Source organism: Micromonospora sp. CPCC 205561, from assembly GCF_036906775.1.
Lineage (GTDB): Bacteria > Actinomycetota > Actinomycetes > Mycobacteriales > Micromonosporaceae > Micromonospora.
Window position 1 is genome coordinate 1 of record NZ_JBAKHV010000024.1, and the last position, 54,903, is coordinate 54,903.

Sequence of the window (54,903 nt, forward strand, 5' to 3'; positions counted from 1 at the left end):
CCCCCGCGCCGGTGGGCGGCCCGGCCCCCGCGCCGGTGCCCGTGGCCCCGGCCGGGCCGGTGCCCGTGGCGCCGGGGTCGCGGGCGGGGGCCGGGCAGGTGTCGCCGGCCGACGGCGACGAGCAACGGGGCCGGCAGGGCGCCTTCCCCGGTGTACCGGCCGGCACCGGCGCCGGGGAGCACCGGTGAGCCGTCCGGTTGGGCGCGGCGACAACCGGACCGGCGGCCCGGCGCGTCCATTCGCCGTGACGGAGGACGAGCTGGAGCAGGCGGTACGGGAGGCGTTCTCCCGTCGGGTCGCCGTCGCGCGCCCGCTCGCGGCCGATCCGGCGGGACTGGCGATCCGGCGTGCGGACCGGGCCCGACGCCGGCGGACCCTGGCCGGGGTGGCCCTCGCGGCGGTGGCCACCGTGACGGTGAGCGCCGGGATGGCACAGCTGGGCCAGCAGCCGGGGCGGCCGAGCCAGCCCACCGTGGTGCTCGGCGACCCGTACGCGTCACCCCTGCCGGACCCGACCCCGCAGCTGTCCGCGGCGCCCCGGGTCGACCTGGGCCGGGGCGAGGTGGACCTCGTCGTCAACGACGTGCTCGTCACCGCGGCCGGTCAGCGGCTGGTCCTGCCCGGCGTGGCCCCGGTCGCCGAGCGCGTCCAGCGGCTGCCCGACGGGGCCGGCTGGGCGGTGGTGGGCGTGCCGACGGCGGCCGGCCGCTCGTTGTGGGTCGTCCTGCCGCACGGCCCGACGCACCTGCTCCTGGCCGGGGCGCGGGACATCGCGCTCAGCCCGGACGGGCGGCAGGTCGCCTGGCGGGAGAAGGCGGAGCTGGTCGTCGCGGGCATCGTCGGCACCCAGGTGGTGGCCGCCGCCCGCACCCCGGCGCCGGCCGCGGCGGTGCCGGTCGGTTTCGTCGGCGACGCCGTCCTCGTGCGCCTCGACCCGGCCCGGCCCGGCCACGCGCTGTGGCGGCCGGCGGCCGGCCCGCCGCGCGGCGCGGCGGACGGCGCCCTGCACGTCTACGGCACCCGCCCCGACGGCCTGGCGGTCGCGCTGGTGTCCGCCGCCTCGCCCCGCCGGTCCTGCCTCGCCCTGCTCGACCCGGCCCGCGACCTCGCGCCGGTACGGAAGGGATGCGGGCCCACGCTGAGCGGTGACGGACGCGGCGGGGTCTCCGCCGACGGGCGGTGGCTCCTGGCGAACGGGACGACCGGCGGCAGGAGCGGCGCCCTGCTCGTCGACCTGGACCGGCTCGCCCCCACGCCGTCGGCCCGACCGGCCGGTCCGGCCGTCGCCGGACCGGTGGCCTGGGCCCCGCAGGGGACGGCGCACTACCCCGACGAGGCCGGCGCGCTGGTGCGGGTCGAGGCGAGCCGGGTGTCCGACGGCGGGACGGCGTCCGTCGCCCCGGTGACCGGCCTGCTCCCCGGGCAACGCCCGGTCCCGGTGGGCGGCGACAGCCGCTGACCGAGCCCGCGTATCCGGGCGGGGCTTCGGCCGGTAGCGTCGGGGCGGTGACCGCCGCCCCCCGTATCGACCTGCACACCCACTCCACCGCCAGTGACGGCACGCTCGGCCCGGCCGAGCTGGTGCGGGCGGCGGCGCAGTCGGGGCTGGACGTCGTCGCCATCACCGACCACGACACCACCGCGGGCTGGGCGCCGGCTGTGGCGGCGCTGCCGGCCGGGCTCAGCCTGGTCCGCGGCGCGGAGATCTCCTGCCGCTGGTACGGCGAGGAGCCGGCGCTGCCGCTGCACCTGCTGGCGTACCTCTTCGATCCGGACGCCCCGGAGCTCGTCGCGGAGCTGGCCCGGGTGCGGGCCGCGCGGGAGGAGCGGGGTGAGCGGATCGTGGCCCTGCTGCGGGCCGACGGCGTCGACGTGAGCTGGCCGGAGATCCTGGCCGGCGCGGGCGGTGGGACGGTGGGCCGGCCGCACATCGCGCAGGCGCTGATCCGGGCCGGTCTGGTCGCCAGCACCACGGAGGCGTTCGGGCCGGGCTGGCTGGGCGAGCGCTACCGGCTGCCCAAGGAGGAGATCGACGTCTTCCGCGCGGTCCGGCTCGTGCGCGCGGCGGGCGGCGTGCCGGTCTTCGCCCATCCCCGGGCCACCCGGCGGGGGCGTATCGCGCCCGACGAGCTGATCGCCGACCTGGCCGCCGTCGGCCTGGCGGGGCTGGAGGCCGACCACGAGGACCACTCCCCGGCCGAGCGGGCCCACGTCCGTGCCCTGGCCGACGAGTTCGACCTGCTGGTGACCGGCTCGTCGGACTTCCACGGCACCCACAAGACCGTCCGGCTCGGCGCGTTCACCACCGATCCCGAGGCGTACGAGCGGATCGTCGCCGCCGCCAGCGGGGTGACCGAGGTCGCTTCCGGCTGATCCGCGTTTCCGCCTCCGGCGGCGCGGCTACGTTGATCACGTGGATGCCAAGCTGTTCGGCGAGGTCTTCGTGACCCTGCTGGTGATCGTCGACCCGCCGGGCATGATGCCCATCTTCCTGGCGCTGACCGGCCCGCTGCCGGCCCGGGACCGCAACCGGGCCGCCTGGCAGGCCGTCGCCCTGGCGCTGGGCGTGATCGTGATCTTCGCGGTGGCGGGGCAGACCCTGCTGGACTACCTGCACGTTGACCTGCCGGCGTTGCAGGCCGCCGGCGGCCTGCTGCTGGTGCTGGTGGCGTTGGAGCTGCTGACCGGCAAGGCCGACAACCCGAGCGAGCAGACCACCTCGAACATCGCCCTGGTGCCGCTGGGCACGCCGCTGCTGGCGGGGCCCGGCGCCATCGTGGCCACCATGCTCTTCGTGCAGCAGGCCGACGGCGGGGCGGAAGTCACGGCGATCGCCGCCGCGATCGTCGCGGTGATGCTCACCGTCTGGGTCGTGCTCCGGTTCTCCGGCGGGATCGTCAAGATCCTGCGCCCCGGCGGTATCGAGGTGCTGACCCGGATCGCCGGCCTGCTGCTGGCCGCGATCGCGGTGCAGCTCATCGCGGACGCGGTCGCCGCGTTCGTCAGGCAGTACGCCGAGATGGCCTGACCGCCGACCGGAACTGTCGGGGGCGGATGGCAGGATCACGGTGTGCGACGAGCCTCTTCAGCCGGCCGGTCCCCCGCCAGCGGCGGGCGGGCGCCCCGACCCCGCGGTGACCAGCCCGAGCAGCTCGGCTTCGAGGGCATGCCGGAGCGGCTCTTCGTCTGCACCCCCAGCAAGCTCGGCGCGTACGCCGACTGTCCCCGCCGCTACCGCTACTCCTACGTCGACCGTCCGGCCCCGCCGAAGGGGCCGCCGTGGGCGCACAACTCCCTCGGCGCGAGCGTGCACACCGCCCTGAAGAACTGGTATGCGCTGAGCCCCGAGCGGCGCCGGCCGGAGGCCCTCGCCGCGCTGCTCAAGGGCACCTGGGTGCGTGAGGGCTACCGCGACGACGAGCAGGAACGGGCGGCCTACCGGCGGGCCCTGGGCTGGCTGGAGTCCTACGTCGAGACCCTGGAGCCCGGGGTCGACCCGCTGGGCGTGGAGCGGGTGGTGGCGGTCAGGACCGCCGTGCTGGCCTTCAACGGCCGGGCCGACCGGATCGACTCCCGCCCCGGCCCGGAGGGCCCCGAGCTGGCGATCGTCGACTACAAGACCGGCCGCACCGGGCTGGACGCCGACGACGCGCGCGGCTCGCAGGCGCTGGCGCTCTACGCGTACGCCGCCGAGCGGGTGTTCCGCCGGCCGTGCCGCCGGGTGGAGCTGCACCACCTGCCGAGCGGCACCGTGGCCGCGCACGAGCACACAGTGGAGTCGCTGGCCCGCCAGCTCACCCGGGCCGAGGAGACCGCCCGCGACATCATGGCCGCCGAGCGGGCGGTCGCCGAGGGCGACGACCCCGACCAGGCGTTCCCCACCACGCCGGGGCCCCGCTGCGGCTGGTGCGACTACCGGCGCACCTGCCCGGCAGGGGCGCAGGTGCCGGGCAAGGAGCCGTGGGCGGCCGTCGAGCGGGTCGCCGACCCGGTACCGGGGCAGGGCTGACGGCCCCGCCGGGCGGAACCCCTCCGCCGCCGGCCGGCCGGTGGCGACCCGCGGTGGCACGCACGCGGCGGCGGCTGGTTCAGACGGGCGTGCCGGCGAGTCGGGCGGCGCGTTCCTTGGCGGCCTGCTGCAACGGCCCCTCCCGCCAGCGGCGTGGCACGGTGGCGAGGGTCAGCCGCAGCGCCCGGACGGTCAGGTCGGCGGAGAGCGCGGTGGTGGGCAGGCCGAGTCCGCCGTACATCCGTCGGGCCCAGGCCGGCAGCAGCGCGAAGGCGGTGCCGGCGATGCCGAAGTACGCCCAGCGGGGTGGCCCGAGACTGAGCCCGAGCCGGGCGGGGAGGCCGAGCTTCCACGGGATCGGCGGCGCGGTGAGGAAGAGCGCCGTCTCGGCCGCCTCGCGGGTCATCCGCAGCCGCGGGCGGATCCTCCGGTAGTAGTCGGCCACCTCGGCGGCGGTGCCCGGCACCGTCTCCGGGTCGAGGCCCACCAGGGCGGCGGAGCGCCGCTGCTCGGTGTAGTAGCCGTCGATCTCGTCGGCGGTCAGCGGCAGCCCGGCCCGCCGGGCCGTGTCGAGGAACGACTCGACCTCGGTGACGTGCACCCAGAGCAGCAGCTCGGGGTCGTCGACGCGGAACTCCTCGCCGGTGAACAGGTCGGTGCCCCGCAGGCGGGCGTGCCGGCGGCGTACCCGCAGCCCGGCGGCCTCCGCCTCGGCGGTGGTGCCGTAGATGGTGGTGGCCACGTAGGTGGCGGTGCGCACGAGCCGGCCCCAGGCGTCGGAGCGGTAGTTGCTGTTCTGCGCGACCCCGGCCATGGCGCGGGGATGCAGCGACTGAAGGTAGAGCGAACGCAGGCCGGCGACGATCAGGATCGGCTCCTCGTGCAGCTTCCACGTGACCGAACCCGGACCGAAGAGACCGAGGTCATCGGAGTCCACCGACCAAGCGTGCCACGCCCCGCCGCCGAGTGCCGCGCGGAGAGCCGCCGCCGTCAGTCGTCGGCGGAGCGGCGCGCCTGGCAGGTCGGGCAGAGGCCCCAGAACGTTACTTCCGCCTCGTCGACGTCGAAGCCGTGGGCGCCGACCGGGTCCAGGCAGGGCGCGCGGCCGACCGCGCAGTCGATGTCGGCGATCTCGCCGCAGCCCCGGCAGACCACGTGGTGGTGGTTGTCCCCGGCCCGCGCCTCGTAGCGGGCGGGACTCCCGGCCGGCTCGATGCGGCGGGAGAGCCCGGCCCGCGACAGCGCGCCCAGCACGTCGTAGACCGCCTGGGTGGAGACCGAGTCGAGGCGCTCGCGGACCCGGCGGGTGATCTCGTCGACCTCCAGGTGACCGCCGGCGGCCAGCACGTCGAGCACGGCGAGGCGCGGCCGGGTGACCCGCAGGCCCCTCGACCGGAGCAGTTCCTCGCCACCGGGCATGTGCCAATGACAGCACGCGGGCCGGTGACCGACAACCGGCCTCCGGACGGGGGTGGTCCCGACCACAGCGGGGCGGTCCGCCGGGGCGGTGAACCGGACCGGTCCGGGGTGCGTGTAGTCGGTCGAGAGGGCCTGGGCGGGCCGGCCGACGCGCCGTACGCTGGCAGCCCGCGACCGCGTACCACCCGGAGGGTGTCGATGTTCAAGGAGATCCTGGGTCTGCCGGTCCACGTGCTGGTGGTGCACGCGGTCGTCATGCTCGTGCCCCTGCTCGCCCTGCTCTCCGCCGCCTACGTGGCGCTGCCCCGGTTCCGGCGCCGGCTGGACTGGGCGGTGGCGATCCTCGCCGTGGTGACGCCGGTGTCCGCCTTCGTCGCGGTCGAGTCCGGCGAGGAGCTGACCGACGCGTTCGTCGCCCAGGGCATGCAGGGCCCGATCGTGGACCAGATCTTCGAGCACTCGCGCTACGGCGACATCCTGTTCCGCTGGGTGCTGCCCCTGGCCGTGGCGGCGCTGCTGCTGCTCGTGCTCACGAGCGGGCATCCGAGGGTGCCGAAGCCGCCGTCCTGGGTGACCCCGGTGCTGTCGGTCGCGGTGGTCGCGTTCGGCGTCGTCAGCCTCGTCTACGTCTATCTCACCGGCCACTCCGGTGCCGAGACCGTCTGGGGCAACACCCTCTGACGCCGTCCGGCCCCGCCGCGCCCGGTCGCGGCAGGGTCAGAAGAGCGCCCGCGAGCAGAGCAGGCAGACGAGGGCCACCAGCACCACGCCGGCCACCGCGCCGAGACCGTACGTGAGCCGCTGCGCACGTTGTTCCGCCGTGTCGAGCCCGGCCATGTCCTGCGGGGGCAGCCGCCGGGGCGGTGGCGGTCTCAGGTGCACCGGCGGTCGCCAGCCCGGCGGGGGCGGGGTGGTGGGGGGCGGGCCCGGGTAACCGCCTCCGGGGGCTGGGCCCGGCGGGGGCGCGGCCGGGCCCGCGGACCGCTCCGGCGTGGCGTCGGGCCGTCGCCAGTACTCGTCCGGGGCGCCGCCGGAGGTGGGGGTCGTCACGCCGTCCGACGCTACCAACGCTCCGGCCCGGCGACCGCCGGACGCGGCCGGGTGCGCCGCGGGGGTGTGCGCGTTCCCGGACCCGGCGCCGCCCCGGGCGAGTCGCCGGGCCCGCGCCGCCGCGCCGATCGGCGCCGACGGGTCCCGCGGACGCTCGGCTGAGGGTCGGCGGGGGAGGGCTGCGCTAGTCTTGCCGCTCGTGAGCACCGAGGACCCGGGAACGCCGGCGGTACGCGGCGACGACGACCGCACCGTCGACCTCAGCGACGACTTCGTGGTGCTGCCCGAGCAGACCGCCGACGACACCGACCGGGGCTGGGGCGAGCGCTCCGGCGGCAACGACGACTGGCTGCTCGCCGAGCGCCCCCCGCACTGGGACTGAACGACCCGCCGACCCGGTGGACGGTGCCCCCGGGCGGCGGGTGGACGGACGCCGCGATCCGGCGCGGGTCAGGAGGTGCCGGCGGTGCTGGCGGCCGCGGCCTTGCCCGTCCCGCCGGACGAGCCGTTCGCGCTGCCCGAGGACGACGAGGACGACGAGGACGAGGACGTCGACGAGGACGCCGAGCCCGAGTCGCCGCCGGAGGACGAGTCGGACTTCGCCGGCTTGGCGGCGGCACCCTTCGCGGCCTCCGAACCGGAGGTGCGCGAGTCCGTGCGGTAGAAGCCCGAGCCCTTGAAGACGACGCCGACGGAGTTGAAGACCTTCCGCAGCCGTCCCTCACACGCCGGGCAGTCGGTCAGCGGCGAGTCGGAGAAGGACTGCACCGCCTCGAGCTGGTGGCCGCACGCGGTGCAGGCGTACTGGTACGTGGGCACGTTCTCCTCCGGATCTGGCGACGGTCGGTTGGCACTCGACGTATTCGAGTGCCAATGGTGCGTCATCGCCCCCCGGTTCGTCCAGCGGAAGTGTGGGGCGCGACACCCGCCGCGCCCCCGGGGGCGGGGTCCAGCGTACGGAGGCCGTCCGCGGGCGTGACCACCGCGCGTACCGCCCGGTCGTGCGGCTCGGCGGGAAGCGCCCGCACCAGCTCGCCGTCGTGCAGCGGGACCACGGTCAGGGCCGTCGCCGGCACCCGGGCCAGCGCCCGGTCGTACGAGCCACCGCCGCGGCCCAACCGCATCCCCCGGTGGTCCACGGCCAGCGCCGGCAGCACCACCAGCTCCGCCCCGGCCACCGCCGCCCGACCCAGTCGCGGCCCCGCCGGCTCGCGCATCCCCCGCCCGGCGGCCACCAGCGCGCCCGGGCCGGTCCAGGCGGCCCAGTCCAGGTCCAGGTCGTCGCGGAGCACCGGCAGCAGCAGCTCCGCGCCCGGCGGCAGCGCCGCGTGCAGCACCTCGGGGAGGTCGGCCCCGCCCGGCTCGGAACCGACCGGCACGTACGCCGTCATCCGGAGCGGGCGCAGCCGGCGTACGAGAGCCACCAGCTCGGCCTGGACGCGCCCGGCGGCGTCGGCGCGCCGCGACGCGGTCAGCGCCCGGCGGCCGGCGAGCACGGTGGCGCGCGCATCCCGCTTGGCCTCTTCCGCTCCATCAGAAAAATCGGGCACGCAACACTCCTGACGCATCGCTCGTCCCCTGGTGGCTCTGTGTCAGCATCGCAAGCGACGGCGGCGGAACTTCCGGGGGGACCGAGTGACGCTACGCGGGCGGTTGACCACGACCTTCCTGGTGGTGGCGCTCGGCCCGGTGGTGCTCGGCGTGATGTTCGTCGGGGCGATCGTCACGGCCGTCGACGCCAGCCGCTCCACCGAGCGGCTGGCGGTGGCCGCCGCGACCGTGCGCACCTCGGTCGACGCCCTCTGCCAGCAGCTGCGCGCCGCCGCGGACGCGGTCGCGCTCACCGGCGACCGGCCCGGCACGGCGAGCCAGGTGGTCCGCCGCGGCCTGGCCACCGCCGTGCGGATCACCGACGTCGCCGGCCGGGTCACCTACGCCACGCCCGGCGGGCCACCCGGGCCCTGGCGCGACTGCGCCGACCCGCCCGCCGTCGGCCCGGTGCGGGCCCTCGCCGCCCGCGTCGACCTGCGCGACCGGGCCGGCGGCCCGCTGGGCACGATCAGTGCCGCGCAGCCGGTCGACCCGGCCTTCGTGGCGCGCCTCGCGGCCGTGACGGGGGTGGCGGTCACCCTGCTCGACGACGCCGAGGCGCCCGTCCGGCCCGCCCACAGCACCGAGTCGAGCGGCGTACGCGACGCGGTGCTCGCCGCCGCCGGCTCGCTCGACGGCGAGCGGGTCACCGAGACCCCCGACGGCCGGTACGTCCGCAGGGTGGGCCCCTCCACCGGCCAGCCGCTGCCGCTGGTGCTCTCGGTGCCCGGCGAACGCCCGCCCAGCCTCTACCTCGCGCTGGGCTCGGCGGTGCTGGCGGCGGCCCTGCTGGCCGTGGGGGTCGCCTGGCGGCTGGCCCGGGTCACCACCCGCCCGCTGGTGGAGCTGGCGGGCGCGGTGGACCGGGTGGCCCGGGGCGACCTGACCGCCCGGGTGCCGGTGCGCAGCCGCGACGAGATCGGCCGGCTGGCCGGCGCGTTCAACCGGATGACCCGGGAGACGGGCACCTACGTGGCGGCCCTGACCAGCAGCCGGGACCAGCTGCGCGGGCACCTCGCCGTGCTGGGCGACACCCTCGCCAGCACGCACGACCTGCAACGCATCCTGCGGGTCATCCTGCACAGCGCGATCGCCGCCACCGGCGCCCGGGCCGGCGCGGTGCTCCTGGTCGACGACGGCGGGGTGCTCGTCGCGCAGTGCACGGAGGGGCTGGACGAGCCCGCCACGGCCGACGAGCGGTCCGGGCCGCTGCGGGTGCCGCTCGGCAGCGGCGTGGTGGGTGCCGTGGCGGCCACCGGCGAGCCGCGGCGGGGCCGGGTGGAGCCCTCGGCCGCCGCGCCGCCGGGGGAGCCGCGCTGCCGGACGTACATCGCGGTGCCGTTCGCCGCCCCCGGCTCCGACGGCGCCGCCCGTGGCGACGGGCCCGCCGCCCGCCCCGGTGCGGAGCCGGCCGGCCCGGCCGGGGCGCTCGGCGTGCTGGCCCTCTACGACCGGCTCGGCGCGGACGAGTTCGACGACGACGACCTGGTGACCCTGCGCACCTTCGCCGGCCACGCCGCGGTGGCCGTGGACAACGTCCGGGTGCACGAGGAGGCGCAGCGGCTCTCGCTGACCGACCCGCTCACCGGGCTGTGGAACTACCGCTACCTGCGGGAGTCCATCCGCCGGGAGGTGGAGCGGGCGAGCCGGTTCGGCCGGATGCTCAGCGTCCTCGCCCTCGACCTGGACCGGTTCAAGGACGTCAACGACACGCACGGGCACGCGGCGGGCGACGCGGTGCTGGCCGAGTTCGCCCGCCGGGTACGCGGCGAGATCCGCGAGGTGGACCTCGCCTTCCGGCAGGGCGGCGAGGAGTTCGTGCTGCTACTGCCGGAGACCGACGCCCGGGGCGCGGCGATCGTCGCGGAACGGCTCGGCGCGGCGGTCCGGGAGCACCCGATCGTCGCCGACGGGCACGGCGGGACGGCCGTCTCCATCGCGGTCACCGTCTCCATCGGCATTGCCGTGCACCCCGACCACGGCACCACGGGCCGGCAGGTGCTGGACGCCGCCGACGACGCCCTCTACGCCGCGAAGGCGGGCGGCCGGGACACCTGGCGGGTCGCCGAGCGGCGGGCCGAGCAGACGGCGCGGGAGCTTTCCGTCCCGGCCGCGGCGGTCAGCCCCGAGGACGGCCTGCCGCGCGCCGGCGCCCCGCGCCAGCCGGTCCGGGCCGGCCCCGAGCCCGGCGAGGCGGCCGGCGCCGACCCGGGTGGCACGCCGGCCGGGTCCGGGCCGGTGCGGCCGGGTCCCTGCGGCGGCGCGTCTTCCGGTCCTCACCCTCCACGGCAGAGCCGTGGCCGATAGTCTCGCGGCATGTCGGAGCACTCAGCGAACCCCTCACCGGCGACCGCCGCGACCGGTCGTCCCCGCGCGGTCAAGGCCGTCATCCCGGCCGCCGGACTGGCCACCCGGTTCCTCCCGGCCACGAAGGCGGTGCCCAAGGAGCTGCTCCCGGTGGTCGACCGGCCGGTGTTGCAGTACATCGTCGAGGAGGCCACCCAGGCCGGCATCGGCGACGTCCTGCTGATCACCGGGCGGGGCAAGACGTCGATGGTGGACCACTTCGACCGCCGCCCCGACCTGGAGACGCGGCTGGAGGAGAAGGGCGACGCCGAGCGGCTGGCCGCGGTGCGCCGCCCCAGCGAGCTGGCCGAGATCTACACCTGCCGGCAGCCCGAGCAGCTCGGCCTGGGCCACGCCGTCGGCTTCGCCGAGTCGCACGTCGGCGACCAGCCCTTCGCGGTGCTGCTGGGCGACGAGTTCGTCAAGCCGTCCGAGCCCCTGCTGCCGGCCATGCTGGAACTACAGGCCCGCACCGGCGGCGTGGTGCTGGCCTTCTTCGAGGTCGACCCGGCCGAGACGAAGCGCTACGGCATCGCCTCGGTGGAGCCCGCGGAGGCGGAGCTCACCGACATCGGCGAGGTCGTCCGGGTCACCGGCATGGTGGAGAAGCCGCAGCCGGAGGACGCGCCGAGCAACCTCGCGGTGCTGGGCCGCTACGTGCTCCCGAGCACCATCTTCGACGCGATCCGCCGGACGAAGCCCGGCAGCGGCGGCGAGATCCAGCTCACCGACGCGATGGACCTGCTGCGCAGCGAGGGCACCCCGGTGCACGCGATCGTCTACCGGGGCACCCGCTACGACACCGGCATGCCGCTGGGCTACCTCCAGACCGTGGTGCAGATCGCCGTCGAGCGCGACGACCTCGGCGCCGAGTTCCGCGCCTGGCTGACCGAGTTCGTCAACACCGACGCGTCGGGCGTGGCTGGTACATGACAGCGTCGGCCGACGCCGAGGCGGCCGCGAACGAGTTGACGCCGCTCGCCGACTACCTGGGCAGCGTGCTGCGCAGGTTACGCGCGCTGCCTCCGCTCGACCTCGACCTCACCCAGGCGCACGGCAACGTCCTCGCCGAGGACGTCGTCGCGCCGCACTCCTTCCCGGCCTTCGACCAGTCGGCCGTGGACGGCTACGCGGCCCGCTGGGAGGACATCTCCGGAGGCGGCCGGGGCGTGGGCTACGTCCCGAACCAGTCCGGCGGGCCGGGCGGGCGCAACGTCCGGCTCAACGTCGTCGGCGACCTCGGGGCGGCCAGCTGGCGCCCGGTCCGGCTCACCCCGGGCGCGTGCTTCTCCGTCGCGGCCGGGGCGCCGCTGCCCCTCGCCGCCGACGTGGTCGTCCCGGTCGAGTGGACCGACCAGGGCATGGCCGCGGTGGAGATCCTCCGCGTCCCCAAGCGCGGTTACGGGGTGCGCCGCGCCGGCGAGGAACTGCCCGCCGGCACCCTGCTGGCGCGGGCCGGCACCTACGTCTCGCCGGCGCTGGTGGCCGTCTTCGCCGCCACCGGCATCGGGCACGTCGTCGTCCGGCCCAGTCCCCGGGTGGTCATCGTGGCCACCGGCGACGAGCTGGTCGACGTGGGGCGGGGCAGCCAGCCCGGCCAGACGGTCGACGCCAACTCGCACGCGCTGACCGCCGCCGCGGCCGAGGTGGGCGCGCTGGCGTACCGGGTGGGCATCTGCGACGACGATCCGGAGGGGCTGCGCGGGCTGCTGGAGGACCAGACGCTGCGCGCGGATCTGATCATCACCACCGGGGGCACGGGTACCGGGCCCGGCGACATGGTGCGGCGGATCCTCTCCCGGCGGGAGGGCGGCCGGGCCGGCCCGGTCACCTTCACCCAGGTCGCGCTCTATCCCGGCACCTCGCTCGGCTTCGGCACGGTCGGCGCCGAGGAGGTGCCGGTGGTGTGCCTGCCCGGCGACACGGGCTCGGCGCTGATCGGCTTCGAGGTGCTGGCGCGCCCGGCGATCAACCTGCTGGCCGGGGCGGAACCGGTGTTCCGGCCCAGCGTCCGCGCGCACCTGCTGGAGACGATCTCGTCGCCGGTCGGGCTGCGCGAGTTCCGCGCCGCACACGTCGCGGAGCGGCGTGGCGGCGGGTACACGGTGCAGCCGCTCAACGGTGGCCCGTACACCCTCTCGGGCCTGGCGGAGGCGAACGGGCTGATGGTGCTGGGCGAGCGGGTGACCAGCGCGGCGGCGGGTTCCACGGTGGACGTCCTCCTGCTGGACCGGCGCCGGTGAGCATGTTCGGCTCCGGGCGTGCGCCGGGCTGGCCGGCGGTGCTGACCGACGGGCCGGTGCTGCTGCGGCCCTACCGGCGCTCGGACGCGACCGCCTGGTCCGAGGTGCGGCGCGCCAACCGGGAGTGGCTGGCGCCCTGGGAGTCGTCCCCGCCCGGTGGCTGGCACGAGCTGAACTCGCCTGCCGCGTTCCGCTGGGTGTACCGCGACCAGCGCCGGTCGGGGCGGGACGGCGAAGGGATGCCGTTCGCCGTCTGCCTGCGTGAGGAGGGTCGGGAGCGGCTGGTCGGCCACCTCAACGTGGGCAGCATCGTCCGGCGGGCCTTCTGCTCGGGGTACGTGGGCTACTGGGTGGACAGCCGGGTGGCCGGGCGTGGCGTCATCCCGACCGCGATGGCGCTCGCCGTCGACCACGCCTTCGGGGCGGGCGGGTTGCACCGGGTCGAGGTGAACATCCGCCCGGAGAACCGGCCGTCGCGGCGGGTGGTGGAGAAGCTGGGCTTCCGCGAGGAGTCGTACCACGTGCGGTACATGCACATTGACGGAGCGTGGCGGGACCACATCGGATACGCGATGACCAGCGAGGAGGTCGCGGCCGAGGGCGGGCTGCTGGCCCGCTGGCACCGGATCCGCGCCGCCGCGGGGTGAGCCGTCCCACGGACGGGATCGGCGCGGCGTGTCAGCATCGGCGTCCCCGGCCCGTAACCTCAAGTAACTGCAAGCTGTGGCAAGCGCTGCTCCACCCGTACGATCCACGCACTCGACCACGATCGGTGGAAGATCATGCGGTCGGGCGGCGGTTGCTCCGAATTCGGTGACGGGAGGGGTGAGGGTGCCGACCTCGGTGCTCCTCGCCGTCCTCGCCGCCGCCGGCCTGCTCGCCCTCGCCCCGGCGCTGGTCCGCCGGTACGACGCCACCGAGCGGCTGGTGGCGGAGCGGGCGCAGTCGACGGCGCGGGTGCTCCAGCGCCGCCGGCGGCGCCGTACTGTCCCGGGCCGGCAGCCGGTCCACCCGCCCCGCTCCCTGATTGTCACCCTCAGCGAGGATTCGTCTACGGGGGGTCTCTCCGCGCCGGTCTCCACGCCGCCCGCCACGCGCCGGTCGAAGCGGCTGCGCGCCGTACCCCCGGCCCCCAGGAAGGGCCGCCGCCGGCCGCCGCCCCGCCGGCAGCACGCCCCCGTCGTCTACCGGCGCCGCCGGGTGCTGGCCGCGCTGCTGCTGCTCAACTTCGTCGAGCTGATCGGCGTGATCGTGGTCAGCCCCGGCTTCTGGATCAGCTTCGCGGTCACCGCCGCGCTGCTGGTCGCGTACGTCGTACACCTGCGGGCGCGGGCGGTGGCCGAGCGCCGGCGGCGGCGGGCGCGGGCCCGGGAGGCGGCGTGGCTGGCCGCCCGGCAGGCGGAGGTGCGGCGGGAGCAGGCCCGTCGCGCGGCGGCCCGCCGGGAGGCGCAGCGCCGCCTGGCCGCCCAGCGTGAGGTGGTACGCCGCGCGGCGATGGGTCTGGACCGGCCGTCCGACCTGCCGGCGGCGGCCAACGGCGGCGGCTCGGTCTCCTACCGCCGCTCGGGCGGCCTGCGGGGGCGCCCCTACCAGTCCGGTCGCGGCTCGCACTCGGCCTGACGCGGGCCTGCCGCGCAACGTTCGTGGCCGGCGGTCGGTCTGGCCCGGCCGGGCGGGCCCGCAGCGCGTCAGTTGGGGGTTGGCAGGCGGTAGACGGAGACGTGTGACCGCGAGTCGGCGGTGAACTCGGCGCCGGACCAGTCCGCGTGCCGGCTCTCCAGCTCGAACCCGGCCAGCTGACCCATCAGGTCCAGCTCCGCCGGCCAGATGTAGCGGTGCGGCGACCGGAACAGCCGGGCGTTCGTGCTCTCGTCGAACCGGAAGTGGTGCGACACGACCTGCTGGTGCAGTAGGTCGTAGGTGTCCAGGCCGATGTACCCCGGCTCGGACGACCAGACCGTCGCCTCCTGGCCCGGTGGGAGCTTGCGCAGCTCCGGCACCCACAGCTCGATCACGAAACGGCCGCCCGGAGCGAGGTGGCGGGCGGCGTTGCGGAAGCAGGCCACCTGCCCGGCCTGGGTGAGCAGATTCGAGATCGTGTTGTAGACGAGGTAGACCAGCGAGAACTCGCCCGGAACGGTGGCGGTCGCCATGTCGCCGACCACCACCGGAATGGTTGTTTCGTCCGCCTTCGTCCGGAGCTGCTCCACCATCGGCCGGGACAGCTCGATGCCGCTGACCGGCACCCCGCGCTCGACGAGCGGAACGGCCACCCGGCCGGTGCCGACGGCGAATTCGAGCGCCGCCCCGCCGCCGGCCAGCGCGGCGAGGCGGTCCACGGTCGGCCCCAGCACCTCGGGGGCGAACATGCCGGTGCCGGGCGTGTCGTAGCGGCGGGCGGTGTCGTCGTTCCACACGTCTTCCTGTCGCATGCGCCCCACGCTGCTCACCGGTGCCCACGGTGTCCATCGATTTTCGCGCCGTCGGCCGCCGGGGGTCCTTTGCGAGATCTTGGTGGCTGGCGGCCCCCGGAGGCCGTTCCGTGCCAAGATCTCGGCGCGCGGGGGGTGGATTCGCGGCGGGGGCGGTGAACCTGTTAACCTTGGCGCCGGCCCGCCCGGTGAAAGCCGGGTGGGACCGATGCCGGTTCGCCGGCGGAGGGGTTGTGGCGCAGTCCGGTAGCGCACCTCGTTCGCATCGAGGGGGTCAGGGGTTCGAATCCCCTCAACTCCACCCAGTTCAAAGGCCGCTCCGCTCGTCGGAGGCGGCCTTTTTCGATCGGATCCCGCTGGACCGACGGTGTACGGAAGTGGTCCGTGGCCGACCATCGGTCACCGCCGGCCCGGGTGAAAGCCGACGGGGCCTCCCGCCGGCTCAGTCGGCCGACGCGACCGAGGCCAGGAGCCGGTACGTGGCGTCGTCGAAGGCGACCAAACGGACGCGTTCGACGGCGGTGGGTGTCGCCCTGATCGTCGTGATCGCGATCGTCGCCGCCTGGTCGGACGGGTAGCCGTAGACGCCGGTGCCGATGGCGGGGAAGGCGACGCTGCGGGCGCCGATCTCGTCGGCGACCTGGAGGCTGCGCCGGTAGCACGAGGCCAAGATCCCGGCTTCGCCGTGGCCGCCGCCCTCCCATACCGGACCGACCGTGTGGATGACATGGCGTACGGGTGGATCAAGATTGAATGCGGGGGTGGCGACGGCCTCGCCCGGGTGGCACGGCGCGAGGGCGGCGCCCGCCCGTGCCAGGCGCGGTCCCGCCGCCCGGTGGATCGCCCCGTCGACGCCACCGCCGCCCAGCAGCGACTCGTTCGCCGCGTTGACGATGGCGTCGACGTCCTCGCGGGTGATGTCACCGCGTACCACTTCGATCACGAGCATGGACCGATGATGTCATCGGGGGCCGCGGAGGATCGGGCCTACTTCGGCAGGTCGAGCGAGATGTGTGCGGACAGGGCGCGGAGGGAGTCGACCGGGTCGAAGATGGCGCCGGCGGACGCGACGCCGGCCGTCCTGGTCCGTCCCGTGAGGACACGGTGCACCGCCTCCACCGCGAGCGGGGCGCTGACGGCGTAGATGTCCTGGCCGCTCGCCACGGCGCGCCGTTCCGCAGCCGACAGCTCGCCGGCCGCCTCGACCGTCATGTAGGTGCACACCTCGGGATGGCCAGGTGGCCGGGACGGTGACGACGTCGTCGCGGTAGCGGACGCGCCGGCCGTGCCTGCGTTCCCGGAGACCGCCACCGCGACGCGGGTTCCGGCCGTGGGGTGCCAACCGCTCAGTCCGTACGCGACATGCGCCTCGTCGGCCGACGTCCAGTCGCCCATCGCCGCGGTGACCAGCAGGTCGCCGAGGCCGCCGAAGAAGGCCATCGCGGGGACCACCACCGCCCCCGTGGCGCGGGCACGGACCGCGAAGTGCGTAGAGGTGTCGAGGTTGGCCTCGATCTCCGCCGCCACGTCCACGTACGGGAGCCCGGCGCGCAGCGCTGTCTCGATCACCGGCGCGGCGGTCACGGCGAAGGGCCCGGCGCAGTTGATCACCGCAGCCGCGCCGGCCAGGGCGCGGTCGAGCGAGGCCGGATCGTCGACCGAGGCCGGCCGGCTACCGCCGCACCTTCCGCAGCTCGCGACCCGGCACGCCCCCCGGGAGTCAGTCGGGCAGTGGCACCCGGTGCACGGTCAGATAGATCAGCCCCTGCTCCTGGTGGACCGTGCAGCCCACCTCGTAGGGGTCGGTGGAGCCGGTGCCGAAGACCAGGGTGACCCGGTCGGGCACGAATCGCTCCGTCCGGGTGGGCTCGCCGAGGACGGCGACGAGCTCCTGCCGCCCCAGCCCCGCCCGCAGCGGTAGCCGGAGCGCGGCGAGCATCTTCCGGACCGTCGCCTCCGGCAGGGCGACGAGGTCGATCGCCACCGAACGCGTCACGTCGGGCTCCGACTCGAGACGAAGCCACTCGGTGAAACCGAACGCCTCGCCGACCCAGCGACGATCCAGGTACTCCCAGCCGCGCAGGTGCGCCGGATGCTCCGCGCTGAGGAAGTCGGCGAGGCGCAGCCGGCCGAAGGCGTCATGCGGGATTCCCAACGACCCACCTCGTCAATCGATCGAGATCGCGACGGTACAGCAGCTCAGGACCAACGACGAGCGCGGGCCGTGCGGAGGGGCTCGTCGCGTGCGTCACGACGCACGCCGCCGCCCCGCCCGGCCGCGCGGGGTCGCCCAGGCGGAACCCGGCGGTACCGGTCAGGCGTAGTAGTTGACGCTCACCGGCCAGGTCCCGGTGTACGGCGTCCAGCCCTGGAGCGTGGCGGGGATGCCCACCCGGGTGTTGCAGTCGATGACCTGGAAGTGCAGGTGTGGGCCGGTGGACGCGCCGGTGTTGCCCGACCAGCCGATGACCCGCCCCTGCGGCACCCAGGTGCCGGCGTTGTAGATCGCCCGGTTGAGGTGCGCGTAGTGGGTGCACTGGCCGTTCGAGTGCCGGATGATCACCTCGATGCCGTTCTGCCAGTACGGCGACCAGTTCGACATGATGATGGTGCCCGCCTGCGAGGCCGACACCTCGTAGTTCGCCGGCAGCCCGAAGTCCCACGCGTACTCGTTGTACGGGCCGACGTGCGAGTAGGTGCCCTCCGGCCCCTGGGTGACCAGGTAGGACTCGTTCGCCGGGTAGGGAAGCTCGTAGTAGTAGTTGGCCGCCGAGGCCGGCGTGGCGCCGACGACCGCGGCCCCGGCGGCCAGCACCGCCACGCCCACCGTCGCGCCGATCCTGCGCAGGACCCTCGTCACTCTGCTCGCCATGGATGCCTCACTCTCGTAGCCGGCGGGGTGTTCGGCTCCGTCACATCGACGCCGCCGACCGAAGCCAAGCAGCGCGAGGAATGTGGATCAACGAATCCGGTGGATGTCTGGGGTCGCCCCAGTGGCTCGACAGGGGTCACGTCGACGCCGGGTGACGAGGACGGGGCATGCCGTCAGCGGCACCCCACCGCGCGACCCTTCCCCACCCGACGGCCGGGACCCCCGAGCGGGCGGCACCCCTGCCACCCGGAACCACCGGCACTCCGGACCCCGTCCCGTCCGGGCGCGGCCCGGCGGCCGTCGCGTGCGGCCCATCACTACGCTGCCGCCCGTGGAGCGAATGACGACCCTGTTCTGGCTGGGCGGCTGCGCCGGCCTGGCGCTCCTGCTGGGGGCGGTGCTGACCGTGATCGTGGTCGTGGCGCACCGGCGGGAGCGGGACCGACGGGACTGGTGGCGGCGGTGGGCTGCGCACTACGGGTGGACGTTCACCGAGAACCCGCAGGCGGCCTGGACCGACCGGCTGCCGGGTCGCAACCGTCGAGGGGTGCGGTTCGTGCTGACCGGGACGATGCACGGGCGGCCGGTCGGGGTGGCCGAGTACGCGTACACCGAGACACACACCTCGACCGGCGCGGACGGCAACACGACGACGAGTTCGCAGACACACTCGTACGTCGTCACGCTGGTGTGGCTGCGGCGCCCGTTCCCGGAACTCGCGGTCGCGCCGCGCCGCGCGTTCTCCCGGCTCGGGCGCGCCCTGTTCGGCGACGACGGGTACGCCACCGGCAACGCCGAGTTCGACCGGCAGTGGCGGGTGGGCGCGGCGGTTCCCGGGCAGCAGACCCTGGTCGGGCCGACCCTGGTGGCCGCGCACCTGGCCGGGGCCGTGCCGGCGTGGAGCGTGCGTGGCGCGGAGCTGGTCAGCTGGCGGTTCGGCCGGCTGCACGACCCCGCCCTGGTGCAGTCCCTGCTGACGTCGCTGATCACGGTCGCCGACCTGCTCGAACAGGGGCGGTGACGCGGGCGCCGGCGGGGTGCGGAAGGCGCACCCGCGGCGGGCGGGCCGGTGGGACGCGGAAGGCCGGCCCCCTCGGGGAGCCGGCCTTCCGTCATCGAGTGCGGATCACGGCTTCCAGGAGCCGGACGTCTCGAACTTGTGCCGGTACTCCAGGGCGCCGTTCTTGTTGGCCACGTTGAACACCACGGTGCCCGCCCGCTTGCTGCCCTCGCGCAGGTTGTTGCCGGAGCCCAGCGTGTCGCCACAGCCGGAGAGCGCGCTCGCCAGGCCGTTGGCCGTGGTGCCGTTGTCGGCCACCCACTCGAAGTAGAACGGGTTGATGGAGCTCTTGCCCTTGGTCACCGTCGCGGTGACGTGGGCGATCAGGTACATCCCCTTGTCGGGGTCCGGGGCGTACGCCCGGCAGCCCTTGGTCTCCGTGGTGAACCGGGTGACCGTGATCTCCAGGGTGCCCTCGTCGTCGGAGACGACCAGGGTCGCGCCGGGCTTCATGTTGAAGGTCTCGCCGTCCTTCGCCGGCGCGGAGCCACCCGGCGCCAGGTTGGTGACTCCCGGGGCGGGCAGGGCCTTCTTCAGGTCGTCCGACGCCTTGTTGGCGCCGGCGATGAGCGCGACCACGCCGCCGATGCAGCAGAGCAGGGCCAGCGCGGCCACCACGGCCACGATGATCAGGACGGTCCGGTTCTTCTTCGGCGGCGCCATCGGCTGCGGCGCGCCGAGCTGGTAGCCGGGGGCGCCGGGCTGGTAGCCGGGGGCGCCGGAGGGATAGCCGGGGGTCCCCGACACCGGCGGGTACGGCGTGCCGGAGACGGGCGGGTACGGGCTGCCGGAGACCGGCGGCTGCGGCACGCCGGAGACCGGCGGCTGCGCCCACGGCTCACCGGGGGCACCCGACACCGGCGGCTGCGGGGCCCCGGACACGGGCGGCTGGGGCGCGGCCCACGGGTCACCCGTCGGCTGCGGCGGCACGGGCGGCAGCGGGGCCCAGGGGTCGCCGGCGGGCTGCCCGGCTCCCGAGGCGGGCGGCGGCGGGTATCCGCCCTGGTCGCTGGGGAACTGCGGCATCGGGGCCGAGGGGTACGGCTGCGGCTGCTGCTCCGGGTTCGGCTGGTTCGGATCCTGTGGCCCGTAAGGGGGCGGGGGGTGACTCACCGTACTCCTAGGCACCTGACGACGACGGCAAACGCGGCTGACGCTACCGTGCGCGGACAACGGAACATCTTCGCGTCTCCGGCGGTCCCGCGCTGCCCCCCGTTCGGATTTCGTGACCGATCAGAGCGGCGGCAGCACGGCGGCGGTGCGGACCAGCGCGTCGTCGACGGCGAAACGGCCGTTGACCAGCGCGGGCGGGTCGGCCACCGGGGCGGCGTCGAGCCGCGCCGGCGCGATCCGGGCGGTGAAGGTGCCGGCGTCCGGGTCGAACTCCACCAGCGCGTCGTGGAAGTCCAGCCACGTGCCGACGACCGGGTGCCACACCTTGTAGACGGTCTCCTTGGCGCTGAACAGGACCGCCGACCAGGAGATGCCCGCCGGCAGGCGGGCCTGCCGGTCCTCCTCCTCGGGCAGGCAGATCAGCCGGCGTACGCCCGCCTTGAGCTCCCGGTGCTGCTCGGCGTCGACGCCGACCGACCGGATCTCGTCGGCGTGGGCCGCGACCGCCGCGCAGTAGCCGTGGGTGTGGGTGATGGCGCCGACCAGGCCCGCCGGCCAGACCGGCGAGCGGTCCGCCGCGGCGGGCACCGCGACCGGGGGCACGCCCAGCGCCGTCATCGCCCGCCGGGCGCAGACCCGCCCGGCGGTGAAGTCGCGGCGGCGGCTCTCCACCGCGCGCGCGTTCAGGCAGGCCAGCTCGGCCGGCAGCAGCTCGCCGGTCCAGTCCGTGGGCCCGGCCACGGCCACCGCCACGGCCGGCGGCAGCAGGTCACGCATCGCCGCTCCTCGACGGGTACGACCGGACGAGCCTCTGATCCACCGACGGTGTCGCGAGGGCCATGGTTGGTCAACGTACCGCAAGGACGTAACACCGTAGCGTGCCGTGGCGCTGACAGGGCATCGCCGGGGGACGATGCAATCCATCTCGGCCGTGGTCCGCTCGGGACGGGTCGTTACGTGAACCGGAGAGGGAGAGCGATGACCGGTGGTGCGGAGACCGCGGCGTCCCCGATGGACGAGCACGCTCCACTGACGCCCGGCTGGACGTGCGGCACCTGCGGTGCCGCCTGGCCGTGCCCGGACAAGCGGAACCGGCTGCTGGAGGAGTACCAGCTGGACCGGGCCATGCTCAGCGTGTACCTGGGGGCCTGCCTCGCGGCCGCCGCGCAGGATCTCCAGGCGTCGCCGGGCACGTCCCTGCACGACCGGTTCATCGGGTGGATGCCGCGCCAGCTGCGACAGGGGTGACGGGCACCCGGTGGCACGGCGGAGCGCCCGCGACCGCCGGCGCCGCCCGGTCCGCTCGTGCTCACCCGCAGTGATCGGGGCAGGTGCGGGGGCCGGGCGGTGTCGCCGATCCGGACCGTTCGCCCGGGATCACCGACCGTAGAGTGTCGGATGTAAACCATCTGTTCGGTGGTGCACGGGTCGGAAATCTGACCGAAGTCGACCCGTTGTGCCGGTGGTACGGGGTGGTTAAGCTCTACTTGCGCGCCCCAATCGCCCGCTTCCCCCGTGGCAGGCGATCGGGGCGCGCATCTACGTTCAACGGGCCCATCCGCCGTCGCGGGTGGGCCCGTCGCGTGTACCCGCCACGCCGCCCGGGGGGCGCGGCGGGTGACCCGCCGTCGTCAGATCCAGCGGCCCTCCAGCCACATCCGCGCCGACCACTCGGCGTACGGCAGCAGCTTGCCGACGAAGACCGGATAGAAGTACGCGAAGCAGAGCGCGACCAGCAGGACGTACGCCCCGACGATCACCCCGCCCACCAGGCGGCGGTCCTGGCTGTCGACCGCGTCGGCGGCCCCCGGTGGCCCAACCGGCGTGACGATCGCGCCGAGCACGTAGACCACCGCCAGCACCAGGAACGGCAGGACCGGCGCGGTGTAGAAGGAGAACATCGTCCGACCGTCGAGCGCGAACCAGAACCAGGGCAGCAGGCCGGCCGCCACGACGAGCAGGATCGCCCACGCCCGCCAGTCCCGCCGGGCCAGCCCCAGCCAGACGAGCGCCCCCAGGGCGGGCAGGAACGACCACCAGAGCAGCGGGGTGCCCAGCAGCAGCACCTCGGCGGCGCAGCTCGGCGCCCCGCAGGCCCCCTCGCCGGACCAGTAGAAGGCGACCGGCCGGCCCAGCAGCAGCCACTGCCACGGCCACGACTGGTATTTGTGTGGGTCGTCCAGGCCGGTGTGGAAGCCGTACGCGGCCTTGTGGTACTCGATGAGGTTGTTCAGCGCGCCGAACACCGGGGTGTCGCTCAGCGGCGCGTGCGGGTAACGCTCGGCGAGCCGGTAGTAGCCGTCGTCGCCGATCAGCCAGCCGGACCAGGTGCCGACGTAGGTGAGCACCATGAGCACCCCGGCCAGCACCAGCCACGGCACCTCGTCGAGGAGCGTGTCGCGCCAGGGCCGGCGTACGCCGGCGGAGCGGCGGAGCCCGACCTCCCAGAGGATCACCAGCAGCGCGAAGACGGGCAGGAAGTAGAGCGCGCTCCACTTCACCGCGCAGGCGCAGCCGAACAGGATCCCGGCGGCGAGCCGCCACCACGGCCAGTTCCGCCAGCCGCCCGCCGGCCGACCGGCCCGCCCCGGCCGACCCGGATCGAGGCCCGCCTCCAGCGCCCGGGCCCAGCGGCGGCGCCGGGCGTCCCGGTCGAGCACCAGGGCGCCGAACGTGGCCAGCACGAAGAAGAGCAGGAAGATGTCGAGCAGCGCGGTGCGGGACAGCACCAGGTGGAAGCCGTCCAGGGCGAGCAGCAGGCCGGCCGCGCAGCCGAGCGCGGTCGAGCGGAACATCCGCCGGCCGACGCGGATCAGCAGCAGCACCGACAGGGTGCCCACGAGCGCGGCCGAGAAACGCCAGCCGAACTCCGGCGCGGTGGTCGTCAGGTGGCCCGGCACGTTGATGCCGTGCTCGGCGTCGGAGTAGCCGAAGGCCCACTCGCCGAGCCCGATCAGCCACTTGCCCAGCGGCGGGTGGACCACGTAGGACGGGCCGTTGTCCTTGAAGTTCCACTCGACGCCCTTGTCGACCAGCGCCCAGGCGTCGCGGGCGTAGTAGGTCTCGTCGAAGATCTTGCCCGGCGGATGGCTCAGGCCGACGAAGCGCAGGATCGCCGCGATGGCGACGATCACACCCGTGGCCAGCCAGGAACGCCCGTCCAGCCGGGCCTCGACCGTGGCCAGCCGCTCTCGGACGACGCCGGAGACCCCGCCACCGGCGCCGCCCGGGGCCGGGGTCGCGCCTTCGGGTGGGCCGCCCTGGCCGGGGTCCGGTCCCGCCTGGTCCGCGCTCTGTGCTGTCGACGCACTCGTCACCCGGCGATCGTAGGCTGCGAAGGTGCCCGGTGGCGCCCGTCGCCGCCGATACCGGCACCGACGTCGATGAAGGAGTTGCATCTCGTGGGTGAAATGTCCGACACCGGGCGCCTGGTCCTCCTCGGCGCGCCGCTCGGCAACCCCGCCGACGCCTCCGCCCGCTTCCGCGAGGTGCTCGCCGCCGCGGACGTGGTGGCCGCCGAGGACACCCGCCGGCTCACCCGGCTGGCCCGGGACCTCGACGTGGTCGTGGGCGGCCGGATCGTCTCCTACTTCGAGGGCAACGAGGAGCGGCGTACCCCCGAACTGGTCGACGTGCTGGCCGCCGGCTACCTGGTAGCCCTGGTCACCGACGGCGGCATGCCGAGCGTCTCCGACCCGGGCTACCGGCTGGTCCGGGCCGCCCTGGACGTCGGCGTGCCGGTCACCGCCGCGCCCGGCCCGAGCGCGGTCACCACCGCCCTGGCGCTCTCCGGCCTGCCCTGCGACCGGTTCTGCTTCGAGGGCTTCCTGCCGCGCACCCCCGGTGGCCGCCGGTCCCGGCTGCGGGCGCTGGCGGCCGAGCGGCGGACCCTGGTCTTCTTCGAGGCACCGCACCGCGTCGCCGCCGCGCTCGCCGACCTGTCCGCCGCGTTCGGCGCCGACCGCCCGGCCGCGCTCTGTCGCGAGCTGACCAAGACGTACGAGGAGATCGTCCGGCGTCCGCTCGGCGAGCTGGCCGACTGGGCGACCGAGGGGGAGCCGCGCGGCGAGATCACCCTCGTGGTGGCCGGAGCGCCCGAGTCGGCGCCGGAGCGGCCCGACGACGACACGCTGCGGGCCGCCGTCGCCGACCGGGAGGGCGCCGGCCTGTCCCGCCGCGACGCGATCACCGAGGTCGCCACGGAGTACGGCCTGCGCCGCCGCGAGGTCTACGCCGTGGTGCACGCCTGACCAGCTCGCACCCCCGGCGCACCCCGCCAATGGCGCGGAGCCGGCCGGCGTCGACCGTGCTCACCAGGCGGCGACGAGGAAGCCGGCGGTGATCACCAGCGGGCCGGCCAGCGACCCCGCCACCGCCCAGCGGCGGGCGCGGGGGTCGGTCAGCCTGTTCGACCCCGTCCAGCGGGCGATGCCGGCGCCGCAGCCCAGCACCGCCAGCAGGCCGAGCAGCCAGCGCAGGTGTCCGGCCGGGCCGGCGTCGGCGTACGCGGTGCCGCCCTCCGGGCCGGTCATCCGGGCCGGCAGGGCGGCGCCGGTCCTGGCGCGCTCGGCGGCCACCCCGCCGACCCGTACGCCGTGCGCGATCCACGGCTCGCCGGCGGCGGTGAAGTCGCCCCGGCAACGCTGGGTGAGCCCGCCCCCGGTGCAGTCGCCGATCACCACGGTGCCCCGCGTCGCGTGGCCCACCGCCAACCAGAACGGCCCGGCGCTGACCCAGGCGAAGAACGCCGCCACCAGGCTCAGCGCCAGCAACACGGCCAGGCCGGGCAGCGGATCGGGCGGATGCGGGGCGCGCCGGGTCCGCCGCCGCGCCGCGCCGTCGCGGGGCGACCGCTGCCGCTCGTGCGGCGGCTCCTCCCGGATGGGGGTGCCGTCCCAGTGCACCAACTCGATGGGCGGCCAGTACGCGCCGTCGTCGCCGTCGGCCGAGCTCCGGTCCCCGCCGTCGGGGCTGTGGTCCCCGCCGCCGTCCGGGAAGGGTTGCTCCGGGCGGGGCCAGCGGTGCGGCTGCCGGACGGGCACCCGGCGCGGCAGGGCGTCGACCGGCGCCCCGGTGGTGGGTTCCACCTCGACGGCGGGCGTGGGGGAGGGGCGCGGGCGGGCCGCCGCCGTCCCGGCGCGCGCCTCCGGTGGCGGCTGCGGCGGTCCGCCCGCCGGCACCACGCGGGGCTGCGGCGCGACCGGGCCGCGCCCCGCCGCCCCGTCGTCCGGGCCGGTGGGAGGGTCGTCGCGATCCCGGGCCGCTCGTCTGCCAGTCACGACGTTCATTGCACCTCGCCACCCGCGCGACGAGGGGCAGCTCAGGCCGCGTGTCGGCGACAAATCGGACCAGCGGTCGGGTCGGATCGGCCCCGACGTGGGCCCGCCGGCCCTATTGGTTCGCGGTCACCGCGAGCGGGTCACTAGGCTTGCTGGTCATGAGTCACGTTCTCGCGGCGGTCGCCTGGCCGTACGCCAACGGCCCGCGCCACATCGGCCACGTCTCCGGTTTCGGCGTTCCCTCCGACGTCTTCAGCCGGTACATGCGGATGGCCGGGCACGACGTGCTCATGGTCTCGGGCACCGACGAGCACGGCACCCCCATCCAGGTGCAGGCGGACGCCGACGGGGTCACCCCGCGCGAGCTGGCCGACCGCTACAACCGGGTGATCGTGGAGGACCTGCACGGCCTCGGGCTCTCCTACGACCTGTTCACCCGCACCACCACCCGCAACCACTACGCGGTGGTGCAGGAGCTGTTCGAGGGGATGTACCGCAACGGCTACATCGTCCCGAAGACCACCATGGGGGCGATCTCCCCGTCCACCGGCCGCACGCTGCCCGACCGCTACATCGAGGGCACCTGCCCGATCTGCGGCTACGACAGCGCCCGCGGCGACCAGTGCGACAACTGCGGCAACCAGCTCGACCCGATCGACCTGCTCGACCCGAAGTCCCGGATCAACGGGGAGACCCCGAAGTTCGTCGAGACCGAGCACTTCTTCCTCGACCTGCCCGCCCTGGCCGACGTGCTGCGCGGGTGGCTGGACAGCCGCGAGGGCTGGCGGCCCAACGTGCTGCGCTTCTCCAGGAACCTGCTCGACGACCTCCAGCCCCGGGCCATCACCCGGGACCTGGAATGGGGCGTGCCGATCCCGCTCGACGACTGGCGGGAGCGCCCCGACAAGCGCATCTACGTCTGGTTCGACGCGGTGATCGGCTACCTCTCCGCGTCGATCGAGTGGGCCCGCCGCTCCGGCGATCCGGAGGCGTGGCGCAGGTGGTGGACCGCCGACGGGGCCGGCGGTGACGCCCGCGCCTACTACTTCATGGGCAAGGACAACATCGTCTTCCACTCGGTGATCTGGCCGGCGCTGCTCTCCGGCTACTCCGGCGAGGGCAGCCGCGACGGCGCGCCGGGCGAGCTGGGCCGGCTCAACCTGCCCACCGAGGTGGTCTCCAGCGAGTACCTGACGATGGAGGGGAAGAAGTTCTCCTCCTCCCGCCGGGTCGTCATCTACGTCCGGGACTTCCTGGAGCGCTACGACGCCGACGCGCTGCGATACTTCATCGCAGCCGCCGGCCCGGAGAGCAACGACACCGACTTCACCTGGGCCGAGTTCCTCCGCCGCAACAACGACGAGCTGGTCGCCGGCTGGGGCAACCTGGTCAACCGCTCCGTCTCGATGGCGGCGAAGAACTTCGGGGCGGTCCCGCCCGTCGACCCGGCCGGCCTCACCGAGGCGGACGAGGCGCTGCTCGCCGTCGCCCGGGCCGGCTTCGCCACCGTCGGCGACCTGATCGCCCGGCACCGGCAGAAGCAGGCCATCGGCGAGGCGATGAAGGTGGTCGCCGAGGCCAACCGCTACCTCTCCGACCAGGCGCCGTGGAAGCTCAAGGGCGAGGACGACAAGCCGCGGATGGGCACCGTCCTGCACGTCGTCCTCCAGGTGGTCAGCGACGCCAACACGCTGCTCACCCCGTTCCTGCCGCACTCCGCCCAGAAGGTGCACGAGCTGCTCGGCGGCACCGGGGTGCACGCGCCCATGCCGGTGATCGAGGAGGTCGAGGACCTCGACGGCGGGCCCGGGTACCCGGTGCTGACCGGCGACTACTCCGTCGGCGCGCGCTGGGAGTCCGTACCGCTGGAGGCCGGTCGGCCGCTGGCCGCGCCGAAGCCGGTCTTCCGCAAGCTCGACCCCTCGATCGTCGACGAGGAGCTGGCCCGCCTGGCCGGCTGACCTCCGCCACCGCGACGGGCGCGGCCCCCGAGGGGGCCGCGCCCGTCGTCGTACGCGTCAGGCCCGGGCCATCGACGGCGCGCCGATGAAGCCCATGATGGCGTCGTTCACCTCGGTCGGGTGCGTCCACGGGATACCGTGCGGCGCTCCCTTCAGCGTGACCAGCTGCCCCTGCGGCAGCATCGGGGCGAGCCGCTGGCCGGTGACCGGGTACGGCAGCACGTTGTCCCTGTCGCCCTGGACGACCAGCACGGGGACGTCCATGTTCGGCACGTCGTCGCGGAAGTCGGCCTGCCAGGCGTCCACGCTGTCGTGGGTGCCCTTGGCCGACGCCCGCGCGCCGATCTCCCAGTGCGCCCGGAACGCCTCGTCGCTGACCAGCCTGCCCTTGTTCTCGTCCCAGTTGAAGAAGCTCTTGCAGAACGACGTGAGGAAGGCGAAGCGGTCGTCGACGATCGCCTTCTGGAAGCCCTCGAAGAGGCTCTTCTCGACCCCCTCCGGGTTGTCGGCGGTCTTCAGCAGGAACGGCGCGAGCGGGGCCAGCAGGACCGCCCGGTCGACCCGCTGCGAGCCGTACGCGCCGAGGTAGCGGGTCACCTCGCCGGTGCCCATCGAGTGGCCGACCAGGATCGCGTTCCGCAGGTCCAGCTCGGTCATCAACATGTCGAGGTCGGCGGCGAACGTGTCGTAGTCGTAGCCGAAGCTGGGCTGCGCCGAGCTGCCGTAGCCGCGCCGGTCGTAAGTGATCACGCGGTAGCCCGCCGCGAGCAGGGGGCCGCTTATCTTCTCCCAGGTCGCCCCGTTGAACGGGAAGCCGTGGATCAGCACGACCGCCTGACCCTGGCCGTGGTCCTCGTAGTACAGGTCGATCGGGGCGGAGTTCTCCGTCCCCACGGTGATGAAAGGCATGCGCGTCTCCTCGTCACGTGACGGCCGGACCCCGGTGGGTTCCCGTCCCGCCCACGGTTACGCCGCCCGGGCGCGACCGGTACCCGGCTCAGAGCTGGTACGGCAGGTCCACCACCCGGTCGTCCGTGACCTCCGCCCCGGGCGCCCACGTCTCGTAGACGCCCCGCTCCTGGCACTGTGCCCCCGTCTCGGCCACCGCGTCCGGATCGGGCCGGCGCAGCCGCAGGCGCAGCCAGCCGGACTCCTCCCGCAGCACCAGGCAGGACACGCCCCGCCAGTCGGCCAGCCGCAGCCGGCGGGCCGCCCACTCCACCGGATACCGGGCGGCCCGGGTCGACGCCAGCACCCGGAAACCGCCGGGCGGGTCGGCCACCGCCTCGTACTCGCCGCCGGCGTAGCCGCCGACCAGCCGGGTGGAGCGGGGCGCCTCGCCGGTCGGCACGTACTCCTGGTCGGGGGAGAGCCCCGGCACCGCCGCGAGCAGGTGCCGCCACTGCGGGCCGGCCATCCGCAGCCAGCCGCGCTGCTCCGCCTGGTAGCCGTAGAGCACCACCTCCACGCCGTCGGCCGGATAGGCGAGCAGTGTGGCGTTCGCCGGCATCGGCAGGTCCGCGAAGTCCCGGGTGACGAACTCCGGGACGAGCTGGCCGCTGCTGGGCACGAAGCCCGTGCCCAGCACCGCCCCGCCCAGCCGGTCCCGGGGTGCCAGCCCGGTCAGCCCCCGGTACGCCTCACCCACCGGCACGTCGTAGTCGCCCGGATCCGCCGCCCGCCAGCGCAGCGCGTACGTCACGTCCGCGTCGTCGTGGCCGTCCGTGCCGTCGGTGCGCAGCACCGTCGTGGCCGCCGGCGTACGCAGGTGCGCCACGTCGTGTTCCCGGTGGCAGAATCCGTGCGGCAGCCACCCGCGTACGTAGCCCGCGAGCTGCCGCGCGGTGAGCACCTTCACCATCCGGGTGCCCCGCCGGACCACCGCCGAGGCGCGCACCGCCGCCAGCGTCGGATCCCCGGCCGCCGTCGGCTGCTGGCTGAGCTGCTGCACGTACGACCAACCGCGCTCCCGGTGCAGCGGCACCAGCAGCGGGGCGTCCGCCTCGTCGTCGTGCTCCACCGGCGGGCGCACGGCGGTCACCTCGGTGGCGTGCACGAACCTGCGCCACGGCGGCGTGCCCGGCCGGGGTGCCCACTCGAAGCCCGGCGCCTCCTCGACGCTGAACAACTCGTACGCCGCGCCCCGGGCGATCTCCTCCGCCGGATACACCACGCCCCCGTACGTCACGCGCGGGCCGTTCTCGCTGCTCCGGGGGGTGGTGGTCATCCCGAGGACGCTAGGCGCGACATGTGCCGTCGGGGTGAACAACCGGTGGCGTCCCCGGAACACGGGCCGCCGCCGGTGTGTGATGCTGGCCGCGATGAGCGAGCCCACCGAAACCCGCAAGCAGCGCGCCGCCCGCCGGGCCGGGGAGTTCCCGCCCGTGCCCGAGCCGCTGCCCCGCCCCGTGCTGGACAGCCACACCCACCTCGACATCACCGTCAGCGAGGCCGGCGTACCCCCGCGGCCCCCACGGTCGGGCGCGGACGGCGACCCGGGCGACGGCCCCGCCGGGGACCCGGTCGCCGCGGCCGTCGCCGTCGCCGCCTCGGTGCGCGTCGACCGGCTGGTGCAGGTCGGGGTGGACGTCGCCTCGTCCCGATGGGGCGCCGACGTCGCCGACACCCACCCGGCCGTGCTGGCGACCGTGGCGCTGCACCCGAACGAGGCGCCCCGCCTGCCCGACCTGGACGAGGCGCTGCGCGAGATCGAGGCGCTGGCCGCCCGGGACCGGGTACGCGGCATCGGCGAGACCGGGATGGACTTCTTCCGCACCGGCGAGGAGGGGCGGGCCGTCCAGGAGGAGAGCTTCCGGGCCCACGTCGCCATCGCCAAGCGCTACGGCAAGGCGCTGGTCGTGCACGACCGCGACGCGCACGCCGACGTGCTGCGGATTCTCGACGACGAGGGCGCGCCGGAGACCGTCGTGCTGCACTGCTTCTCCGGCGACGCCGACTTCGCCCGCGAGTGCGTCCGCCGGGGCTACCTGCTCAGCTTCGCCGGCACGGTCACCTTCGGCAGCGCCGCCGCGCTGCGCGAGGCCGCCGCGCTCACCCCGATCGAGCAGCTCCTGGTCGAGACCGACGCGCCCTACCTGACCCCGATGCCGCACCGGGGGCGGCCGAACGCCTCCTACCTGATCCCGCTGACCGTACGGTCGCTGGCCGAGACGACCGGCACGGACCTGGACCGGCTCTGCGCGGCCATCTCCGCCACCGGCGACCGCGTCTTCGGCCCGTGGTGAACGGCGGGACACCGGTGCAGGGGCCCCTCCCCGCGCCGGCCGCGACCCGCATAGGCTACGGGGCGTGACCGGTCTCCTCGGCCCGGCGGAGATCCGGGAACTGGCCGCCCGGCTGGGCGTCACCCCCACCAAGAGGCTCGGCCAGAACTTCGTGCACGACCCGAACACCGTCCGGCGCATCGTCACCGCCGCCGGGCTCGCCCCGGACGACGTGGCGCTGGAGGTCGGCCCCGGCCTCGGCTCGCTGACCCTCGCCCTGCTCACGGCCGCCGCGCACGTGCACGCCGTCGAGCTGGACCCGACGCTGGCCGGCGCGTTGCCCGACACCGCCGCCCGGCACGCCGGCCCCGACGCCGCGCGGCTCACCGTCCACCACGCCGACGCGCTGCGCGTCCGCGCCGCCGACCTGGCCGATCCGCCGCCGACCGCGCTGGTGGCGAACCTGCCCTACAACGTGGCCGTGCCGGTGGTGCTGCACCTCCTCGCCGAGCTGCCCACCCTGCGGCACGGGCTGGTGATGGTGCAGAAGGAGGTCGCCGACCGGCTCGTCGCCGGCCCCGGCTCCAAGGTGTACGGCGTCCCCTCGGTCAAGCTCGCCTGGTACGCCTCCGCCCGCGCCGCCGGGAAGGTCCCGCCCAACGTCTTCTGGCCGGTGCCGAACGTCGACTCCGGACTGGTCGCCTTCACCCGCCGCGAACCGCCCCGCCCCGACGTACCCCGGCAACGGGTCTTCGCCGTCGTGGACGCCGCGTTCGCGCAGCGCCGCAAGACCCTGCGCGCCGCGCTGGCAGGCTGGGCCGGCGGCGCCGACCGGGCGGCCGCCGCCCTGACCGCCGCAGGCGTCGACCCCGGCGCGCGCGGGGAGTCGCTCTCGGTGGAGCAGTTCGCCGCCATCGCCGCGTCGGCTCCGGCCGCCCCACCCGCCGCCCAGTAGGCTGACGCCGTGCCCGCCGAGGGCCCCGCACGTGTACGCGTACGACCTGGTCGGCGGCCGGCACGAGCCGGCCGCCGATTCGCCGAGGAGCTGACCGTGGAGAAGCCGTCCGACATCCGTCCGCGCGTGCGGGACACGGCCCCGTGACCGAGGCCTGGCGACCGGGCGACGAGGACGAGCGGCGCGGCGCGGGCGGGCCGGTACGGGTCCGGGTGCCCGCGAAGGTCAACCTGCACCTCGGGGTGGGTCCGCTGCGCGACGACGGCTACCACGAGCTGAACACCGTCTACCACGCCATCTCCATCCACGACGAGCTGACCGCCCGCCGGGGCGACACCCTCACCCTCACCATGGAGGGCGAGGGCGCCGGTGAGCTGGCCCTGGACGACACCAACCTGGCCGTGCGGGCCGCCCGCGCCCTCGCCGACCACGCCGGGGTGCCGCCGCACGCCCGGCTGCACCTGCGCAAGCAGATCCCGCTGGCCGGCGGGCTGGCCGGCGGCAGCGCCGACGCCGCCGCCGCGCTGGTCGCCTGCGACGCGCTCTGGGGGACCGGCCTCTCCCGCGACGAGCTGGCCACCATCGCCGCCGGCCTCGGCTCCGACGTGCCGTTCCTGATCCACGGCGGCACCGCTCTCGGCACCGGCCGGGGCGAGACCGTCAGCCCCGTGCTGGCCCGACCCACCACCTGGCACTGGGTGGTGGCCGTCGCCGACGGCGGCCTCTCCACCCCCGCCGCCTACCGCGAACTGGACCGGCTCCGCGACGCCGGCGCCGCCGGCGAGCCGCTGGGCAGCACCGACGCGCTCTTCGCCGCGCTGCGCCAGCGGGACCCGCGGGTGCTCGCCGCCACCCTCGGCAACGACCTCCAGGCCGCCGCCCTGGCCATGCGCCCGTCGCTGGCGGCGACGCTGAAGGCCGGCGAGGCGGCCGGCGCGCTCGCCGGCATCGTCTCCGGCTCGGGGCCGACCTGCGTCTTCCTCGCCGCGGACGCCGTCGACGCCGAACGGATCGCCGCCGAGCTGGCGGCCGCCGACGTGTGCCGCGAGGCGCGTACGGCCCACGGCCCGGTGCCCGGCGCACGCGTCGGCTGACCCCTCCCGCGCCCAGTGGCCGGCACGGCGGTCCGCGTACGCTGGGAGGCTCAGGCGTCCCGAGGTGCCGACCGGCACCTGGGACGCCTTGATCATGGGAGGTGAGGTCGTGGCCAACATCGTCAACCTGGACCGGGTTTCCAAGGGCTACGGCGCCGCCGGGCCACTGCTCACCGACGTCTCGCTCGGCCTGGACGACGCCGACCGGATCGGCGTGGTCGGCCTCAACGGGGCCGGCAAGTCCACCCTGCTGCGGCTGCTCACCCGCCTGGAGGAACCGGACGACGGGCGCGTCACCCACCGCCGCGACCTGCGGGTCGCCTGGCTCCCGCAGACCCTCCAACTCACCCCCGAGGCCACCGTCCGGGACGTGGTGCTCGGCACCGCCTGGCTCGACGAGAGCATGGGCGCGGAGCACGAGTGGGCCGGCGACGCCGGCGTCCGGGCCATCCTCGACGGCCTCGGCATGCCCCACCTCGGCCTCGACCAGCCCGTCGGCCCGATGTCCGGCGGCGAGCGGCGGCGAGTGGCGCTGGCCGCGCTGCTGGTCCGCGAGTCCGACCTGCTCATCCTCGACGAGCCCACCAACCACCTCGACGTCGGCGGCGTCGACTGGCTGGCGAAGTACCTCGTCGGCCGCAAGGGCGCGCTCGTCGTGGTCACCCACGACCGGTGGTTCCTCGACGCCGTCTGCACCACCACCTGGGAGGTCGCCGACCAGACCGTCCGGGCGTACGAGGGCGGCTTCGCCGCCTGGACCCTCGCCCGCGTCGAGCGGGAACGGGTCGCCGCGGCCACCGAGGCCCGCCGGCAGAACCTGCTCCGCAAGGAGATCGCCTGGCTGCGCCGCGGCCCGCCCGCGCGCACCTCGAAGCCGCGGTTCCGCATCGACGCCGCCAACGCCCTCATCGCCGACGTCCCGCCGGCGCGCGACACCATGTCGCTGCAACGGCTCGCCACCGCCCGCCTCGGCAAGCAGGTGTACGACCTGGAGCGGGTCACCCTGCACGCCGGCCCGAAGGAGATCCTGCGCGACGTCACCTGGCAGGTCGGCCCGGGCGACCGGATCGCCGTCCTCGGCCGCAACGGGGCGGGCAAGACCACGCTGCTGCGGATGCTCGCCGGCATCACCCGCCCCGACGGCGGGCGCCTCGGCACCGGCTCGACGGTCCGGCCGGCCTTCCTCTCCCAGGAACTCGCCGAACTCCCCGGCCACCTGCGCGTACTCGAAGCGGTCGAGGAGGTCGCCCGCCGGGTGCAGCTCGGTGACCGGGAGGTCTCCGCCGCGCAGCTCGCCGAGGTCTTCGGCTTCGACGACCGGCGGCTCTGGACGCCGGTCGGCGACCTCTCCGGCGGTGAACGCCGACGGTTGCAGATGCTGCGGCTGCTCGCCGGCGAGCCGAACGTGCTGCTGTTCGACGAGCCCACCAACGACCTGGACACCGACACCCTCGCCGCGCTGGAGGACCTGCTCGACTCCTGGCCCGGCACGGTCATCGTGGCCAGCCACGACCGGTACCTGATCGAACGGGTCACCGACGTCGCGTACGGCATGTTCGGCGACGGCCGCCTGGTGCACCTGCCCGGTGGCGTCGACGAGTACCTGGCGCGGGCCGCCGGCCGACCCGGTCCGGCGGCGTCGGAGGCGGCCCCCGTGGCCGACTCCGACGCCCCCGCGGCGACCGGCATGTCCGCCGCCGAGGCGCGGCAGGCCCGCAAGGAGCTGTCCCGGCTGGAACGGCAGGTCGCCAAGCTGGAGCAGAAGGAGGCGGCGCTGCTCGACCAACTCGCCACGCACGCCACCGACTACGCCAAGGTCGCCGAACTCGACGCGCAGCTCAAGGAGCTGCGGGCCGAGCGGGAGCGGACCGAGGAGTCCTGGCTGGCCCTGGCGGACGAGATCCCGACGATCTGAGCCACCCGTCGTCGTGGCGCCGCCGCGGGAGGCCCCCGTGTGCGGCGTCACACCCCGGTGTGCGGGACAATCGTCGGCGACCCCTCACCCGAACGGCGTTGGAGACTCAGACATGGCCCACACCCCCGTCAACCACCCCGCGCGGCCGGTCTACCGGGCGATCGGCGGGCTGACCGGTCTGTACCTGGTGGCCTTCGGCGTGCTCGGCATCATCGCGAGCGCCGGCAACGAGGTCCTCGCCCAGGACGACACCCAGGTCCTCGGCCAGGGCACGAACCTCGGTCTCTCGCTGCTCAGCGTCCTGCTGGGGGTGGCGGTGCTGGCCGGCACCGCGATCGGCCGCAACATCGACGTCATGATCAACCAGTGGCTGGCGTACGCCATCATGGTGATCAGCCTCGCCGGCCTCGCCTTCATCCAGACCGAGGCCAACATCTTCAACTTCAGCATCTTCACCGTCATCGTGCTGATGATGGTCAGCCTGGTCCTGCTGATGGTCGGCATGTACGGCAAGGTGGGCACGAACGAGGACCAGGAGGCCTGGCAGAAGGCCCGCCTCGTGCTCTGAGCCCTTCTGCTGCCGGGTTTCGCCGGAGCCCGACCCGCTCCGGGCGGTCAGGCCTGATCCCTGCGCGGGTCGGGCTCCGGCGAAACCACTCGTGGTCCCGCTCCGTCCGGCCGTCGCCGCCCGATGGGGTGGGGTCTTTGTGGTTCCGCCGGCTGTCGGGCGGTTTGGCGGACGGATGACCTCCTCCGAGGGACAATCGGGGTGAATGTCCTGATTGGTGGAGGGATCATGCCGCACTTTCCCGTCAACCACCCGGCGCGGCCGGTCTACCGGGTCCTCGCCGGCCTGGTGGGGCTCTACATCCTGCTCTTCGGCGTCTGGGGCGTCGTCCTGACCTGGGGCGACCCGCTCTTCGACCGGGGCGACCAGTGGGCCCTCGGGCTCCGCACCAACCTGGCGTTCTCGCTGGCCTCCGTCGCCTTCGGGATCGTGCTCATCGTCGGGGCGTCGCGGCGCGGCAACCTCGGCCACTACATGAACCTGACCGCCGGCATCGTCTTCCTGGTGACCAGCGTCCTGATGATGGCCGTGCTGCAGACCGAGGCCAACTTCCTCAACTTCTCGATGTCCACGGTCATCGTGTCGATGATCTTCGGCCTGATCCTGCTCGGCACCGGCCTCTACGACAAGGTCGGCAGCGACGAGAATGCCGAGGAGGAGCGGCGGCGCCGGCACCACCCGGTCTCCGAGGCGCACAGCCGCTGAGTCGGTCCTGGGCGGAGGCCCGGCCGACCGCCCGGGGTCAGTGCGGCCGCACCGTGATCAGACCCGGCGTCGCCTCCAGGTGCGACAGGCCGTTCCAGGCCAGGTTGACCAGGTGGGCGGCAACCGTCTCCTTGCGCGGCTTGCGCACCTCCAACCACCAGCGGCCGGTCAGCGCCACCATCCCCACCAACGCCTGCGAGTAGAGCTCGGCCAGCTTCGGGTCGTAGCCCCGGCTGGAGAACTCGGCCCCCAGGATGTGCTCCACCTGGTGTGCCACGTCGTTCATCACGCTGCTGAAGCTGCCCGTCGCCGACAGCACCGGCGACTCGCGGACCAGCACCCGGAAGCCGCTGGTCTCCTCCTCGATGTAGGTCAGCAGTGCCAGCGCCGCCTGCTCCAGCAGCTCGCGCGGATGCCCCGCCGTCAGGGCCGTGGTGATCCGGTCGAGCAGGGCGCGTACCTCGCGGTCCACCACCACCGCGTAGAGCCCCTCCTTGCCGCCGAAGTGCTCGTAGACCACCGGCTTGGAGACCTTCGCGCGGGCCGCCACCTCCTCGATGGAGGTGGCGTCGAAGCCGCGCTCGGCGAAGATCTGCCGGGCGGTCGAGATCAGCTGCTCCCGACGCTGGGCCGCCGGCATGCGTACCCGGGCGGAGGGCTTGGGGGGCGCGGCGGAAACCGCCGGCCGCCGGCCGGTCGTGCCGTCGCTGCCAGAGGCATCAGCCATGTCGTCGTCACTCCGCCGGCGCTCGGTGACGCCCTGTCGAGGGATGGAGCGGCCGTCGTGCCGGCTCACGTCGTCGCCTCGACGGGCGCCGGCCGGGTGGCACCGCCGTGTTCTCCGACCGTACCCGGGTCAGCTCCCGGCCCCGTGCCGCCGGGCCGGCTGCCGCTTCGCTCGGTCACCCGGCCATACTGCCAGGCGCCCCCCGCGGCCACCGCCCGCTTTCCCGCCGGCCGGCCGGCCCGACGAGCCGTGCCGCGAGGCGCTCGGGCTTCGGCCAGCGCACGTCCCAGGCCGCGCCGACCTTCTCGAACAGCCAGATCACCCGGGCCGAGATGTCCACCTGACCGCGCAGGACGCCGTGCCGGGCGCTGGTCGGGTCGGCGTGGTGCAGGTTGTGCCAGCTCTCGCCGAACGACAGGATCGCCAGCGGCCAGAAGTTCGACGCCCGGTCGCCCTGGCGCATGGCGAACGGCCGCTCGCCGTAGACGTGGCAGACCGAGTTGATCGACCAGGTGACGTGGTGCAGCAGCGCGATGCGGACCAGACCGGCCCAGAAGAACGCGGAGAGCGCGCCCTGCCACGACCAGGTGAGCAGGCCGCCCATCAGCGCCGGACCGAGCACCGAGACCACCACCAGCAGCGGGAAGAGCCGGTCCACCCGGCTGATGTCGCGGTCGGCGAGCAGGTCGGGGGCGAAGCGCCGGCGGTTGGAGAGTTCCCGGCGGAAGAGCCACCCGACGTGCGCGTGGAACAGCCCCCTGGTCAGCCCGCGGACGCTCGCCCCGAACCGCCAGGGCGAGTGCGGGTCGCCCGCCAGGTCGGAGAAGGCGTGGTGCCGCCGGTGGTCCGCCACCCACTGGATGATCTCGCCCTGCACCGCCAGGGAACCGGCGGCCGCCAGCGCGATCCGCAGCCACCGCTTCGCCTTGAACGAGCCGTGGGTGAAGTAGCGGTGGTAGCCGACCGTGATGCCGAGCCCGGAGAGCACGTACCAGAACCCGGCGACGGCGACGTCGGTCCAGCTCAGCCAGCCACCCCAGGCGACCGGCGCGGCGGCGACGAGGGCCAGGAAGGGGATCACCACGAACGCCCACAGGGCGACGAGGATGCCGCGGGACTGGGTGCCCTGGGTGAGCGGCTTCGGACCGGCGGCCGGGTCGAGGGACGTGGCGGACATGGCACCTCGCAGAGGGACGGAGGATCATGAAGTTACGCCTACGTCACCGTAACTTAGGTTCCCGGAGCACGCACGGGACAGCGGCGGGGATGAATGTCGAGACCGTCGTACGGGAGCCCTGGGGTGCTGCCCATGACCGATCCGCTCGCCGACGAACCGCCGTCGCAGCCGACGCGCCGCTATCGCGGCCCGGTCCCGCACCTGTACGAGGAGGCGCTCCGCCTGCGCCGTCGGGGTTGCACCGTCCCGGAGATCGCGAGGCGGGTAGGAGTGGCTCGCTCCACCGCGTACCTGTGGGTGCGGCACCTGCCGCTGGCCGGCGACTCCGAGGAGGCGCGGGCGCGCCGGCGGGCGCACTCCAAGTTGATGACGGACGCGCAGTGGGCCGAGCACCGGGCTGCCCGCGACGCCGCCCGCTCGGAGACGGTCAGGAAGGCGGCTGCCTGGGTCGAGCGCCTGGGCGACCGGGAGTTGGTGTTGGTCGGTGCGGCGATCTACTGGTGCGAGGGAGGCAAGGCCAAGCCCTGGCGCCCCAATGACTGCCGGCTCAAGTTCATCAACAGCGACCCCGTGCTGGTGCTGTTGTTCCTCCGGTTTGTCGAAGCGCTCGGAGTCGCCCGCGCCGCGCTGCGGTTCCGGGTGAGCATCCACGAGAGTGCGGACGAGGCGGAGGCCGTACGGTGGTGGGCCGACCTGGTCGGGGTGCCGGCGGCGGAGTTGCAGCGTTCGTCGTTCAAGCGGCATCGGCCGGCGACGAGGCGGCAGAACGTGGGCGCCGCCTATCGAGGATGCCTGACGGTGTATGTCCCGCGGTCGAGTCACCTCTACTGGACGGTCGAGGGGATCATGAAGGGAATGGGCGATGGCGTCGCGGGTTCGGGACGCTAAGGTGTAGGGGCCAGCTAGCTGGTCGGCTTGTCCGTTTAGTCCTTCCCGGGTCGTCTAATGGCAGGACGTCAGGTTTTGGTCCTGATTGTAGGGGTTCGAATCCTCTCCCGGGAGCTTCCGCTCGTCGCTGACCGAGTCTGGTTAGCATGGCGCGAGACTGTCCGCCGTCCCGACGGGAGCCCGCGTCGTGTCCCAGCCCCACCTCCGCACCGTTGTCGTGCTCGCCGCCGGTGAGGGCAAGCGGATGAAGTCGGCGCTGCCCAAGGTGCTGCACCCGCTGCTCGGACGTACCCTCGTCGGTCACGTGCTCACCGCCGCCGCGCCACTGGTCGCCGACCGCACCGTGGTTGTGGTGGGCCACGGTGCCGACCAGGTGCGGGCGCACCTCGCGGAGATCGCCCCCGAGGCCACCCCGGTGCTCCAGGCCGAGCAGCTCGGCACCGGGCACGCCGTCCGGATCGCGCTGGAGGCGGTGCCGGACGCCACCGGCACCGTGGTCGTCATCAACGGGGACGTGCCGCTGCTCCGCCCGGAGACCGTGGCCGCGCTGGTGTCGGCGCACGAGGGCGCGAGCGCGGCGGCGACGGTGCTCGCCGCCGAGGTGCCCGACCCGACCGGTCTCGGCCGGATCGTGCGGGACGCCGACGGGCGGCTGGAGCAGATCGTCGAGGAGCGCGACGCCACCGCCCCGCAGCGCGCGATCCGGGAGATCAACGCCGGCATCTACGCGTTCGACGTGGTCCGGCTGCGCGACGCGCTGGGCAAGCTGTCTACCGACAACGACCAGGGCGAGGAGTATCTGACCGACGTCTTCGCGCTGCTGGGCTCGGCCGGTGAGCCGGTGGCGGTGCACGTCGCGGCCGACCACGTCGAGACGCTGGGCTGCAACGACCGGGTCGAGCTGGCCGCCCTGCGCCGGCTGCTGCGCGACCGGGTCAACGAGGCCTGGATGCGCACCGGAGTCAGCCTGCTCGACCCGGACACCACCTGGATCGACGTGACGGTCGCCCTGGACCGGGACGCGGTGGTCGACCAGAACACCCAGCTGCGCGGCGGCACGGTGGTCGGCACCGGCGCGGTGATCGGGCCGGACGTGACGCTGATCGACACCGTCGTCGGCCCGGGCGCCACCGTGCTGCGCAGCCACGCGGTGGGCGCGGAGGTCGGTCCGGGCGCCACCGTCGGGCCGTACGCGTACCTGCGGCCGGCCGCCCGGCTGGCCGAGAAGGCCAAGGTGGGCACGTTCGTCGAGGTGAAGAACTCCGACGTGGGCGCGGGGGCGAAGGTGCCGCACCTGTCGTACGTGGGGGACGCGACGATCGGCGCGAAGGCCAACATCGGCGCGGCGACGATCTTCGTGAACTACGACGGGGTGAACAAGCACCGCACCACGGTCGGCGACGGCGCGTTCGTCGGCTGCGACACCAGCCTCATCGCGCCGGTCGAGGTGGGCGCGGGGGCGTACGTGGCGGCGGGCAGCGCGATTACGCAGGACGTGCCGCCGGGCGCGCTCGGGGTGACCCGGGCGCCGCAGCGCAACATCGACGGCTGGGTGGCCCGCAAGCGGGCCGGTACGGCGTCCGCGGCGGCGGCCGCGCGGGCCCGGGCGGCCGATGAGGATGCGTCGGCGCCCAGGTCCGGGGCAAGGGAAGGTGAGGCAATCCACGGGGACACCGAGGCGGTCGGGTCGGCCTCGGGCGCGGGGGATACTGCAACCGAATAGTCCCCGGCCCACCACCACCGCCGGGTACCACCGACCAACGGGAGCAGACGGGCCCATGGGCAGCATCGTCGCCGAAAACCGCAAGAGCCTGATGCTTTTTTCCGGACGTGGCTTTCCGGAGTTGGCCAGGGAGATCGGCGAGGTGCTCGGCGTCGCGCCGACGCCGGCCGACGCGTACGAGTTCGCCAACGGTGAGATCTTCGTACGGTTCAAGGACTCGGTGCGTGGCTCGGACGCCTTCGTCGTCCAGTCGGTGACGCACGGGGTCAACACCTGGGTCATGGAGACCCTGATCATGATCGACGCGTTGAAGCGCGGTTCGGCCAAGCGGATCACCGTGGTGCTGCCGTTCTACCCGTACGCCCGGCAGGACAAGAAGCACCGCGGCCGGGAGCCGATCTCGGCCCGGCTGGTGGCGGACCTGCTCAGGACGGCGGGGGCGAACCGCATCCTCACCGTCGACCTGCACACCGCGCAGATCCAGGGCTTCTTCGACGGGCCCGTCGACCACCTCTTCGCGATGGACATCCTCGCCGAGTACGTGGAGCACAAGTACGCCGGCCGCCCGATGACGGTGGTTGCGCCGGACTCGGGCCGGGTGCGGGTGGCCGAGCGGTGGACCGACCGGCTGGGCGGCTGTCCGCTGGCCTTCATCCACAAGACCCGCGACCCGCTGAAGCCGAACCAGGTGGTGGCGAACCGGGTGGTCGGCGAGGTCGAGGGGCGGGTCTGCCTGATCGTCGACGACATGATCGACACGGGCGGCACGATCTGCAAGGCGGCCGACATCCTGCGTGAGTCCGGCGCGGCGGACGTGATCGTCGCGTCCACCCACGCGCTGCTCTCCGACCCGGCGACCGAGCGGTTGAAGAACAGCCCGATCAGCGAGGTCGTGGTGACCAACACGCTGCCGCTCCCGCCGGAGAAGCAGCTCGACAAGATCACCGTGCTGTCGATCGCCCCGCTGCTGGCGCGGGCGATCCGCGAGGTCTTCGACGACGGCTCGGTGACCACCCTCTTCGGGGGCCTGAGCTGATCGTCTGACGTCGGTCCGGGCCGGGGTGGCCGACACGGCCCCCCGGCCCGGTCCCGGAAACGGCCCGGTTCCGGAGCCGTCTCGCGGGGCGTGGCGCGCCGCGGGGGCGGCCCGTGGGGTGCCCGGCCGGTCGGGTTCCGATCGGCCTGCGGACCTGCGACGACGGTGATAAGGGGACTGCCGCGAAGCGCGGAATCAGCTCGGGTAGACTGGTGCGGTTGCCACGGCGAGGGTGCCCGGCGGGCCGCTGACTAGCGCCGCACGGAGGCACCGTCATCGACGCGGTGCTCCGGGCAGTCGTTCTCGACGCATGAGCCCCAGCGAGCCCCTCGCCCCAGCACCGCCAGACGACAAGCCGCCGCAGCGAAGCATCAGGAGTTTCCCCGTGTCCGAGGTAAAGATCAGCGCCGAGCCCCGTACCGAGTTCGGCAAGGGTGGTGCCCGTCGTACCCGCCGGGCCGGCAAGGTGCCCGCCGTGCTGTACGGCCACGGCGAGAAGCCCAAGCACATCGCGCTGCCGTCGCGCGAGTTCGCCGCCGCGATCCGCAAGGGCGGCGCCAACCAGCTCTTCGCGATCGAGGTCAGCGACGGCACGCAGGTGCTGGCGCTGCCGAAGGCGATCCAGCGTGACCCGATCAAGGACACCTTCGAGCACGTGGACCTGCTGCTGGTCCGCCGGGGCGAGAAGGTCACCGTCGAGGTCCCGATCCAGCTGACCGGCGACGCCGCGCGGGACACCCTGATCGTGCACGACCACGACACGCTGACCGTCACCGCCGACGCCACCAAGGTGCCGGACCACCTGGAGGCCTCGATCGAGGGCATGCAGGCCGGTACGCAGGTCACCGCCGGCGACGTGGAGCTGCCGGCCGGCGTCGAGCTGGTCGCCGACGCGGAGCAGACCGTCGCCTCGGTGACCGCCGCGCCGACCGCCGAGCAGCTCGAGGCCACCCTCCCCGAGGTCGAGGAGGCCGCCGAGGAGGCCGAGGCCGAGGTCGGCGAGGAGACCGCCGAGGCTCCGGCCGCGGAGGGCGAGGAGAGCGCCGAGGCCAAGGCCGAGGCCTGATCGGTTCGTATCGTTGCGACAGGCGTCCCCGCGCGGTTCGGGGGCGCCTGTCGGCGTATCGGGGCCCGGGTCGGTGGCGGCGAGCGGCGGGGAGGGGCGGGGCGTGACGGACGAGACGGGGCCGTGGCTGGTGGTCGGCCTGGGTAATCCCGGTCGGGAGTACGCCGGCAACCGGCACAACGTCGGCTTCATGGTGGCCGACCTGCTGGCGGGCCGGCTCGGGGCGCGGTTCGGCCGGCACAAGCGGGCGGTGGCCGAGGTCGCCGAGGGGCGGCTCGGGTTCGGCGGGCCGAAGCTGGTGCTGGTCAAGCCGCTGACGTACATGAATCTCTCGGGGGGGCCGGTGGCCGGCCTGGCCCAGTTCCACAAGGTGCCGCCGGGGCGGGTGGTCGCGGTGCACGACGAGCTGGACATCGGCTACGGCCAGCTGCGGGTGAAGTGCGGCGGCGGCGAGGGCGGGCACAACGGCCTGCGGTCGATGTCGAAGTCGCTGGGCACCAAGGAGTACGTCCGGGTGCGGTTCGGCATCGGCCGGCCGCCGGGGCGGCAGGACCCCGCGGACTACGTACTGTCGGATTTCGGCGCGGCGGAGCGCAAGGAGCTGGAGTTCCTGGTGGACCGGGCCGCGGACGTGGTGGAGTCGGTGGTCACCAGGGGCGTGGAGCCGACGCAGAACCTCTACCACGGGGTGTGAGGGCCGTTTTCGGCGCTGGCTGCCGGTAGTCTTCGCCTTTCGGCGCGGCGCGGCCGACGACGCGGGTCGTCGGCGGGCGGCGCGGGGCTTGGCGAGGCGACGGGAGCGGGATCATGGGCAGTCCTCCGACGGTCGACGGCGCTTTCGCCCGGTGGCTCGCGGTCCGGGCCGGTCAGGCGCTGCTCGATCTGCGCGCCGAGCTGGGCTTCGCCGACGCGGGGGCGTTGAAGTCGGCGGGCGACAAGGTCTCCCACGACCTGATCCGCACCGAGCTGGCCAGGTGGCGGCCGGACGACGCCGTTCTCTCCGAGGAGGACGAGGGTTCGCGGCTGGCCTGGGCCGCCGAGGTGAACGCGGGAGCGGTGTCCCGGCTGGCCGCCGACCGGGTGTGGATCATCGACCCGCTGGACGGCACCCGGGAGTTCGCCGAGGAGGGCCGCTCGGACTGGGCGGTGCACGTGGCGCTCTGGGCGCGTACCGCGCCGACGCCGCACGGGCTGGTCGCGGGGGCGGTCGGGCTGCCGGCGCAGCACCGGGTGCTGGGCACCGACTATCCGCCGGCGTACCCGCCGGCGACGACGCAGGCGGCGACGGCCGGTGGCGGGCGGGCGATCCGCCTGGCGGCGAGCCGCAGCCGGCCGCCGGTGTTCCTGACCGACCTGGCGGAGGACGTCGGGGCGCGGCTGGTGCCGATGGGGTCGGCCGGCGCGAAGATCGCCGCGGTGGTCACCGGGGAGGTGGACGCCTACATCCACGCGGGCGGCCAGTACGAGTGGGACTCGGCGGCGCCGGTGGCTGTGGCGACGGCCACCGGGCTGCACGCTTCCCGGATCGATGGTTCTGCGCTGAAATACAACGAGGCGGATCCGCGTCTACCCGATCTTCTGGTCTGCCGCCAGGATCTCGCCAGTCGGTTGCTTGCAGCGTTGCAGCGTCATTCCGGGTAGCCTGGCGGCATTTCTTGGCATGCCCGACCGGAAAGGTCTGGAATCAGATGAGCGGATTCGAGCGAAGCGGGCCCGTGTCATGACCGCCCCCGCCGCCTACCAGGTGTCGCATCTCGACGCGCTGGAGGCCGAGAGCATCTTCGTGATGCGCGAGGTGGTCGCCGAGATGGAACGGCCGGTGCTGCTCTTCTCGGGTGGCAAGGACTCGATCGTGATGCTCCGGCTGGCCCAGAAGGCGTTCGCCCCGGCCAACATCCCCTTCCCGGTCATGCACGTCGACACCGGGCACAACTTCCCCGAGGTGCTCGAATACCGGGACCAGCGCGTCGCCGAGCTGGGGCTGCAACTGGTCGTGGCGAGCGTGCCGGAGGCGCTGGCCAGCGGGCTGGTGCGCGAGTCGGCCGACGGGATGCGCAACCGGATCCAGACCCCGGTGCTGCTGGACGCGGTGGAGAAGCACCGGTTCGACGCGCTCTTCGGCGGCGCCCGCCGCGACGAGGAGAAGGCCCGGGCCAAGGAGCGGGTGTTCAGCTTCCGCGACGAGTTCGGCCAGTGGGACCCGAAGAACCAGCGGCCGGAGCTGTGGGCGCTCTACAACGGCCGTCACCACCCGGGCGAGTCGATCCGCGTCTTCCCGCTCTCCAACTGGACCGAGCTGGACGTCTGGCACTACATCGCCCGGGAGCGGATCGCCCTGCCGTCGATCTACTACGCGCACGAGCGCGAGGTCGTCGAGCGCGACGGGATGCTCTACGCGGTCAACGAGTTCTTCCGCCCCCGGGCGGGCGAGGAGCGCTTCAAGGCGCGGGTGCGCTACCGGACGGTGGGCGACGCGTCCTGCACCGCGGCCGTCCGTTCCGACGCCGACACGGTGGAGAAGGTCATCGAGGAGGTCGCCGCCACCCGGATCACCGAGCGCGGCGCGACCCGCGGCGACGACCGGGTCAGCGAGGCCGCCATGGAGGACCGCAAGCGGGAGGGCTACTTCTGATGACCACCGAGACCGTGGCCGGGGACGGCGCGGGCACGACGGACGGCCGGGCCGGGGCCGGGCCGGAGGCCCGCCGCATGGACCTGCTGCGCTTCGCCACCGCCGGCAGCGTCGACGACGGCAAGTCGACGCTGATCGGCCGGCTGCTCTACGACACGAAGTCGCTCTTCACCGACCAGCTCGCCGCCGTCGAGGCGGTCAGCGCGGCCCGGGGCGACGAGTACACCAACCTGGCGCTGCTCACCGACGGCCTGCGGGCCGAACGCGAGCAGGGCATCACGATCGACGTGGCGTACCGCTACTTCGCCACCCCGCGGCGCAAGTTCATCATCGCGGACACGCCGGGGCACATCCAGTACACCAGGAACATGGTCACCGGGGCGTCGACGGCCGACCTGGCGTTGATCCTGGTGGACGCCCGCAAGGGCCTGGTCGAGCAGTCCCGCCGGCACGCGTTCCTCTGCTCGCTGCTGCGGGTGCCGCACCTGGTCCTCTGCGTCAACAAGATGGACCTGGTCGACTGGTCGCAGGAGGTCTTCGAGCGGATCTCCGACGAGTTCACCGCGTTCGCCGCGAAGCTCGACGCGCCCGACCTGACGGTGGTGCCGATCTCCGCGCTGCGTGGCGACAACATCGTCGGCAGGTCGGAGAACATGCCCTGGTACGAGGGCCCGTCGCTGCTGCACCACCTGGAGCGGGTGCACATCGCCAGCGACCGCAACCTGGTCGACGTCCGGTTCCCGGTGCAGTACGTGATCCGCCCGCAGTCCACCACGGTCACCGACTACCGGGGATACGCCGGTCAGGTCGCCTCCGGCGTGTTGAAGCCCGGCGACGAGGTGATGGTGCTGCCGTCGGGGTTCACCAGCCGGATCGCCGCCGTGGAGACCGCCGACGGGCTGGTCGCGGAGGCGTTCCCGCCGATGTCGGTGACCGTACGCCTGGCGGACGAGATCGACATCTCCCGGGGCGACATGATCTGCCGGCCGAACAACGCCCCGGCGGTCTCCCAGGACATCGAGGCGATGGTGTGCTGGATGGACGAGACGCGCCCGCTCCAGGTCGGTGGCCGGTACGCGATCAAGCACACCACCCGCTCGGCGCGGGCGATCGTGCGCGGCCTGCACTACCGGCTGGACATCAACTCGCTGCACCGCGACGAGTCGGCGGGCGAGCTGGGGCTCAACGAGATCGGCCGGGTGCGGCTGCGCACGACCGTGCCGCTGCTCGCCGACGAGTACCGCCGCAACCGCACCACCGGCGGCTTCGTGATCATCGACGAGTCCACCAACCGCACGGTCGGCGCGGGGATGATCGTCGAGGCGCAGTGACGGAGGGGCCCGCGCCGCCGATGCCGGCGTCGGGCCACGGGGCGACGCCCCGCGTCGGACCGCCCGCCGGAGTCGTCGGTGCCCCGGCGGGGCGCCACCCGCGCGTGTGAACCGGGCGGGTGGCGGCCGCTCAGTCCAACCGGGTCGCGCCGGGGCCGGGCAGGACCGTGACGTGGCCGGGCGCGGGGAAACCGCGTTCGGCGTACGCGGCGGTGACGGCGGCGGCGACCGCGTCGGCGCGCTCCGCGTCGACCAGGGCGAGCACGCAGCCGCCGAAGCCGCCGCCGGTCATCCTGGCGCCGAGCGCCCCGGCCGCCAGGGCCGCCTCGACGGCCGTGTCGACCTCCGGGACGGTGATCTCGAAGTCGTCGCGCATGGAGGCGTGCGAGGCGGTCAGCAGGGGGCCGATCTCGCGTACCCGGCCGGCGCGCAGCAGCGCGACGGTGTCGAGCACCCGCTGGTTCTCGGTGACGACGTGCCGCACCCGGCGTCGGGTCTCCTCCTCGTCCAGTCGGGCCAGCGCGTCGTCCAGCCCCTGGGCGGGGACGTCGCGCAGGGCCGCGACGCCGAGCAGCCCGGCCGCCCGTTCGCAGGAACCGCGGCGGGCCGCGTACTCGCCGTCGGCGTGCCGGTGCGGGGCCCGGCTGTCGACCACCAGCACGGCGAGGCCGGCGGCGTCCAGGTCGAACGGCACGTGCTCGATCGACTCGTCGCGGCAGTCCAGGAAGAGCGCGTGCCCGGCCCGGCAGCGGATCACCGCCGACTGGTCCATGATCCCGGTCGGTGCCCCCACGTACCCGTTCTCCGCCCGCTGGGCCAGCCGGGGCTGCCGCTCGGCGGGCAGGTCGAGCCCGCCCAGGTCGACCAGGGCGGTCAGCACGGCGGCCTCCAGCGCGGCCGAGGAGGAGAGGCCGGCGCCCAGCGGCACGTCGGAGGCGATCGCCAGCCGGGCGCCGGGCACGGCGTGCCCCGCCTCCCGCAGCGCCCACACCACGCCGGCCACGTACGCGCCCCAGTCGGTGACGCGGCCGGGCTCGGCGACCTCGTCGGCACCGAAGCCGATCGTCTCGCCGGAGAGCTCGGAGCAGACGCGCCAGGTGCCGTCGGGGTGCGGTGCGGCGGCGACCACCGTGCGCAGCGGCAGGGCGAAGGGGAGCACGAAACCGTCGTTGTAGTCCGTGTGCTCGCCGATCAGGTTGGCCCGCCCGGGAGCCGCCCAGCGGCCGACGGGCGGCTCGCCGTACGCCTCGGTGAAGCCGGTGGCGGCGCGGTCGGCGACGTCGGCGGTGGGCCGGCGCGCCGCCTCGGGCCCGCTCACGGCCGACCCAGGACGTGGGCCTGGTAGAAGGCCCAGGCGTCGGTGACGATGTCGGGCAGGGTCGGCTTCCGTGGCACCCAGCCCAGTTCCTCGCGGGCCAGCGCGGACGACGCGACCAGTTCGGCGGGGTCGCCCTCGCGGCGCGGCGCGATCTCGACCGGCACGGGGTGCCCGGTGACCTCGCGGACCACCTCGACCACCTGCCGGTTGGTGAAGCCGTTGCCGTTGCCGAGGTTGTAGATGCGGTGCCGGCCGGGGGTCGCGGCGTCGAGCGCCAGCAGGTGGGCGCGGGCCAGGTCGGCGACGTGGATGTAGTCGCGTACGCAGGTGCCGTCGACGGTCGGGTAGTCGTCGCCGAAGAGCTGGAGCTTCTCCCGCCGTCCGGCGGCGACCTCCAGCGCGATCGGGATGAGGTGGGTCTCCGGGTCGTGCCGCTCGCCGAGCGCGACGTCGCCGTCCAGGTGGGCGCCGGCCACGTTGAAGTAGCGCAGCGAGACGGCGGCCAGGCCGTGCCCGACCGCCTCCGAGGTGAGGGCCATGTCGACGGCGAGCTTGGTGGCGCCGTATGTGTTGGTGGGCGCCTTGACCGCGGTCTCCGGGATCGGCAGCTCGACGGGGTTGCCGTAGACGGCGGCGGTGGAGGAGAAGACGAGGCGGGGCACGCCGGCGGCCCGGACCGCGTCGATCAGGGCGATCGAGCCGACGGTGTTGGTGTGCCAGTAGAGCTCGGGCCTGACCATCGACTCGCCGGCGGCGATCAGCGCGGCGAAGTGCAGCACCCCGTCGAAGCCCGCGCCGGGGGTGAGCACCCGCGCGGCGTCGTGGAGGGGCGCGTCGACGTACGCCGCGTCGGGGGCGAGCGCCTGCCGGTGGCCGGTGCGCAGGTCGTCGAGCACCACCACCTCGTGGCCGGCGTCGAGCAGCATCCTGGTCACCACGCTGCCGATGAAGCCGGCACCGCCGGTGACGAGCAGTTTCACGTCGGTCTCCTCCTGCCTGACCGCGGGTCGCGGCCATGTCGTGATCACCCTACGGCCGGTCGTGGCGCGTCGGCTCGTCGTCGACGACGCTGCCATTCCACCATAATCTTTCATCTCCGAACAGAGGCGAACATCGGCCGCCCGGTGACGTGGCGCTGTCTACCATCACTGTCATGCGGGGAGCGGATGTTCCCGGGCCGCGGCGACGCGTCCCGAGCCGGCCGCGCCGCCAGCCGGGCCCGCTGGCCCGCGCCGTCGCTCGGATCGTGGTCCGCGCCGCCGACGGCGCCACCCGGGCGGTGACGGCGCTGCTCGGCGCCGGCCCGGCGGCCGGCCGGGAGCGGATCAGCGAGGCCGAGCTGCGCGACCTGGTCGCCGCCAACACCCTGCTGGACCCGGTCGAGCGCCGGATCATCGACGAGGTGCTGGCGGCGGGCGCGAGCCTGGTCCGCGAGGTGATGATGCCGCGCACCGGGGTGGTCTTCCTCGCAGCCCGGCTCACCATCGCCGAGGCGGAGCGGCTGGTGCGGGCCGAGACGCACACCCGCTACCCCGTCGTCGACGGCACCCACGACGACGTGGTCGGCTTCGTGCACCTGCGCGACGTGCTGCTCCGCCCCGACCTGGACCCCTGCACCACGGTCGGCGAGCTGACCCGGGAGGTGAAGCGGCTGCCCGGCAGCAAGCGGGTGCTCGCCGCGCTCAGCGAGATGCGCCGGGAACGCCACCACCTCGCCGTGGTGGTCGACGAGTACGGCGGCACCGCCGGCATCGTCACGCTGGAGGACCTGATCGAGGAGCTGATCGGGGAGATCCACGACGAGTACGACACCGCGCCCGACCCGGTGCACGCGGGCCTTCCCGCCGTGGTGGAGGGCCGGCTCAACCTCGCCGACTTCGCCGAGCGCACCGGGGTGAGCCTGCCGCCCGGCCCGTACGAGACGGTCGGCGGCTTCCTGATGGCGGCCCTGGGCCGGCTCCCGGTCCCCGGCGACGAGGTGCCGGTCGCCGCCGGGCCGCCCGGCGCCGACGCGGGACCCGACGACCCGCCCGGCGGCTGGCTGCTGCGGGTGCTCACGATGGAGGGACGCCGGGTGGCCCGGCTCGCCGTCTGCGCCGTGCGCCTGCCGGAGCCGAGGCGCGAGGTCGCCGCCCCGCTGCCGGCGGGGCGGAGCCGACCCGCCGGCCCGTCATGACGCGCGCCGGGTGTTGCTGACAGAATTGCCGCCATGTCCGACGTTCCCGCCCGCCCCCGCGTCTTCTCCGGCATCCAGCCGACGGCCGACTCGTTCCACCTCGGCAACTACCTGGGCGCCGTGCGGCACTGGGTGGCGTTGCAGGACAGCCACGACGCCTTCTACTGCGTGGTCGACCTGCACGCGATCACCGCGGGGCACGATCCGAAGACGCTCACGCGCCGGTCCCGGGCGGCGGCGGCGCAACTCTTCGCCGTCGGCCTCGACCCGGAGCGCAGCACGCTCTTCGTGCAGTCCCAGGTGCCCGAGCACTCGCAGCTGGCCTGGGTGCTGGGCTGCCTCACCGGCTTCGGCGAGGCGAGCCGGATGACGCAGTTCAAGGACAAGTCGCAGAAGCAGGGCGGCGAGCGGGCCAGCGTGGGCCTGTTCACCTACCCGATCCTGCAGGCCGCCGACATCCTGCTCTACCAGGCGGACGCGGTGCCGGTGGGCGAGGACCAGCGCCAGCACCTGGAGCTCTCCCGCGACCTGGCCCAGCGGTTCAACTCGCTGTTCGGGCGCACGTTCACGGTGCCCGCGCCGCACATCGTCAAGGACACCGCGAAGATCACCGATCTCCAGGACCCGACGGCCAAGATGTCGAAGTCCTCCTCGTCGCCGGGTGGCATCGTGGACCTCCTGGAGGACCCGGCCCGTTCGGCCAAGAAGATCCGGTCCGCCGTCACCGACACCGGGCGGGAGATCGTCTTCGACGCCGAGACCAAGCCCGGCATCTCCAACCTGCTGACCATCTACTCGGCCCTGAGCGGGCGGAGCGTCGACGACCTGGTCGGCGCGTACGCCGGCAAGGGCTACGGCGACCTGAAGAAGGACCTCGGCGAGGTGGTGCGGGAGTTCGTCGGCCCGATCCAGGAACGCACCCGCACCTACCTCGACGACCCGGCACAGCTGGACAAGCTGCTCGCCGCCGGCGCGGAGAAGGCCCGGGTGGTCGCCGGGGCGACGCTGCGCACCGCGTACGAGCGGGTGGGCTTCTTCCCGCCGGTGCGCGGCAAGTAGCGCCGCGGCGCGACGGGTGAGGGTGGACGGGTCGGTGGCCGGAGGGATGGCGCACAGCGTGGATCGCAGGGACGGGGCGCCGGAGACCGGGGAGACCATCCAGATCGGCATCGCGGTCGACATCCCGGAGCCGTGGGGCGGCGTGCTCACCCGGCGCCGGGTCGAGGCCGGCGACCCGCAGGTCGTGCCGGCGCACGTCACCCTGCTCGGGCCGACCGAGATCCCGGTGGCGAGCCTGCCGGCGGTGGAGCGGCACCTCACCGGCGTCGCCGCCGCCCACCTGCCGTTCGCCCTGCACCTGCGCGGCACCGGCACTTTCCGGCCGGTGACCCAGGTGGTCTTCGTGGCGGTGGCCGCCGGGATCAGCGAGTGCGAGCTGCTCGCCGCCGCGATCCGCGCCGCCCCCGAGCTGCGCCGGGAGACGCGCTTCCCCTACCACCCGCACGTCACGGTCGCGCAGGACGTCGCGCCGGAGGCGCTGGACCGGGCGTACGAGGACCTGGCCGATTTCTCCGCCATGTTCGAGGTGGAGGCGTTCACCCTCTTCTCGCACAGCGGGCAGGCCCGGTGGCAACCGCGCCGGGACTTCCGGCTGGGCGGCTGAGCGGCCGGCCGGGTGCACACGGGGGGCCGGCGGCCGGCCGCTGGCCCGCGCGGCGGCCGGGGATCGGCGAGGATGACGGCGTGAATGTGATGGGCCGCATCGAGGCGGGCATCGACCGCCGGATCAGCGCCGCGCGCCGCCGCTCCGGGCTGGCCGACCACCTGTGGCGCGCCGGCGTGCTCTACAACGACGTGCTGGGCGGGCGGCTGGCCGCCGCGATCGCCTACTACGGCTTCTTCGCCGTCTTCGCGCTCGCACTGGTCGGATACTCGATCTTCGGCGCCATCCTGGAGGACAACGACGAGGTCAGCGCCGCCGCCGCCGACTTCCTGCGGGAGAACCTGCCGTTCCTCGACCCCGTGCAGATCGCCGACAGCAGCGGCACGGTCGGGGTGGTCGGCCTGATCATCCTGGCGTTCACCGGGGTCGGCTGGGTGGAGGCGATCCGCTCCTCCCAGCGCCTGATGTACGGGCTCAACCAGCAACCCGGCAACCTGGTGGTCCGCCGCCTGGTCGACCTGGGCGTACTGGTGGTGATCTTCGTGCTGCTCGGCGTCTCGGTGGCGGCGGTGGACGCCCTGGAGTCGCTGCTGCGCTTCCTGCTGCGCAGCACCGGTTCGGTCGGCCTGACCACGGTCAGCGCGGTGCTCAGCGTCGTGGTCAACGCGGTGCTCGCCACCCTGCTGCTGGTGGCGGTGCCGAGGCTGCGGATGAGCCGGTCCCGGCTGCGTCCGGTGGTGCTGCTGGTCGCCGTCGGCATCACGCTGCTGAACACCGTCGGGCGCTACTACGTGGTACGCACCGAGCGGAACCCGGCGTACACGGTGGTGGCCGGCGCGGTGGGGCTGCTCCTCTACCTCTACCTGCTCAACCAGCTGGTGCTCTTCGGCGCGGCGCTCGCCGCGACCAGCCCGCGCGGCCGGGTGGTGGACCTGGCGGAGGGGCCGGCGCCGGCCGACCTCGACGCGGAGACGGATCCGGGCGCCCCGGGCGGGGCCGGATGAGCGGGGGAGCGGGCGTGCGGATCTCGGTGCGGCAGGATTCGGCGGTGCCGCCGTACGAACAGGTGCGCGGGCAGCTCGCGGAGCAGATCGGCACCGGCCGGCTGGCGGTGGGCACCCGGCTGCCCCCGGTCCGGCGGTTCGCCGCGGACCTCGGGCTGGCGACCAACACGGTGGCCCGGGCCTACCGGGAGCTCGAGGCGGCCGGCCTGCTGGAGACCCGGGGCCGGCACGGCACCTTCGTCGCACCCGGGCGCGACGACGCGACGGACCGGTTGCAGCGGTCGGCGGTTGACTACGCCGCCGAGGCCACCCGGTTGGGCGTACCGCCCGCGGCGGCGCTCGCCCTGGTCCGCGCGGCGCTGGAGGCGGACCGGCCGGACTGACGGGCGCGGGAGGGGGGAATGGCGGAATTGACCCCCCGGGCGTCCGGCGCCACGGACATGATGGGCGCGTGGGCGCACTCGTGACACTCGACCTGCCGGAAGACTCGCCGATGTTCGGCCTGCCGTGGATCATCACCTTCGGTCCGCTCGGCGAGGCCGACGAGTGGGAGCCGGTGGTCTGTGGTCCCTACGAGCGGCCGCACGCCCTCGCGCTCGCGGAGGCGGTGGTCGCCGAGGAGCAGCTGATGGCGGTGGTCGAGCCGCTGCTGCCCGCGGTCTCGGCCGAGGAGATCCGGGGCGAGATCGCCGCCGCGCAGATCGCCGCCGAGGACGAGACGGCGCGGGTCGAGGGCGCCGACCTCTACGGCGACTTCGAGGACACCGTCGACGAGGAACTGGACGCCGCCGCCACGCAGGACGACGGCGCCGAGCCGCTCGCCCCGCCCACCGAGGCGGAGCTGCGGGCCGGCTTCGGGCGCATCGCCGCGAAGCTGACGGGCGGCGGTTGAGCCGTCCGGTTGCGACGCGGCCCGCGAGTCGGGGACGGTGTGGGTCACGGCGCCGGACGGTCAGGGGCGGGGCGGCGGCCGGTGCAGCACGCAGAACTCGTTGCCCTCGGGGTCGGCCAGCACGGTGAAGTCCTCGTCGCCGCGCTGCCCCACGTCCGTGGGGCGGGCGCCGAGGCCGATCAGCCGCCGTACCTCGGCGCCCGGGTCGCCGTCGGCGACCACGTCCAGGTGCAGCCGGTTCTTGCCGCGCTTCGGCGTGCCGGAGCCCTGCAACCAGACGGTGGGGGCCCCGACGCGGTCGTCCGGGGGGCGGAGCTTGGCGCTGCCGTCGCCGCCGGCGTCGACGACGTAGCCGAGGGCCGCCGCCCAGAAGTCGGCCATCAGGTCGGGATCGGCGACATCGAGGGTGTACTGCGCGACGCGAACCACCATGGGTTCCTGCTACCCGCCCGGGCCGGGGAGGACACCCCAGACGGACGCCGGCGCCCCGGGGGCGGACCCCACGGGGGCGCCGGCGCCACCTCACCCCCCACCACAAGGGGTCGATGGCCCAGTCGCCCGTCGGCGCGAGGCACGACGGACGACCAGGTCGATGACGGGTTACCCGCTCAGCGCCGTTCGAACCACGCGGCCGCGTCGACCGGGAGCAGGTGGCCGGAGCCCTGCCCGGTGAGCGCCTCGCTGGCGGCGATCGGCACGCCGTACCCGTCGATCAGGGCCGGCGCACCGCTGATGTTGACCACGCAGGTCAGCACGGTGTCGCCGGCGGCCCGGCTGAAGGCGAGCACGCCCGGCCCGGCCTCCAACCAGGTGACGCCGCCCGCGTCGGCGGCCAGTGCCGGGTGGTCCCGGCGGATCCGCAGGGCGGTGCGGTAGAGCTCCAGCGTCGAGCCGGGCACGCCGGCCTGGGCGGCGACCGAGAGGGCGCGCCAGGTCGCCGGGGCCGGCAGCCAGCTCAGCTCGCTGCCGGCCGGCCCGAAGCCGTACGGGGCCAGCTCGCCGCTCCACGGGATCGGCACCCGGCAGCCGTCCCGGCTCTCGCCGGTGCGCAGGAACGCCGGGTCCTGCCGCAGCTCGTCGGGCAGGTCGAGCACCTCCGGCAGGCCCAGCTCCTCGCCCTGGTAGAGGTAGGCGCAGCCGGGCAGGGCGAGCATCAGCAGGGAGGCGGCCCGGGCCCGGCGCAGCCCTTCGGCGCCGTCGCCGTAGCGGGTGACGTGGCGCTGCTTGTCGTGGTTGGAGAGCACCCAGGTGGTCGGCGCGCCGACGATGGCCGACTCGGCGAGCGCCGTGTCGATGACCTTGCGGAACGAGTCGGCCGACCAGGTCGCGTCGAGGAAGTCGAAGCTGAACGCCTGGTGCAGCTCGTCCGGGCCGATGTAGCGGGCGAGGCGCTGCGGGGTCTCGGCCCACGCCTCGGCCACCGCCATCCGCCCGC

57 protein-coding genes, 2 tRNA genes and 1 pseudogene (1 of these 60 only partly in view) are annotated in these 54,903 nt (G+C 74.4%); 38 read left to right on the forward strand and 22 right to left on the reverse strand.

Translation table 11 applies throughout. The features are described from left to right. The 5 genes and pseudogenes from V6V16_RS14610 to V6V16_RS14630 all read left to right on the forward strand — a co-directional run. Positions 1-188, forward strand: a pseudogene (locus tag V6V16_RS14610) (hypothetical protein); the annotation flags it as partial. Then, positions 185-1,459: a hypothetical protein gene (locus V6V16_RS14615; RefSeq protein WP_334562563.1), complete on the forward strand. Its 1,275-nt coding sequence runs from the start codon at positions 185-187 to the stop codon at positions 1,457-1,459. The pseudogene V6V16_RS14610 and the gene V6V16_RS14615, both read left to right, overlap by 4 nt. Before the next feature lie 47 nt (positions 1,460-1,506). After that, positions 1,507-2,373 (forward strand): PHP domain-containing protein, encoded by an 867-nt coding sequence (locus tag V6V16_RS14620; protein WP_334562564.1) that lies wholly within the window; start codon positions 1,507-1,509, stop codon positions 2,371-2,373. A 40-nt stretch (positions 2,374-2,413) separates the two neighbouring features. Beyond that, a complete protein-coding gene (locus V6V16_RS14625; RefSeq protein ID WP_334562566.1) occupies positions 2,414-3,028 on the forward strand; it encodes a MarC family protein in 615 nt (204 codons plus the stop codon). A 138-nt stretch (positions 3,029-3,166) separates the two neighbouring features. After that, positions 3,167-4,009 (forward strand): RecB family exonuclease, encoded by an 843-nt coding sequence (locus V6V16_RS14630; protein WP_334562644.1) that lies wholly within the window; start codon positions 3,167-3,169, stop codon positions 4,007-4,009. Positions 4,010-4,088: 79 nt separating this feature from the next. On the opposite strand, the gene V6V16_RS14635 is transcribed toward V6V16_RS14630, so the two are convergent. Together V6V16_RS14635 and V6V16_RS14640 are read right to left on the reverse strand one after the other, a co-directional pair. Continuing rightward, positions 4,089-4,946: an oxygenase MpaB family protein gene (locus tag V6V16_RS14635; protein WP_334562568.1), complete on the reverse strand. Its 858-nt coding sequence runs from the start codon at positions 4,944-4,946 to the stop codon at positions 4,089-4,091. A gap of 53 nt (positions 4,947-4,999) precedes the next feature. Then, positions 5,000-5,428, reverse strand: coding sequence for a Fur family transcriptional regulator (locus V6V16_RS14640; RefSeq protein WP_334562569.1), 429 nt, complete (start codon positions 5,426-5,428; stop codon positions 5,000-5,002). 198 nt (positions 5,429-5,626) lie between these two features. On the opposite strand from V6V16_RS14640, the gene V6V16_RS14645 reads away from it, so the two are divergent. After that, entirely contained in the window at positions 5,627-6,109 is a 483-nt protein-coding gene (locus V6V16_RS14645) for a DUF2231 domain-containing protein (RefSeq protein ID WP_334562645.1), read from the forward strand. A 36-nt stretch (positions 6,110-6,145) separates the two neighbouring features. Here V6V16_RS14645 and V6V16_RS14650 read toward each other — a convergent pair whose 3' ends face one another. Next, positions 6,146-6,478, reverse strand: a complete 333-nt coding sequence (locus V6V16_RS14650; protein WP_334562570.1) for a hypothetical protein — start codon at positions 6,476-6,478, stop codon at positions 6,146-6,148. Positions 6,479-6,677: 199 nt separating this feature from the next. On the opposite strand from V6V16_RS14650, the gene V6V16_RS14655 reads away from it, so the two are divergent. After that, entirely contained in the window at positions 6,678-6,860 is a 183-nt protein-coding gene (locus V6V16_RS14655; RefSeq protein WP_250798361.1) for a hypothetical protein, read from the forward strand. A gap of 68 nt (positions 6,861-6,928) precedes the next feature. Here the strand turns inward: V6V16_RS14655 and V6V16_RS14660 are convergent, their stop codons facing one another. Both V6V16_RS14660 and V6V16_RS14665 read right to left on the reverse strand, forming a co-directional pair. Continuing rightward, positions 6,929-7,297: an FmdB family zinc ribbon protein gene (locus V6V16_RS14660; RefSeq protein WP_334562571.1), complete on the reverse strand. Its 369-nt coding sequence runs from the start codon at positions 7,295-7,297 to the stop codon at positions 6,929-6,931. A 62-nt stretch (positions 7,298-7,359) separates the two neighbouring features. Then, positions 7,360-8,028 carry a 5-formyltetrahydrofolate cyclo-ligase gene (locus V6V16_RS14665; protein WP_334562647.1) on the reverse strand — a complete coding sequence of 223 codons (669 nt, stop codon included), beginning with the start codon at positions 8,026-8,028 and terminating at the stop codon, positions 7,360-7,362. A gap of 85 nt (positions 8,029-8,113) precedes the next feature. Between V6V16_RS14665 and V6V16_RS14670 the strand changes: the two genes are divergently transcribed. From V6V16_RS14670 to sepX, 5 genes are all read left to right on the forward strand, one after another. Beyond that, positions 8,114-10,375: a GGDEF domain-containing protein gene (locus V6V16_RS14670; RefSeq protein ID WP_334562572.1), complete on the forward strand. Its 2,262-nt coding sequence runs from the start codon at positions 8,114-8,116 to the stop codon at positions 10,373-10,375. A gap of 9 nt (positions 10,376-10,384) precedes the next feature. After that, positions 10,385-11,347: a UTP--glucose-1-phosphate uridylyltransferase gene (locus tag V6V16_RS14675; RefSeq protein WP_334562573.1), complete on the forward strand. Its 963-nt coding sequence runs from the start codon at positions 10,385-10,387 to the stop codon at positions 11,345-11,347. After that, entirely contained in the window at positions 11,344-12,657 is a 1,314-nt protein-coding gene (locus V6V16_RS14680) for a molybdopterin molybdotransferase MoeA (RefSeq protein WP_334562574.1), read from the forward strand. The genes V6V16_RS14675 and V6V16_RS14680 overlap by 4 nt, the downstream gene beginning before the upstream one ends. A 2-nt stretch (positions 12,658-12,659) precedes the next feature. Beyond that, positions 12,660-13,304 (forward strand): GNAT family N-acetyltransferase, encoded by a 645-nt coding sequence (locus V6V16_RS14685; RefSeq protein ID WP_442934089.1) that lies wholly within the window; start codon positions 12,660-12,662, stop codon positions 13,302-13,304. 178 nt (positions 13,305-13,482) lie between these two features. Next, entirely contained in the window at positions 13,483-14,277 is a 795-nt protein-coding gene (gene sepX, locus V6V16_RS14690; RefSeq protein WP_334562576.1) for a divisome protein SepX/GlpR, read from the forward strand. Between the two features lie 68 nt (positions 14,278-14,345). Here the strand turns inward: sepX and V6V16_RS14695 are convergent, their stop codons facing one another. Then, positions 14,346-15,089 (reverse strand): class I SAM-dependent methyltransferase, encoded by a 744-nt coding sequence (locus tag V6V16_RS14695; protein WP_334562577.1) that lies wholly within the window; start codon positions 15,087-15,089, stop codon positions 14,346-14,348. Between the two features lie 227 nt (positions 15,090-15,316). Here V6V16_RS14695 and V6V16_RS14700 point away from each other — a divergent pair. Further along, positions 15,317-15,390: transfer RNA gene (locus tag V6V16_RS14700), tRNA-Ala, on the forward strand. 141 nt (positions 15,391-15,531) lie between these two features. Here the strand turns inward: V6V16_RS14700 and V6V16_RS14705 are convergent. The 4 genes from V6V16_RS14705 to V6V16_RS14720 all read right to left on the reverse strand — a co-directional run bounded on the left by V6V16_RS14705 (position 15,532) and on the right by V6V16_RS14720 (position 17,961). Continuing rightward, positions 15,532-16,038, reverse strand: a complete 507-nt coding sequence (locus tag V6V16_RS14705; RefSeq protein WP_334562578.1) for an O-acetyl-ADP-ribose deacetylase — start codon at positions 16,036-16,038, stop codon at positions 15,532-15,534. A gap of 38 nt (positions 16,039-16,076) precedes the next feature. Continuing rightward, a complete protein-coding gene (locus V6V16_RS14710) occupies positions 16,077-16,658 on the reverse strand; it encodes a hypothetical protein (RefSeq protein WP_334562579.1) in 582 nt (193 codons plus the stop codon). Between the two features lie 151 nt (positions 16,659-16,809). Then, positions 16,810-17,244 carry a hypothetical protein gene (locus V6V16_RS14715; protein ID WP_334562580.1) on the reverse strand — a complete coding sequence of 145 codons (435 nt, stop codon included), beginning with the start codon at positions 17,242-17,244 and terminating at the stop codon, positions 16,810-16,812. Between the two features lie 159 nt (positions 17,245-17,403). Next, positions 17,404-17,961 (reverse strand): M23 family metallopeptidase, encoded by a 558-nt coding sequence (locus V6V16_RS14720; RefSeq protein ID WP_334562581.1) that lies wholly within the window; start codon positions 17,959-17,961, stop codon positions 17,404-17,406. A gap of 331 nt (positions 17,962-18,292) precedes the next feature. On the opposite strand from V6V16_RS14720, the gene V6V16_RS14725 reads away from it, so the two are divergent. Further along, positions 18,293-18,982, forward strand: coding sequence for a hypothetical protein (locus V6V16_RS14725; RefSeq protein WP_334562582.1), 690 nt, complete (start codon positions 18,293-18,295; stop codon positions 18,980-18,982). A gap of 105 nt (positions 18,983-19,087) precedes the next feature. On the opposite strand, the gene V6V16_RS14730 is transcribed toward V6V16_RS14725, so the two are convergent. Together V6V16_RS14730 and V6V16_RS14735 are read right to left on the reverse strand one after the other, a co-directional pair. Next, positions 19,088-20,047 carry a hypothetical protein gene (locus V6V16_RS14730; RefSeq protein WP_334562583.1) on the reverse strand — a complete coding sequence of 320 codons (960 nt, stop codon included), beginning with the start codon at positions 20,045-20,047 and terminating at the stop codon, positions 19,088-19,090. Between the two features lie 207 nt (positions 20,048-20,254). Then, a complete protein-coding gene (locus V6V16_RS14735) occupies positions 20,255-20,911 on the reverse strand; it encodes a 4'-phosphopantetheinyl transferase family protein (RefSeq protein WP_334562584.1) in 657 nt (218 codons plus the stop codon). 201 nt (positions 20,912-21,112) lie between these two features. Here V6V16_RS14735 and V6V16_RS14740 point away from each other — a divergent pair, with 201 nt between their 5' ends. Next, complete coding sequence (locus tag V6V16_RS14740; RefSeq protein WP_334562585.1) at positions 21,113-21,382, forward strand: hypothetical protein; 270 nt, start codon at positions 21,113-21,115, stop codon at positions 21,380-21,382. 383 nt (positions 21,383-21,765) lie between these two features. On the opposite strand, the gene V6V16_RS14745 is transcribed toward V6V16_RS14740, so the two are convergent. Next, on the reverse strand, positions 21,766-23,451 hold the full coding sequence (locus V6V16_RS14745; protein ID WP_334562586.1) for a dolichyl-phosphate-mannose--protein mannosyltransferase: 1,686 nt from the start codon (positions 23,449-23,451) through the stop codon (positions 21,766-21,768). A gap of 66 nt (positions 23,452-23,517) precedes the next feature. On the opposite strand from V6V16_RS14745, the gene rsmI reads away from it, so the two are divergent. Further along, positions 23,518-24,384 (forward strand): 16S rRNA (cytidine(1402)-2'-O)-methyltransferase, encoded by an 867-nt coding sequence (gene rsmI, locus V6V16_RS14750; protein WP_442934088.1) that lies wholly within the window; start codon positions 23,518-23,520, stop codon positions 24,382-24,384. A 60-nt stretch (positions 24,385-24,444) separates the two neighbouring features. Here rsmI and V6V16_RS14755 read toward each other — a convergent pair whose 3' ends face one another. Then, positions 24,445-25,422, reverse strand: coding sequence for a hypothetical protein (locus tag V6V16_RS14755; RefSeq protein WP_334562588.1), 978 nt, complete (start codon positions 25,420-25,422; stop codon positions 24,445-24,447). A gap of 149 nt (positions 25,423-25,571) precedes the next feature. Here V6V16_RS14755 and metG point away from each other — a divergent pair, with 149 nt between their 5' ends. Then, the gene (metG, locus tag V6V16_RS14760) at positions 25,572-27,374 is read left to right on the forward strand and encodes a methionine--tRNA ligase (RefSeq protein WP_334562590.1); all 1,803 of its coding nucleotides are present in this window, start codon (positions 25,572-25,574) and stop codon (positions 27,372-27,374) included. Positions 27,375-27,431: 57 nt separating this feature from the next. Here the strand turns inward: metG and V6V16_RS14765 are convergent, their stop codons facing one another. Then, entirely contained in the window at positions 27,432-28,283 is an 852-nt protein-coding gene (locus tag V6V16_RS14765) for an alpha/beta fold hydrolase (RefSeq protein WP_334562592.1), read from the reverse strand. 88 nt (positions 28,284-28,371) lie between these two features. Beyond that, complete coding sequence (locus V6V16_RS14770; RefSeq protein ID WP_334562594.1) at positions 28,372-29,601, reverse strand: hypothetical protein; 1,230 nt, start codon at positions 29,599-29,601, stop codon at positions 28,372-28,374. Positions 29,602-29,683: 82 nt separating this feature from the next. Between V6V16_RS14770 and V6V16_RS14775 the strand changes: the two genes are divergently transcribed. The 6 genes from V6V16_RS14775 to V6V16_RS14800 all read left to right on the forward strand — a co-directional run bounded on the left by V6V16_RS14775 (position 29,684) and on the right by V6V16_RS14800 (position 35,835). Continuing rightward, complete coding sequence (locus V6V16_RS14775) at positions 29,684-30,619, forward strand: TatD family hydrolase (protein ID WP_334562595.1); 936 nt, start codon at positions 29,684-29,686, stop codon at positions 30,617-30,619. A gap of 64 nt (positions 30,620-30,683) precedes the next feature. Continuing rightward, the gene (rsmA, locus tag V6V16_RS14780) at positions 30,684-31,553 is read left to right on the forward strand and encodes a 16S rRNA (adenine(1518)-N(6)/adenine(1519)-N(6))-dimethyltransferase RsmA (protein ID WP_334562596.1); all 870 of its coding nucleotides are present in this window, start codon (positions 30,684-30,686) and stop codon (positions 31,551-31,553) included. A 143-nt stretch (positions 31,554-31,696) separates the two neighbouring features. Further along, on the forward strand, positions 31,697-32,647 hold the full coding sequence (locus V6V16_RS14785) for a 4-(cytidine 5'-diphospho)-2-C-methyl-D-erythritol kinase (RefSeq protein ID WP_334562598.1): 951 nt from the start codon (positions 31,697-31,699) through the stop codon (positions 32,645-32,647). Between the two features lie 109 nt (positions 32,648-32,756). After that, entirely contained in the window at positions 32,757-34,562 is a 1,806-nt protein-coding gene (locus tag V6V16_RS14790; RefSeq protein ID WP_334562600.1) for an ABC-F family ATP-binding cassette domain-containing protein, read from the forward strand. Between the two features lie 112 nt (positions 34,563-34,674). Then, positions 34,675-35,130 carry a DUF4383 domain-containing protein gene (locus V6V16_RS14795; RefSeq protein WP_334562601.1) on the forward strand — a complete coding sequence of 152 codons (456 nt, stop codon included), beginning with the start codon at positions 34,675-34,677 and terminating at the stop codon, positions 35,128-35,130. Positions 35,131-35,358: 228 nt separating this feature from the next. Further along, the gene (locus V6V16_RS14800; protein ID WP_334562602.1) at positions 35,359-35,835 is read left to right on the forward strand and encodes a DUF4383 domain-containing protein; all 477 of its coding nucleotides are present in this window, start codon (positions 35,359-35,361) and stop codon (positions 35,833-35,835) included. 37 nt (positions 35,836-35,872) lie between these two features. On the opposite strand, the gene V6V16_RS14805 is transcribed toward V6V16_RS14800, so the two are convergent. Both V6V16_RS14805 and V6V16_RS14810 read right to left on the reverse strand, forming a co-directional pair. Continuing rightward, positions 35,873-36,562, reverse strand: coding sequence for a TetR/AcrR family transcriptional regulator (locus tag V6V16_RS14805; protein ID WP_334562603.1), 690 nt, complete (start codon positions 36,560-36,562; stop codon positions 35,873-35,875). A 175-nt stretch (positions 36,563-36,737) separates the two neighbouring features. Continuing rightward, on the reverse strand, positions 36,738-37,739 hold the full coding sequence (locus V6V16_RS14810) for an acyl-CoA desaturase (RefSeq protein ID WP_334562604.1): 1,002 nt from the start codon (positions 37,737-37,739) through the stop codon (positions 36,738-36,740). Between the two features lie 132 nt (positions 37,740-37,871). On the opposite strand from V6V16_RS14810, the gene V6V16_RS14815 reads away from it, so the two are divergent. The 9 genes from V6V16_RS14815 (at position 37,872) to V6V16_RS14855 (ending at position 46,415) form a co-directional block, all read left to right on the forward strand. Continuing rightward, complete coding sequence (locus V6V16_RS14815) at positions 37,872-38,627, forward strand: helix-turn-helix domain-containing protein (RefSeq protein ID WP_334562605.1); 756 nt, start codon at positions 37,872-37,874, stop codon at positions 38,625-38,627. A 43-nt stretch (positions 38,628-38,670) separates the two neighbouring features. Beyond that, positions 38,671-38,741 (forward strand) — tRNA-Gln (locus V6V16_RS14820). A 73-nt stretch (positions 38,742-38,814) separates the two neighbouring features. After that, positions 38,815-40,350: a bifunctional UDP-N-acetylglucosamine diphosphorylase/glucosamine-1-phosphate N-acetyltransferase GlmU gene (gene glmU, locus V6V16_RS14825; protein ID WP_334562606.1), complete on the forward strand. Its 1,536-nt coding sequence runs from the start codon at positions 38,815-38,817 to the stop codon at positions 40,348-40,350. Between the two features lie 55 nt (positions 40,351-40,405). Further along, on the forward strand, positions 40,406-41,386 hold the full coding sequence (locus V6V16_RS14830; protein WP_334562607.1) for a ribose-phosphate diphosphokinase: 981 nt from the start codon (positions 40,406-40,408) through the stop codon (positions 41,384-41,386). Positions 41,387-41,771: 385 nt separating this feature from the next. Then, the gene (locus tag V6V16_RS14835; protein WP_334562608.1) at positions 41,772-42,452 is read left to right on the forward strand and encodes a 50S ribosomal protein L25/general stress protein Ctc; all 681 of its coding nucleotides are present in this window, start codon (positions 41,772-41,774) and stop codon (positions 42,450-42,452) included. A gap of 103 nt (positions 42,453-42,555) precedes the next feature. Then, positions 42,556-43,146 carry an aminoacyl-tRNA hydrolase gene (pth, locus tag V6V16_RS14840; RefSeq protein WP_334562609.1) on the forward strand — a complete coding sequence of 197 codons (591 nt, stop codon included), beginning with the start codon at positions 42,556-42,558 and terminating at the stop codon, positions 43,144-43,146. 113 nt (positions 43,147-43,259) lie between these two features. Beyond that, the gene (locus V6V16_RS14845) at positions 43,260-44,093 is read left to right on the forward strand and encodes an inositol monophosphatase family protein (protein ID WP_334562610.1); all 834 of its coding nucleotides are present in this window, start codon (positions 43,260-43,262) and stop codon (positions 44,091-44,093) included. A gap of 79 nt (positions 44,094-44,172) precedes the next feature. Beyond that, complete coding sequence (gene cysD / locus V6V16_RS14850; RefSeq protein ID WP_334562611.1) at positions 44,173-45,084, forward strand: sulfate adenylyltransferase subunit CysD; 912 nt, start codon at positions 44,173-44,175, stop codon at positions 45,082-45,084. Next, positions 45,084-46,415 carry a sulfate adenylyltransferase subunit 1 gene (locus V6V16_RS14855; protein WP_334562612.1) on the forward strand — a complete coding sequence of 444 codons (1,332 nt, stop codon included), beginning with the start codon at positions 45,084-45,086 and terminating at the stop codon, positions 46,413-46,415. Before cysD ends, V6V16_RS14855 begins: the two co-directional genes overlap by 1 nt. A gap of 130 nt (positions 46,416-46,545) precedes the next feature. On the opposite strand, the gene galK is transcribed toward V6V16_RS14855, so the two are convergent. Together galK and galE are read right to left on the reverse strand one after the other, a co-directional pair. Next, positions 46,546-47,733, reverse strand: a complete 1,188-nt coding sequence (gene galK / locus V6V16_RS14860; protein ID WP_334562614.1) for a galactokinase — start codon at positions 47,731-47,733, stop codon at positions 46,546-46,548. After that, entirely contained in the window at positions 47,730-48,713 is a 984-nt protein-coding gene (galE, locus tag V6V16_RS14865) for a UDP-glucose 4-epimerase GalE (protein WP_334562615.1), read from the reverse strand. The genes galK and galE overlap by 4 nt, the downstream gene beginning before the upstream one ends. Positions 48,714-48,886: 173 nt before the next feature. On the opposite strand from galE, the gene V6V16_RS14870 reads away from it, so the two are divergent. The 6 genes from V6V16_RS14870 to V6V16_RS14895 all read left to right on the forward strand — a co-directional run bounded on the left by V6V16_RS14870 (position 48,887) and on the right by V6V16_RS14895 (position 53,468). Further along, positions 48,887-49,909, forward strand: coding sequence for a hemolysin family protein (locus V6V16_RS14870; protein ID WP_334562616.1), 1,023 nt, complete (start codon positions 48,887-48,889; stop codon positions 49,907-49,909). Positions 49,910-49,942: 33 nt separating this feature from the next. Further along, entirely contained in the window at positions 49,943-50,968 is a 1,026-nt protein-coding gene (trpS, locus tag V6V16_RS14875) for a tryptophan--tRNA ligase (protein WP_334562617.1), read from the forward strand. 46 nt (positions 50,969-51,014) lie between these two features. Next, on the forward strand, positions 51,015-51,572 hold the full coding sequence (locus V6V16_RS14880) for a 2'-5' RNA ligase family protein (protein ID WP_334562649.1): 558 nt from the start codon (positions 51,015-51,017) through the stop codon (positions 51,570-51,572). Between the two features lie 80 nt (positions 51,573-51,652). Beyond that, positions 51,653-52,576, forward strand: a complete 924-nt coding sequence (locus tag V6V16_RS14885; protein WP_334562618.1) for a YihY/virulence factor BrkB family protein — start codon at positions 51,653-51,655, stop codon at positions 52,574-52,576. A 14-nt stretch (positions 52,577-52,590) separates the two neighbouring features. Further along, the gene (locus V6V16_RS14890; RefSeq protein WP_334562619.1) at positions 52,591-52,959 is read left to right on the forward strand and encodes a GntR family transcriptional regulator; all 369 of its coding nucleotides are present in this window, start codon (positions 52,591-52,593) and stop codon (positions 52,957-52,959) included. Between the two features lie 68 nt (positions 52,960-53,027). Then, positions 53,028-53,468, forward strand: coding sequence for a hypothetical protein (locus V6V16_RS14895; RefSeq protein WP_334562620.1), 441 nt, complete (start codon positions 53,028-53,030; stop codon positions 53,466-53,468). 60 nt (positions 53,469-53,528) lie between these two features. On the opposite strand, the gene V6V16_RS14900 is transcribed toward V6V16_RS14895, so the two are convergent. Together V6V16_RS14900 and V6V16_RS14905 are read right to left on the reverse strand one after the other, a co-directional pair. Next, positions 53,529-53,900, reverse strand: a complete 372-nt coding sequence (locus V6V16_RS14900) for a VOC family protein (RefSeq protein ID WP_334562621.1) — start codon at positions 53,898-53,900, stop codon at positions 53,529-53,531. A 176-nt stretch (positions 53,901-54,076) separates the two neighbouring features. After that, a protein-coding gene (locus V6V16_RS14905; protein ID WP_334562622.1) for a glycoside hydrolase family 13 protein crosses the window boundary here: on the reverse strand, positions 54,077-54,903 show its 3' portion. 808 nt of this gene lie beyond the right edge of the window; only the last 827 of its 1,635 coding nucleotides appear in the window; its start codon lies beyond the right edge, outside the window; its stop codon occupies positions 54,077-54,079.

Excerpts from the sequence above, each read along its gene's own strand:
- V6V16_RS14630 (WP_334562644.1), top strand. The coding sequence starts at position 3,167 with ATGCCGGAGCGGCTCTTCGTCTGCACCCCCAGCAAGCTCGGCGCGTAC.
- V6V16_RS14640 (WP_334562569.1), bottom strand. The coding sequence starts at position 5,428 with ATGCCCGGTGGCGAGGAACTGCTCCGGTCGAGGGGCCTGCGGGTCACC.
- V6V16_RS14645 (WP_334562645.1), top strand. The coding sequence starts at position 5,627 with ATGTTCAAGGAGATCCTGGGTCTGCCGGTCCACGTGCTGGTGGTGCAC.
- V6V16_RS14675 (WP_334562573.1), top strand. The coding sequence starts at position 10,385 with ATGTCGGAGCACTCAGCGAACCCCTCACCGGCGACCGCCGCGACCGGT.
- V6V16_RS14680 (WP_334562574.1), top strand. The coding sequence starts at position 11,344 with ATGACAGCGTCGGCCGACGCCGAGGCGGCCGCGAACGAGTTGACGCCG.
- V6V16_RS14685 (WP_442934089.1), top strand. The coding sequence starts at position 12,660 with ATGTTCGGCTCCGGGCGTGCGCCGGGCTGGCCGGCGGTGCTGACCGAC.
- V6V16_RS14695 (WP_334562577.1), bottom strand. The coding sequence starts at position 15,089 with ATGCGACAGGAAGACGTGTGGAACGACGACACCGCCCGCCGCTACGAC.
- V6V16_RS14705 (WP_334562578.1), bottom strand. The coding sequence starts at position 16,038 with ATGCTCGTGATCGAAGTGGTACGCGGTGACATCACCCGCGAGGACGTC.
- V6V16_RS14720 (WP_334562581.1), bottom strand. The coding sequence starts at position 17,961 with ATGGCGAGCAGAGTGACGAGGGTCCTGCGCAGGATCGGCGCGACGGTG.
- V6V16_RS14730 (WP_334562583.1), bottom strand. The coding sequence starts at position 20,047 with ATGCCGCAGTTCCCCAGCGACCAGGGCGGATACCCGCCGCCGCCCGCC.
- V6V16_RS14735 (WP_334562584.1), bottom strand. The coding sequence starts at position 20,911 with ATGCGTGACCTGCTGCCGCCGGCCGTGGCGGTGGCCGTGGCCGGGCCC.
- V6V16_RS14740 (WP_334562585.1), top strand. The coding sequence starts at position 21,113 with ATGACCGGTGGTGCGGAGACCGCGGCGTCCCCGATGGACGAGCACGCT.
- rsmI (WP_442934088.1), top strand. The coding sequence starts at position 23,518 with ATGAAGGAGTTGCATCTCGTGGGTGAAATGTCCGACACCGGGCGCCTG.
- V6V16_RS14755 (WP_334562588.1), bottom strand. The coding sequence starts at position 25,422 with ATGAACGTCGTGACTGGCAGACGAGCGGCCCGGGATCGCGACGACCCT.
- metG (WP_334562590.1), top strand. The coding sequence starts at position 25,572 with ATGAGTCACGTTCTCGCGGCGGTCGCCTGGCCGTACGCCAACGGCCCG.
- V6V16_RS14765 (WP_334562592.1), bottom strand. The coding sequence starts at position 28,283 with ATGCCTTTCATCACCGTGGGGACGGAGAACTCCGCCCCGATCGACCTG.
- V6V16_RS14770 (WP_334562594.1), bottom strand. The coding sequence starts at position 29,601 with ATGACCACCACCCCCCGGAGCAGCGAGAACGGCCCGCGCGTGACGTAC.
- V6V16_RS14775 (WP_334562595.1), top strand. The coding sequence starts at position 29,684 with ATGCTGGCCGCGATGAGCGAGCCCACCGAAACCCGCAAGCAGCGCGCC.
- V6V16_RS14795 (WP_334562601.1), top strand. The coding sequence starts at position 34,675 with ATGGCCCACACCCCCGTCAACCACCCCGCGCGGCCGGTCTACCGGGCG.
- V6V16_RS14800 (WP_334562602.1), top strand. The coding sequence starts at position 35,359 with ATGCCGCACTTTCCCGTCAACCACCCGGCGCGGCCGGTCTACCGGGTC.
- V6V16_RS14805 (WP_334562603.1), bottom strand. The coding sequence starts at position 36,562 with ATGGCTGATGCCTCTGGCAGCGACGGCACGACCGGCCGGCGGCCGGCG.
- V6V16_RS14810 (WP_334562604.1), bottom strand. The coding sequence starts at position 37,739 with ATGTCCGCCACGTCCCTCGACCCGGCCGCCGGTCCGAAGCCGCTCACC.
- V6V16_RS14815 (WP_334562605.1), top strand. The coding sequence starts at position 37,872 with ATGACCGATCCGCTCGCCGACGAACCGCCGTCGCAGCCGACGCGCCGC.
- V6V16_RS14830 (WP_334562607.1), top strand. The coding sequence starts at position 40,406 with ATGGGCAGCATCGTCGCCGAAAACCGCAAGAGCCTGATGCTTTTTTCC.
- V6V16_RS14845 (WP_334562610.1), top strand. The coding sequence starts at position 43,260 with ATGGGCAGTCCTCCGACGGTCGACGGCGCTTTCGCCCGGTGGCTCGCG.
- cysD (WP_334562611.1), top strand. The coding sequence starts at position 44,173 with ATGACCGCCCCCGCCGCCTACCAGGTGTCGCATCTCGACGCGCTGGAG.
- V6V16_RS14855 (WP_334562612.1), top strand. The coding sequence starts at position 45,084 with ATGACCACCGAGACCGTGGCCGGGGACGGCGCGGGCACGACGGACGGC.
- V6V16_RS14870 (WP_334562616.1), top strand. The coding sequence starts at position 48,887 with ATGCGGGGAGCGGATGTTCCCGGGCCGCGGCGACGCGTCCCGAGCCGG.
- trpS (WP_334562617.1), top strand. The coding sequence starts at position 49,943 with ATGTCCGACGTTCCCGCCCGCCCCCGCGTCTTCTCCGGCATCCAGCCG.
- V6V16_RS14880 (WP_334562649.1), top strand. The coding sequence starts at position 51,015 with ATGGCGCACAGCGTGGATCGCAGGGACGGGGCGCCGGAGACCGGGGAG.
- V6V16_RS14900 (WP_334562621.1), bottom strand. The coding sequence starts at position 53,900 with ATGGTGGTTCGCGTCGCGCAGTACACCCTCGATGTCGCCGATCCCGAC.